Source organism: Nitrosococcus wardiae (assembly GCF_004421105.1).
GTDB lineage: Bacteria > Pseudomonadota > Gammaproteobacteria > Nitrosococcales > Nitrosococcaceae > Nitrosococcus > Nitrosococcus wardiae.
The window spans coordinates 857,168-914,838 of record NZ_CP038033.1 but is presented as its reverse complement, the minus strand read 5'-3'; the positions used below and the strand labels follow the sequence as shown (position 1 = coordinate 914,838).

General features: G+C 52.0%; 46 protein-coding genes and 2 tRNA genes (1 of these 48 cut by a window edge). 12 read left to right on the top strand and 36 right to left on the bottom strand.

From position 1 onward, the window contains the following. Positions 1 to 72 precede the first annotated feature (72 nt). From E3U44_RS04415 to E3U44_RS04390, 7 genes are all read right to left on the bottom strand, one after another. Positions 73 to 474: a hypothetical protein gene (locus E3U44_RS04415; RefSeq protein WP_134356850.1), complete on the bottom strand. Its 402-nt coding sequence runs from the start codon at positions 472 to 474 to the stop codon at positions 73 to 75. A 73-nt stretch (positions 475 to 547) separates the two neighbouring features. Beyond that, positions 548 to 1,006, bottom strand: a complete 459-nt coding sequence (locus E3U44_RS04410; RefSeq protein ID WP_134356849.1) for a hypothetical protein — start codon at positions 1,004 to 1,006, stop codon at positions 548 to 550. Next, positions 1,003 to 1,134, bottom strand: a complete 132-nt coding sequence (locus E3U44_RS20265) for a hypothetical protein (protein WP_276321956.1) — start codon at positions 1,132 to 1,134, stop codon at positions 1,003 to 1,005. The genes E3U44_RS04410 and E3U44_RS20265 overlap by 4 nt, the downstream gene beginning before the upstream one ends. Positions 1,135 to 1,410: 276 nt before the next feature. Continuing rightward, positions 1,411 to 4,143 (bottom strand): phospholipase D-like domain-containing anti-phage protein, encoded by a 2,733-nt coding sequence (locus tag E3U44_RS04405; RefSeq protein WP_134356848.1) that lies wholly within the window; start codon positions 4,141 to 4,143, stop codon positions 1,411 to 1,413. Beyond that, positions 4,140 to 7,175, bottom strand: coding sequence for an anti-phage-associated DUF1156 domain-containing protein (locus E3U44_RS04400; RefSeq protein WP_134356847.1), 3,036 nt, complete (start codon positions 7,173 to 7,175; stop codon positions 4,140 to 4,142). The genes E3U44_RS04405 and E3U44_RS04400 overlap by 4 nt, the downstream gene beginning before the upstream one ends. Before the next feature lie 19 nt (positions 7,176 to 7,194). Next, a complete protein-coding gene (locus E3U44_RS04395) occupies positions 7,195 to 7,833 on the bottom strand; it encodes an anti-phage-associated DUF3780 domain-containing protein (RefSeq protein ID WP_134356846.1) in 639 nt (212 codons plus the stop codon). After that, complete coding sequence (locus tag E3U44_RS04390) at positions 7,830 to 10,928, bottom strand: anti-phage-associated DUF499 domain-containing protein (RefSeq protein WP_134356845.1); 3,099 nt, start codon at positions 10,926 to 10,928, stop codon at positions 7,830 to 7,832. The genes E3U44_RS04395 and E3U44_RS04390 overlap by 4 nt, the downstream gene beginning before the upstream one ends. Positions 10,929 to 12,090: 1,162 nt before the next feature. Here E3U44_RS04390 and E3U44_RS04385 point away from each other — a divergent pair. Next, positions 12,091 to 12,984, top strand: a complete 894-nt coding sequence (locus E3U44_RS04385) for a hypothetical protein (RefSeq protein ID WP_134356844.1) — start codon at positions 12,091 to 12,093, stop codon at positions 12,982 to 12,984. A 76-nt stretch (positions 12,985 to 13,060) separates the two neighbouring features. On the opposite strand, the gene trfA is transcribed toward E3U44_RS04385, so the two are convergent. The 7 genes from trfA to E3U44_RS04350 form a co-directional block, all read right to left on the bottom strand. Further along, positions 13,061 to 13,363 (bottom strand): plasmid replication initiator TrfA, encoded by a 303-nt coding sequence (gene trfA, locus E3U44_RS04380; protein ID WP_134356843.1) that lies wholly within the window; start codon positions 13,361 to 13,363, stop codon positions 13,061 to 13,063. A 451-nt stretch (positions 13,364 to 13,814) separates the two neighbouring features. Then, positions 13,815 to 14,141, bottom strand: coding sequence for a hypothetical protein (locus E3U44_RS04375; protein WP_134356842.1), 327 nt, complete (start codon positions 14,139 to 14,141; stop codon positions 13,815 to 13,817). Positions 14,142 to 14,253: 112 nt separating this feature from the next. Beyond that, positions 14,254 to 14,595 (bottom strand): DUF5681 domain-containing protein, encoded by a 342-nt coding sequence (locus tag E3U44_RS04370; protein WP_134356841.1) that lies wholly within the window; start codon positions 14,593 to 14,595, stop codon positions 14,254 to 14,256. A 241-nt stretch (positions 14,596 to 14,836) separates the two neighbouring features. Then, positions 14,837 to 16,804 carry a hypothetical protein gene (locus E3U44_RS04365; RefSeq protein WP_134356840.1) on the bottom strand — a complete coding sequence of 656 codons (1,968 nt, stop codon included), beginning with the start codon at positions 16,802 to 16,804 and terminating at the stop codon, positions 14,837 to 14,839. Next, a complete protein-coding gene (locus tag E3U44_RS04360) occupies positions 16,801 to 17,241 on the bottom strand; it encodes a hypothetical protein (protein ID WP_134356839.1) in 441 nt (146 codons plus the stop codon). Before E3U44_RS04360 ends, E3U44_RS04365 begins: the two co-directional genes overlap by 4 nt. Positions 17,242 to 17,491: 250 nt before the next feature. After that, positions 17,492 to 17,704, bottom strand: coding sequence for a helix-turn-helix transcriptional regulator (locus E3U44_RS04355; protein WP_134356838.1), 213 nt, complete (start codon positions 17,702 to 17,704; stop codon positions 17,492 to 17,494). Between the two features lie 101 nt (positions 17,705 to 17,805). Then, positions 17,806 to 18,465: a hypothetical protein gene (locus tag E3U44_RS04350; RefSeq protein ID WP_134356837.1), complete on the bottom strand. Its 660-nt coding sequence runs from the start codon at positions 18,463 to 18,465 to the stop codon at positions 17,806 to 17,808. Positions 18,466 to 18,927: 462 nt separating this feature from the next. On the opposite strand from E3U44_RS04350, the gene E3U44_RS04345 reads away from it, so the two are divergent. From E3U44_RS04345 to E3U44_RS04330, 4 genes are all read left to right on the top strand, one after another. Then, positions 18,928 to 20,169 carry a hypothetical protein gene (locus tag E3U44_RS04345; RefSeq protein WP_134356836.1) on the top strand — a complete coding sequence of 414 codons (1,242 nt, stop codon included), beginning with the start codon at positions 18,928 to 18,930 and terminating at the stop codon, positions 20,167 to 20,169. A gap of 71 nt (positions 20,170 to 20,240) precedes the next feature. Further along, positions 20,241 to 21,398: a C2H2-type zinc finger protein gene (locus E3U44_RS04340; protein WP_134356835.1), complete on the top strand. Its 1,158-nt coding sequence runs from the start codon at positions 20,241 to 20,243 to the stop codon at positions 21,396 to 21,398. Between the two features lie 3 nt (positions 21,399 to 21,401). After that, positions 21,402 to 22,484: a hypothetical protein gene (locus E3U44_RS04335; protein ID WP_134356834.1), complete on the top strand. Its 1,083-nt coding sequence runs from the start codon at positions 21,402 to 21,404 to the stop codon at positions 22,482 to 22,484. Then, positions 22,463 to 24,412: an Hsp70 family protein gene (locus E3U44_RS04330; RefSeq protein ID WP_134356833.1), complete on the top strand. Its 1,950-nt coding sequence runs from the start codon at positions 22,463 to 22,465 to the stop codon at positions 24,410 to 24,412. Before E3U44_RS04335 ends, E3U44_RS04330 begins: the two co-directional genes overlap by 22 nt. Before the next feature lie 307 nt (positions 24,413 to 24,719). On the opposite strand, the gene E3U44_RS04325 is transcribed toward E3U44_RS04330, so the two are convergent. The 10 genes from E3U44_RS04325 to E3U44_RS04280 form a co-directional block, all read right to left on the bottom strand. Then, positions 24,720 to 25,946 carry a tyrosine-type recombinase/integrase gene (locus tag E3U44_RS04325; RefSeq protein ID WP_134356832.1) on the bottom strand — a complete coding sequence of 409 codons (1,227 nt, stop codon included), beginning with the start codon at positions 25,944 to 25,946 and terminating at the stop codon, positions 24,720 to 24,722. A gap of 163 nt (positions 25,947 to 26,109) precedes the next feature. Next, a tRNA-Met gene (locus E3U44_RS04320) sits at positions 26,110 to 26,186 on the bottom strand. A 104-nt stretch (positions 26,187 to 26,290) separates the two neighbouring features. After that, on the bottom strand, positions 26,291 to 27,379 hold the full coding sequence (ychF, locus tag E3U44_RS04315) for a redox-regulated ATPase YchF (protein ID WP_134356831.1): 1,089 nt from the start codon (positions 27,377 to 27,379) through the stop codon (positions 26,291 to 26,293). Between the two features lie 13 nt (positions 27,380 to 27,392). Then, the gene (gene pth / locus E3U44_RS04310) at positions 27,393 to 27,974 is read right to left on the bottom strand and encodes an aminoacyl-tRNA hydrolase (RefSeq protein WP_134356830.1); all 582 of its coding nucleotides are present in this window, start codon (positions 27,972 to 27,974) and stop codon (positions 27,393 to 27,395) included. Positions 27,975 to 27,993: 19 nt separating this feature from the next. After that, positions 27,994 to 28,629 carry a 50S ribosomal protein L25/general stress protein Ctc gene (locus E3U44_RS04305; RefSeq protein ID WP_134359655.1) on the bottom strand — a complete coding sequence of 212 codons (636 nt, stop codon included), beginning with the start codon at positions 28,627 to 28,629 and terminating at the stop codon, positions 27,994 to 27,996. A gap of 95 nt (positions 28,630 to 28,724) precedes the next feature. Continuing rightward, the gene (locus E3U44_RS04300) at positions 28,725 to 29,660 is read right to left on the bottom strand and encodes a ribose-phosphate diphosphokinase (protein WP_166805148.1); all 936 of its coding nucleotides are present in this window, start codon (positions 29,658 to 29,660) and stop codon (positions 28,725 to 28,727) included. 131 nt (positions 29,661 to 29,791) lie between these two features. Next, positions 29,792 to 29,866, bottom strand: a tRNA-Gln gene (locus E3U44_RS04295). Positions 29,867 to 29,883: 17 nt separating this feature from the next. Further along, entirely contained in the window at positions 29,884 to 30,735 is an 852-nt protein-coding gene (ispE, locus tag E3U44_RS04290) for a 4-(cytidine 5'-diphospho)-2-C-methyl-D-erythritol kinase (RefSeq protein WP_134356829.1), read from the bottom strand. A 7-nt stretch (positions 30,736 to 30,742) separates the two neighbouring features. Then, positions 30,743 to 31,351 carry a lipoprotein insertase outer membrane protein LolB gene (gene lolB / locus E3U44_RS04285; protein ID WP_134356828.1) on the bottom strand — a complete coding sequence of 203 codons (609 nt, stop codon included), beginning with the start codon at positions 31,349 to 31,351 and terminating at the stop codon, positions 30,743 to 30,745. Then, positions 31,348 to 33,096: a tetratricopeptide repeat protein gene (locus E3U44_RS04280; RefSeq protein WP_134356827.1), complete on the bottom strand. Its 1,749-nt coding sequence runs from the start codon at positions 33,094 to 33,096 to the stop codon at positions 31,348 to 31,350. Before E3U44_RS04280 ends, lolB begins: the two co-directional genes overlap by 4 nt. 266 nt (positions 33,097 to 33,362) lie before the next feature. Between E3U44_RS04280 and hemA the strand changes: the two genes are divergently transcribed. From hemA to minE, 5 genes are all read left to right on the top strand, one after another. After that, on the top strand, positions 33,363 to 34,625 hold the full coding sequence (gene hemA, locus E3U44_RS04275) for a glutamyl-tRNA reductase (RefSeq protein ID WP_134356826.1): 1,263 nt from the start codon (positions 33,363 to 33,365) through the stop codon (positions 34,623 to 34,625). Between the two features lie 12 nt (positions 34,626 to 34,637). Next, positions 34,638 to 35,720, top strand: a complete 1,083-nt coding sequence (prfA, locus tag E3U44_RS04270; RefSeq protein WP_134356825.1) for a peptide chain release factor 1 — start codon at positions 34,638 to 34,640, stop codon at positions 35,718 to 35,720. A gap of 179 nt (positions 35,721 to 35,899) precedes the next feature. Further along, positions 35,900 to 36,628, top strand: a complete 729-nt coding sequence (minC, locus tag E3U44_RS04265; protein ID WP_240761729.1) for a septum site-determining protein MinC — start codon at positions 35,900 to 35,902, stop codon at positions 36,626 to 36,628. 37 nt (positions 36,629 to 36,665) lie between these two features. Beyond that, positions 36,666 to 37,475, top strand: coding sequence for a septum site-determining protein MinD (gene minD / locus E3U44_RS04260; protein WP_134356823.1), 810 nt, complete (start codon positions 36,666 to 36,668; stop codon positions 37,473 to 37,475). Between the two features lie 6 nt (positions 37,476 to 37,481). Continuing rightward, complete coding sequence (gene minE, locus E3U44_RS04255) at positions 37,482 to 37,769, top strand: cell division topological specificity factor MinE (RefSeq protein ID WP_134356822.1); 288 nt, start codon at positions 37,482 to 37,484, stop codon at positions 37,767 to 37,769. A 183-nt stretch (positions 37,770 to 37,952) separates the two neighbouring features. Here the strand turns inward: minE and E3U44_RS04250 are convergent, their stop codons facing one another. From E3U44_RS04250 to hemC, 4 genes are read right to left on the bottom strand one after another with little or no spacing between them, the layout of a single operon-like run. Beyond that, entirely contained in the window at positions 37,953 to 39,236 is a 1,284-nt protein-coding gene (locus E3U44_RS04250) for a heme biosynthesis protein HemY (protein WP_134356821.1), read from the bottom strand. Continuing rightward, positions 39,233 to 40,849 carry a uroporphyrinogen-III C-methyltransferase gene (locus E3U44_RS04245; RefSeq protein WP_134356820.1) on the bottom strand — a complete coding sequence of 539 codons (1,617 nt, stop codon included), beginning with the start codon at positions 40,847 to 40,849 and terminating at the stop codon, positions 39,233 to 39,235. The genes E3U44_RS04250 and E3U44_RS04245 overlap by 4 nt, the downstream gene beginning before the upstream one ends. Next, positions 40,846 to 41,643, bottom strand: coding sequence for a uroporphyrinogen-III synthase (locus E3U44_RS04240; protein ID WP_134356819.1), 798 nt, complete (start codon positions 41,641 to 41,643; stop codon positions 40,846 to 40,848). Before E3U44_RS04240 ends, E3U44_RS04245 begins: the two co-directional genes overlap by 4 nt. Further along, entirely contained in the window at positions 41,636 to 42,568 is a 933-nt protein-coding gene (gene hemC, locus E3U44_RS04235) for a hydroxymethylbilane synthase (protein ID WP_134356818.1), read from the bottom strand. Before hemC ends, E3U44_RS04240 begins: the two co-directional genes overlap by 8 nt. Before the next feature lie 203 nt (positions 42,569 to 42,771). Between hemC and argH the strand changes: the two genes are divergently transcribed. After that, positions 42,772 to 44,172 (top strand): argininosuccinate lyase, encoded by a 1,401-nt coding sequence (argH, locus tag E3U44_RS04230; protein WP_134356817.1) that lies wholly within the window; start codon positions 42,772 to 42,774, stop codon positions 44,170 to 44,172. Here argH and gcvT read toward each other — a convergent pair. Then, the gene (gcvT, locus tag E3U44_RS04225) at positions 44,169 to 45,284 is read right to left on the bottom strand and encodes a glycine cleavage system aminomethyltransferase GcvT (protein ID WP_134356816.1); all 1,116 of its coding nucleotides are present in this window, start codon (positions 45,282 to 45,284) and stop codon (positions 44,169 to 44,171) included. The two genes, argH and gcvT, sit on opposite strands and share 4 nt — an antisense overlap. Positions 45,285 to 45,585: 301 nt before the next feature. Between gcvT and E3U44_RS04220 the strand changes: the two genes are divergently transcribed. Beyond that, entirely contained in the window at positions 45,586 to 46,704 is a 1,119-nt protein-coding gene (locus tag E3U44_RS04220) for a Do family serine endopeptidase (RefSeq protein WP_134356815.1), read from the top strand. A gap of 33 nt (positions 46,705 to 46,737) precedes the next feature. Here the strand turns inward: E3U44_RS04220 and E3U44_RS04215 are convergent, their stop codons facing one another. The 7 genes from E3U44_RS04215 to atpD all read right to left on the bottom strand — a co-directional run. Further along, a complete protein-coding gene (locus E3U44_RS04215; protein ID WP_206054883.1) occupies positions 46,738 to 49,122 on the bottom strand; it encodes a sucrose synthase in 2,385 nt (794 codons plus the stop codon). Continuing rightward, a complete protein-coding gene (locus E3U44_RS04210; protein ID WP_134356813.1) occupies positions 49,122 to 51,281 on the bottom strand; it encodes an HAD-IIB family hydrolase in 2,160 nt (719 codons plus the stop codon). Before E3U44_RS04210 ends, E3U44_RS04215 begins: the two co-directional genes overlap by 1 nt. Continuing rightward, complete coding sequence (locus tag E3U44_RS04205) at positions 51,281 to 52,195, bottom strand: carbohydrate kinase family protein (protein WP_134356812.1); 915 nt, start codon at positions 52,193 to 52,195, stop codon at positions 51,281 to 51,283. The genes E3U44_RS04210 and E3U44_RS04205 overlap by 1 nt, the downstream gene beginning before the upstream one ends. Before the next feature lie 44 nt (positions 52,196 to 52,239). Continuing rightward, complete coding sequence (gene glmS / locus E3U44_RS04200) at positions 52,240 to 54,072, bottom strand: glutamine--fructose-6-phosphate transaminase (isomerizing) (protein ID WP_134356811.1); 1,833 nt, start codon at positions 54,070 to 54,072, stop codon at positions 52,240 to 52,242. Between the two features lie 211 nt (positions 54,073 to 54,283). Then, the gene (glmU, locus tag E3U44_RS04195; protein ID WP_134356810.1) at positions 54,284 to 55,654 is read right to left on the bottom strand and encodes a bifunctional UDP-N-acetylglucosamine diphosphorylase/glucosamine-1-phosphate N-acetyltransferase GlmU; all 1,371 of its coding nucleotides are present in this window, start codon (positions 55,652 to 55,654) and stop codon (positions 54,284 to 54,286) included. A gap of 190 nt (positions 55,655 to 55,844) precedes the next feature. Further along, the gene (locus E3U44_RS04190) at positions 55,845 to 56,276 is read right to left on the bottom strand and encodes a F0F1 ATP synthase subunit epsilon (RefSeq protein ID WP_134356809.1); all 432 of its coding nucleotides are present in this window, start codon (positions 56,274 to 56,276) and stop codon (positions 55,845 to 55,847) included. A 24-nt stretch (positions 56,277 to 56,300) separates the two neighbouring features. Next, a protein-coding gene (gene atpD, locus E3U44_RS04185) for a F0F1 ATP synthase subunit beta (RefSeq protein WP_134356808.1) crosses the window boundary here: on the bottom strand, positions 56,301 to 57,671 show its 3' portion. Its footprint extends 6 nt past the window's final position; only the last 1,371 of its 1,377 coding nucleotides appear in the window; the start codon falls outside the window, past its right edge — the gene reads right to left on this strand; its stop codon occupies positions 56,301 to 56,303.

The window sequence follows — 57,671 nt, the reverse complement described above, 5'->3', positions numbered from 1 at the left end:
GCCCGGTGCGGACCCACATGCCGCGGTGGTGTGGGGATTAGGGGTTAGGGGTTAGCAGCCCCGGTTACCCCATTATGCATTTTGCGGCTCACGTTGAAACTCAATAGTAAAATTCTCGCCATCCCAGTTTGTGATGCTGCCAATCCAATCTAATTTTGCACCGAAGGAGTTTTTTAGCTGGCTAGCGTCTTCTCCTCGTCGCACCACATCTTCATTACTGGTGCGGGCAATAACTACGCGCACTACTTGGTCAGTTTCATAGGCTTTGACGATACGTTCTCTAAACTCCTTATTTCCGTACCCCGACCAGCGAGAAACAGCATCGACATATTTTATTTTTCCGCCTTCAGGCTTCTCAAAGAAATGCTTCCAAAGGCTAACAACTAACTCGCCACTGGTATTTTCGGCTGAAACTGACCAATTAACGTTCTTAAGTTTTGCATCAAATTTTGCGAACTCATCTGCTATTCCCATTCAAACTCCCTTTGCCTAACGACACCCATGAGGCACAGCCGACGAAGGAGGCCATCAGTGCTCGATGGGATTGTTATGTGGCGTTATCATTGAAGTAGTTTTCCCAAAATTCCATAACCCTGCTTGCGAGACTAACCACATTTTCTGATTTGATTCCGAATTCTGTTTTTTCCGCCTCATTAAAAGTCACAACTAGCGGCTCTTCGTAGTACCCCGACTCAACATAACCCGGTTCTACATAATATTCACGCTCTGCCTTCTCTACAGATCTGTGAGCAGGGTTATCTAATCTGAAATGTTTTCCACTGCATGCAAGGTGATCGCAAACTTTCAGAATCAGGTGAGTACCACGGAATTCTCTTGTCTTTCTTCTATTCCCTTCATATATCCAGTCCGCGATATGCGTAGCTGTGACGAAGAAATCATAGGCCTTCCACGAGTTACTGGGGTTAGATTTAAGTTCATCGAAATCATGCTTTAATTTCCCAAACAGATCCTCCGGCGTTGAAAGATCAAAAAATCCTTCTGTCATTCGATGCTCCTACAAACCACATAACGCAGCAAATCACCGGCGACAAAAAGCAGAGCAACGAAAGAACGGCGCTTTTTGCTGTCCGAATGAAGGCGATTGTTAGCAATTTTTTGGTTCAAAAGACTCATGCAAGCCTGCTACCTCTACAACTACCTGACCAAGATTTGGTGCAATTCCAAAATTTCTTCCAGCGTTGGCGGAGTTTCGGAGTGAGCAATCTCATAGAGCTTCCGCACTTTGGATATTAAAGGCTCTTCTTCCGCCTGAACTGTCTTTATCGGTTGTGTTTTCCTGGTTGTTGCTTCTTTCTTATCAGCAGCCGGTAATGACGAAAAGGTACTTCCAGTCCCGCTTTGAATTGGATACCACCTAAAGTATTTCCAGAACTAGAGTAAGCACTTCGTTTACCACCCCTGCCGCATGAGGTTATCCAAATCTCGGCGAGCAAAGACTTTCGCGCAACTGCGCCAGCTATCCTCACCAGGCTCCAGAGTAGCGTTGTAACGAATGTCGAAACCGGTAGCCTGCCAACGAGCCTCGATGTAGCGGTCCATTTCCTCCCCTAACTGCTCGATGTCCTCAATCCATTCGTCTTTGATGGTGTCAGGTAGCGCGCCTAAGAGATCATAGCGGTCGCGCATGCGCTCCGAGAGCCGTTCATAAATCGTCTCATCCACAGTCCCCTGGTAGACCAGATTCAGCATGTCAACGCTCTCCCGGATTTGCCCCCACCGCTTGATGCGCCCGATGCGCTGTTCCAGCCGGGTGGGATTCCATGGCAAATCCACGTTGATCAGCGTGCCAAGCGTTTGGAGATTTAAGCCTTCACAGGCGGCATCCGTCGCCACCATCAGACGCACTTCTCGCTCTGCTACCAGGCGTTTGAGAGCTTCACGCTCTATTTTGACGACCTCCTCGCCGTAGTAGAGCCCGCTTTTGTCTGCACCGGCATAGAGCCCGATTCGCGCCTGCGGGAAGAGATCCGCCAGCTTCTTGGCCACCCAGGCCGCAGTGTCGTAATACTGACTAAAGATGATGCAGCCGTAATCTATCCAGCCTTCGACAATTAAATAGTGTCGGATGGCTTTAAACTTAGGATCTTCGACCAGATGATAAAGTGGCTCCACGAGCGCTTGGAGTTCGCTGCGCTCGGCCTCAGTCTGAACTGCCAGATCGTCTTCTCGTTCTTCTTGGATTTCGTGCTCAGCATATCCGGCCAGCATCCGCTCAGCGGTGGCCAACCCCGCCGCACAACTAGAGCAGATGCGCTGGCGTAAGAGATTTCTCATAAAGCCCTTCCCCTGGCCCTGCTGCCCTAAGCGCCTTGAGAAAGCCTCGGCCGCTTCGTAGGCGGTGTCAAAAGCTTCATCGGTGCGCAGGGCCTTGCCTGCGAATAAGGCCGAAAAGCTTGAGAGATCGCGGCTCAGGCGCCGATCGGGGTGGACGTTGACCCCAATCCGCGGTAAAAGCGCCTTTGCTTCCAGTGTACGGCGCTTGCGCAAAACCGTATGCCGCACAATAGGATTATGCCGTTGGAAAAAAAAGGCTCCCTCCACCTCCCGGTGCAGGACATCCTCCAAGTCTTCGCGCACATCCCTTGGCAGATGGACTACCGGCACGTGGGCTCCATAGCGGTGAGGCGAAATTGCCAGTTCCAGGCGGATAGTATGAATAAGGCGGCGAAACGCTCCTTCTTCGGAGGAAGAGACAGGCGGTAGCGGTGAACGCAGGAGCGCCCAGCCCAGTTCTTCATCAGTCACCCGTTCCCGACCGGTGAGTAACGGGATCACCCGATCCGGGCGATGCCATAGGCCCAGGTCCTCGCCCAGTACAAATCGGCCTTCCCCTTGGTGGAGAATACCCATGAGATCCCACAGGTCCTCTGCACGGGTTTGGATCGGCGTGGCGGTCCCGAGCAACACATGCCGGGCCCGGCCGGCAGCGCTACGCATAAACTTCAGCAGTTCATTCGGCGCGCCGGCATTCTTACCCAGCCCCTGCCGGGTTCGAGCCTTATGGGCTTCATCAAGCACCAGGAGTTCAAAAGTAAGATTGCCGAGGAATTCGCGCTCCTGGGTGGGTTGAATCAAAAGGCCCGTAGAGAGGATGCCGATTCGAAAGGGGCAGCGTCCAATCTGTTCTGCCCCCTTGGGAGACACTGGCCGGGCCTCCGGATCTAGCCAGACCTTGCCCAGGGAATCCCAGCGGCCACAACGCACGCCAAGTTTATCCACCATTTCGGTCTGCCACTGCTCAATGAGTGTGGCCGGGGCAAAAATCACCACTGGCTTTTGCCGCCTGCGCTCCTTCTCGGCCAGTAAGCACAGCGCGACGGCAGCCGTTCCCAAGGAGAGCGTTTTACCTAGTCCCACCTCATCCGCCAACAGAAGACGGACTGCTTGGTACTCACGATAATGATTCAAGCACTCTACAATAAATCCCTGTTGCCAAGGCTGAAGCGAGAGTCCCTCACGGTACAGGGGCGATTCGGCTAGAGCGGCCGGCGCGACCTCTTCCGGCGCTACTGTCTCGTCTAGGGGAATCTCAATCCGACAGGCCCGCCGTCCCACCTCTTGAGTGACGGCCTCCGGCAGGGGTTTTGCTGCTTGCCAGAGATGCTCAAACTCAGCCTCGATCCAAGCAATACCCTCCGGTGAATCGTCTTCCCAAAGGATTTCATAGTGCGCCTGCCAACCCTGGCGGGTCTCGTTGAGGGAGCCGATAAACCCCACCTTGCGGCCATCGGCCCGCTCAATGACCCCGGCTTTACCATGGAGAAATCCACATACCGTATTCGGTGCTACCCGAATGGCTGGGCCACGGGTAGTTAGAAAGGCATGGAGCTGGCGGTAGCGGTCACGGTTGAGTAGGGCGTCGGCTTCGATTGCCTGCTCATTCCAGCGTCCAAGCAGGCGAGTTTCTCGAATCTTTGCCACCTGCAAATCCTCAGGGGAGAGATCCGCATTGCAAACGATACGGATCTCGGGAATATCGCTCAGCCACTCCCCCGCCACCTCAAACAGGGAACTGGTGAAGTAGCCGGCAATGCGCCGGTAGGCGCGCGCGCCCTTGAGGTGTTCGGCCAGAAAGCTGCGGTCAAGCCGCTCGGTCCGGGAAGAGAAGCGCCGGATCGTCATAGGCGCTCGGTCTGTACCCGACTGGCAATGATTTCGGCCGCTCGGGCTTCCTCAGGACGTCGCTTTGCAAGTTTGTCATGGATAAATTGGGCTATGGCCTGGAGGTGCTTACGCTGCTGAAAATAATCCGAAAGGGCATCACGGAGGTTACCCATGACCACCGGCGGGTCCTTTTCCTGAAGCAGCTCTTGGACCCCTACCAGCACCTGCCCGAGCAAGGTCTCGCCAATCTCGGTCCCGGCCAGCTCCCGGGGCTTAAAGTCTTTCGCCCCTTTCAGCTGAGCCGCATTAGGCTTTTGGCTGGCCATCACTGCCTGATAGTTTTCCACCCGAAAGGCTTTAGCAAAGTTCTGATAATTGTCGAGCTTCGATGCCCCCGTGGTTTCCATGTCTAGCATGCGCAGATAAAAGCGCTGGATGCCGCCAATCGCCTCCCACGTTTCCGGGGGCAGGCCCTCGGGGACAAGCAGACTATTGGCGGTTTCCGCCGCCTGCTGGACGATAGCGTCGACCACCGTTTTTTCCCCTTTCTGCCGGGGACGTAACGCCAGGCGCGTCATATCCTCGCCGTCGATTTCCGTATATCCAGTAAGAACTTTCAGCGCCGCCGCGTAGCCCGCCATCTGAAGATCGGAGTCATTGAACACCGGCGCGCCCATGTGCTCCTCCGTCCGCCGATTGAGATGCATCATTTCCTGAATTTGAGTGCCGACTTCCTTGCGCACCTGCGGCAGAAGGCGCGGTTTGAAACCCGCCTGCTGGCCAGCAGACCGTTTCCTCAGGATTAGGATCACGGTGCCCTGGACGTAACCGCCCTTTTTCAGTTCCGAGCTGGTTTCGGTGGCAATGTACCAAGCGCCGATCACCTGTAGGCCTGCCGCCCAGAAGATAGAGGCCATATCGGACCACACACCGGTGTCCTGATGGGTAAACATGACGCATTGGAAGCCGTTGTCAGGCATGTGGTCGGCCATGGCTTGGTAAGCTGCCACCATATCGCGCCGAAAGTTATCGCCGGAGCCTTGAGTGGCTAATGCCCGTCGGGAGTCCCAGATCCAGTTGTTAAACGGCGCCGGTGGGTTTTTGCGCAGCCACGCAATGAAGAACTCGGTGATCTCGTGGTAGTGGATGGCATCGGCATAAGGCGGGTCTGTAATCCAAAGAGATGATTGTTTATCGATATTACCAGCAGGATGATTAGAAACTATATTCACTGAGCGATAGATAGCTTTTGAAGTTGGGATCTTATCCATACGAGCTGATCCCAATTGGTAATGCAAAGCTCTCACAGGTGGGTTATAGATAGTATTTAGTGCCTGATTACCAAAACTATTATTCACTGTTTCATGGCTTGGCGCCCATTGAACTAGCTTCGAGTTATAATCCAGCGTCTTGCTAAAAAGAGCTACACAAGCGGCTCTCGCCAACCCTTCTGGTAGGCGGGACGCTTGTTTGTTAAGTAGAGCGCTGGTAAGGATCTGGCGTGGGAAAAACAACTGATGCCAATAGCTCCAGCCACGCGTGCGAATCGGCTCATCCGTCTTATCACCGGGTTCAATAGCCATATCCGGCACTACTCCTTCCTCCTGCCAGCGGGCCAAATTTTTTGCCACGATATGCGCTACTTTTCGCTCGCGCGCTAAGTCTTCCGGGGTAACAGAAGCGAAATAAGTCTCCTGCCGGGATTTACTAAGGGTTTCCTTGGTGATCCACTGAATGCAGTAGAGGCGCTCTTGGAAGGTGTCGTCTGGGCGTGGCATGAAATCGTGCTTCTCCCACTGTCGCAAACGATTGCGATTGACGCCATTTTCATCCCGGTAATCGCCCCGCAAAGTCTTGATGGGAGTGCAGTAGATTTTGCCACCCAGCTCATAGCTCAGACATCCATCTTGTACCGTACCTCTTGCCGCAGCCTCCATCTCCACCATGCTCGCATTGGACACCACCTCAATGTCGAAACGCTTCTTGGCGTGGTTTGGCACTAACTTGGCGTAAACATTTCGGGTTTTAGAGATCACCCAACTCGGCGCCAGGGGTACTTTCCAGCCAGTTTGTGGGCAGCGGGTCTCCAGACAGTAAAGGTAGGCTTTAGCGCGGTCGCCGCGCTCATTATGTTCAATGCCTAATTCCATGATTTCCTGGTCCACGGACTCGGCAACCGTTTGCTGTACCTGCGTGATCTCAGCGTGCTCCTCAGGTGAAGCTCCAATAATATTGAGCGCCCCCCAAGTGAGCATGCAGGCAATCGGGTTAAGATCTGAGGCATAGACATCGCAGCCCAAGCGCGCGGCTTCGAAAGGAATGGAGCCCCCGCCACAGAAGGTATCCCCGACGCGGGGTTGCTGCCCAAAGCGGAGCATACCGAGCTGTGCCACCAACTCCTCATGGGAGTAAACTTCAATGCCGAAACGGCCCAGGTGTTGGTTTACCGCCTCCCAGATGGGGCCGTAGAGGGTTTTCGGGTCACACTCCTCCGGCCGTTTACAGAGCGCGACCTTCTCCGGATAGGATAATCCTTTGAGGGCTACCGCTAGCAGTTTCTGTTTATCCGCCCATGCAATCTCCCGCTTCCAACGCACGGAGAGGCCGGGATAATCCTTAAGCCGGCAGGGGAATTCCAGAGCCTTAATGGCCGTTGGATCAACTTTTGTGCCCTTGAGAGTGTAATCAAAATAATCCCACGGATTTACCAAAGCAATTCTTTCCGCTACCTGCGCCGCCGTCAATTTCGGCTCCCGTCGTCCGAAGGCCGCCTCATCAATGGCCATTAACTTTTCAAAGATCTCCAAATCGGCTTCGGGATCGTCCGTAGCGGGGAGTAGCGAGCCCAGAATAAGGGCCCGCACCAGGATGAGCGGTTTGCGGCCTTTCCAATAGGAGCCCAGGGCGGTCAGGGTTTGCCCCGAGCCCGCTTTTCTTTCTTTCTGGGCTTCAGCGGAAATCTTCTGTGCCGGGAAAACCCGCTCAATGAGTGCTGGTGTGTTTTTCAGAATGAAGGATTCAAGAGATATCGCGTGCGGAGTGGCCACCATTTCTTTTCTTCTCCGAAATTCAGTCAAACAGATCGGGGGTAATGGAGCCCGAGTCGGCGCCCTTGTCCTCGGGCTGCGGTGTACAGGGTTGAAGCAGGGTCGCCTGGGGAAGATCAGCGAGCGCATAGCGCAGGGCCTGGCGCCAGCCCTTGCCCCGGTCCTGGAGACCTCCCGTGGCCATCGCGGTCATACCGAACAGCCACCAACGTTCTTCAGGCCGGAGCGCTAGCCAGTTGCGTATGGCGAGCCCGATCTGGTCAGGATTCACGTCTTCGATAGCCCATGCCAGCACGCATAGTTCTTTGCCGAGCAACCGGTCGACCGGATTCTCACCTACTTTCCACTGGCCGGCTGCGAGTTTCTGCTGTTTAAGGCGCTGATTGAAGGCGCGCTTGACCTCATTGGCAATGGCGCGCCAGCGGTAACGTTCCAGACAGACGCGGTCAATCACCGCTTTGTCCTCCCGCTCGGCCTGCATGCCCAGATTCTCACGGATGAGTACTGGCTGCTTTGCGCCACGGGGAATATGCACTTGATAATGATGAGGATCCAGGGTGGCCGGGACCCCGAACCCTCGTGTCCGGTGGGCATAGCGGCTGTCTGCCTTGCTTCGGGGCTTGTGGGTCATGGTCTGCATCTTTTGGGCTGTTGCGTTCATTGGATCACCACCTCCGGGCTTAGCTTTAGCTGGCAAAGTTCCGCGAAGCGTTTCAGTTCGTAACCGTTGCGAAAGTGTCCACCCTCGCGGATGGTGATCTGCACCGGCGCTTGCTCATCGCCGATGGCCTGGCGTAAGGCACGAACTGCCTGTTCGATGACCGCCGCAGTAACTGGGCGTGCGTTAAACCTTAGGGTCACGGCCTCTTCGTTCTCACCGATAATGGCCTGCACACCCTTGAACTGCGTGGTGTCATCCTCGCGGAATGCCTGGATGAGCTTGAAAGTCTTTTCAGTGGTGTCAAGATTGAGCCGCTGACTGGAGTTCAAACTCGCCGGCTTAGCCTCATCGATCTGCGGCTGGTCACTGCCCAACGCTGGAAGCCGAATGGTTTCCTGGGTTTCAGCTTCACCGGCGTGCGCATAGACTTGTAATATCGCCCCTTCCGGGGGCACCGCGAAAAGTCCCTCGTAAAGCTGCCCTTCTTTGGGGTTAATCCCATTGAGAGTAAAGCGGAGGGTGCCGGTCGGGACGACTTTCAGTTCCACCTTACGACCCTCAGCGGTGGCACGAATCTGATGCCGAATAACCAGCCGATTGCTCCAACGCACGGGTTCGCCGGTTTGGTGTTCACCGGAGGGATCCACCGCCAGGAAGTACAGCGTGGCTTCCCGGGTGCGAAAGTTATCCAAATCCTGAACAGAAGGATTCTCCACGGAGACATTGACCTGCGTGCTATAGTGAACGCGGGGACTCGGCCCGGCATGGCGAGGTGTAAGGGTCAAGGTCACCTCGCCCGTGTCCCGATCCGTACTCTGCACCGTGATGTTTACAGAGGTTTTTTCCTTAGGGAAGGGGCCTTTCTCGAGATAGCCGTCTGCCCCTTCGCGCCAGCGGCCTTGTTCCAGCGCCAGGGACTTCAGGGTATCGAGCCCCTTAAAGCCAGGCATCCAGGGCCAAGCAGGATTAGTTTTGGCGCGCAGCAACACATCCCGCCAGGGGGTGCGCCGTTCCCCCATGGGCCAAAGGTCGTTCTCGGCCATAGCCCAGTAGGACAGCGGTGCCTCGCGCAGGTGCGCTGCAAGCTTCTCATCGCAACGGCTGCTGGCAAGGAGCTTCTCAATCTGGTGCTCGGCGGAATGTTCACCCTCGCCAAAGGACAATCCATTTTCGATAATGACCGTTTCCAGCCCCTCGGGACCGGGATAAAAGAGTCGGTTGTAGGCATGCGAGAGCGCTTTTAGAAAGCGCCCTTGGAGTTCCTCATGCTTTTCCTGCGCTTCTTCAAACAGCGTGTCCCCGGGTTTTAGGTCCTTGTCCTTGCAAATGCGCTCTATAGCGTAGAATTCCCGGAGCCGCTGTTCCACTTCGCCGGCCAGATAGCTGTCGTTGCCAGAGAGCACCAGCAGGTGGTTCTTCTCGGTAATGGAATCGTAAAATTTCTTGATGGTCTCCGGAGGTACGGAGCCGTCCGGTTCGACTACTAGCAATACGCGATGACTTCCCAAGTTAACCTTATCCAGGGGCGGCAATACCAAAACTTCCTGATAAGCCAAGCGGCTGCGCGGCTGGAGAAGTGTGGCAAGTTGTTGGGTGAGTACCTGCGCTACCTTGGGGGCTGGCAGACGGCTAGCATCCTTCTCGATCCGCTTGGTGAGATTCTCGGTCTCCTTGAAGTAAAATAGCTCGCCTTCGCGATGCAAATACCACGCTTTATTTTTGAGGCTTTCCAGCGCCTTTTCGAACTCATCCGGCCTACGGTTAGGGGCCACCAGATACTCGATAGCTTCCTCCCGACTCAATCCGACGTGACCTTTGACGGCCCGGGAGAGGGACGCGGAGAGCAGGAGATTAGCCATCTGGGTACCGGCATCACTGTTGAGAGTCGCATCGATCTCTTCGGCGTGGGCACTGCCGCTGTCGGCGACATCTTTGGTGATAGCTGGCGATAGCTCTCCGTTAATCCGGGTAATCTCGTCCCGTACCGAATCAAGGTTGAGATTAAGATGCTGAGTGCCGATGAGAAAGACATCATTCTGCGGTCGTTCCCAGACGGATTTCAGTAACCGGGCCGTAAATTGCATTAATCCTCGGGTCTGCCGAAATCCTTCGTTCTCCTTAAACAATGCTACTAGATGCTTAAAGGAGGGGTGAAAGGGATAGGTGGCGCGCACTTCATCGGCAACCTGCTCCAGGCTGCGGGCCGTCAGATAACCCCCATCTTCGGCCGCCTTGATGCGCTCGGCATAGGCTTCGGCAATCTCATCAATATCCTCCTCGGGCGGGAGACTTGCAAACAAGCGCTTTTTGAGGATCGCGTAGACCTCGTTGCCCGCCAATTGGACTGGGGTAATCACTTTGGACTGCCGCCGCGCTTCGTTCTGGAGGTTGGCGACTAGCTTTGTGATCTGCTGAGTTTGCCCATGGTAGCTTCCAGAAAGGTTAGCGATCACTATGCAGCAGCGTGGAAGCTGCATGGCGGCAGTGAACAAGGTGGCGAGCGAATAGGTGGTCACATCTGCCAACGTACCGCCCCCCACCGGAACAGTGTTGGCCATATGCAGGTAAGGTGGCAATTCATCAAGCATGATCAATGTAGGATCATCACCGATGAGCGACTTCCAATCAGATTCGGCTACCGCTTTGGGGCCATTGATCCAAAATTTCCTAAGCGCATCACGGTTCCCCAGCTGCTCGGCAATCTCGCCCCAGAGGTAATAATCGGGGCTGTTGCGGCCGTTGAAAGCAGCAAGGCGTGCCCGCTCGAACCCGGCACGCGCAGCCAGCTTCGGCACAATTTCCTGGCGCCGCGCCGGATGCTTGGCCAGAAGCCCGAGGGCGATCATCAAGTGGGTCTTACCACCTCCCATGGCCTGAGCGAGTTCAAAGACCGCTTGGTCTGACTTGCCTCCTAACCGCAGCAGCCCTTCCCGAAAAAGTTCTTCCATACCATGGGTGATATAGTTCTTCTCGAAAAAGGCGGCGCCATCTCCCTCATCGCTGATAAGATCGGCAAGGTTCTCAATGGCGTCGGTCATCGTGTAATCGAGCGCCATGGTATGAAGCTGGCAGGCGTCGCGGACAGTTTTTAGCATGAGATTTCCTTTATAAACCCCTTTCTTAGTAGAAATACGTGACGTGCTTTCGTTATCGGCAGGACCGCTTGCTCCCTGAGAAATAACAAACCCCCGGCTCATCGTCGAAGCATAGGCTCACGGCGTAGCGTCCAAACAGGAGTTGCTAAGACGGCGTGTAGCCGATCTCATTGGCGATTAGTAACCGGTGATGGCTGACCCATCTTCCCCGTAGTATCTAGTAAAATCAATAAGTTAGTGTATTGGTACCCATGTAATCGCTCTAGCAAAATCAACCACTTATGCAGCGCTGGAGGAAGATGGGGCTGATACCGCGGAACATGGATTCCTTATAGCCATCCTGGCGCTGAGCGAGCTCCGGTTGCAGTACTAGATCAGCGGTACAGAGGACCTAAACTTATGTCGAGGAATAAGAGGAGAGAAGTAAATGACTATGGATGTGAGTACTGCACGTCCACAATCCGGGCAGCTCGCCTAAGCCTGAGTGCTGACTATCCTCATCTGGAGTCGGCTCTCATCAATACTATATGCCGTGATGATGATCAAACAGACTGTCGTGGACAAGAAAAGTAGATAAAGCCAGGCAGGAATTTATGGTGGTGCTCTCCAATCAAATCAGCACTTCCCTTGTAGTGTAACTGCTCAATCTTCCAGCGCAAACCACAGAATAGGCGTGTGGCTTGCGTGAAATCCTGAGTGGGATTGTTGGGTTACGACCCAATCCATGCGGTGGGTGGGCACCACAACCCGGAACAGACGTACTTATGGCTTTGGGAAAGCTCTTGCTCTTGATCCGTTTGCCGTAGACCCGCTCATCAGCACTCCACTCCAGCGAGTCCCCCCAGCAATAAGGACGCTAGCCACCCGAATCATCGACTTTCTCTTTCCGTTCTCAAGGTTTATGAGGGCATCATATCTAATGAATAGCTATTTGCAACAGGATTGCAAATAGCCTTCTATTTTTTTGCAAAAAATTACTAACAGTATTTTCTAGTTCAGCTTATCTTAATCCTCAGGAAAACAAAGTACTGGCGTTGCATGCGAATTTAAGGATTTCATTTTAAAAATTAAGAGTTGATGAAATGAAAAATTACAAACTTACATTTCTTATAGTCACTTTTGCTCCTATCACTTCTAATTCGGCAGAGTAGGAATGTCCGATATGGGGTGGTCAACTTGTAAGTACTGTGGGGAAAAGATTCGTTGGGCTCAGATGCCAGCGGGGAACTATCTTCCTTGGGATCCCGAGAACGGCGAGCTTCATGAGTGTGTACCTTATGAACGTAGTGATCCTTCACCTCAAACACGGGAGTGGACTATCGCAGATCCCGATTTATCGGTTACTTACCCAACCAGCTGTTGGTGGTGTGGCGAGGAAGTCTTTTTTCACAGCAATGGATCCGGGGATTGTGTTCTTTTTGATAAACTCGGCTGGCCATGGCAAGTCCATGCCTGCTGGGAAGAACACGTTGCTGAAAGATCAAGTGCACTTTCAGCCATCGATGCGGAATTGGAGACTGCCGGATTCGATGGCCGATTTTATCAGCCTCGCTCTGAGCTAGTACCACCTGGCTGTGGGGGATCAGAAGTCATCGTCGAGGGGTTCGTTGCTGACAATCACGCGCTTTACTCTCAGCCCCAGCAGATTGATCTATCGGTACTGGATCAAGGAAATTCACCGGCCTTTTTTAGCGTTGATGTCGCTGATAGCTCTGAGAGGTTATTTCGCTTTATTATCCCGCAAGAAGCTGCAAAACGGCTTGACGATTACGGACTGGTCAGAATGAAGGGCGTATGGCAATTTTATCAAGATCGGTCTTATCTAATTGCCACATCGTATCGCCAGCAACTGTATTCCCCTCGATCTGTGGGGGAGTCTATCAGCTGGCAGCGTCGAACCCCTCTTGGGACGTGTTATTATTGCGGCTGCCAGTTCTCTAAGAGCACAATATGGGGCCCAGAGTGCGAAAAGTGCTCAACTGCACGGGGGGCATTGACCTCGCGGGAGTTTTTAGTGCTTTGTCGGCGCGTTGCGGCTTATCGAGGCAGTAAATAGCTTTGCTGCGCTACTCCTTCTGGCGGCACCGATTCTACTTGATGTGAGATGTGACAAGGGTTTCCCGGATAAATAATCACGGTATTTTTCGGTATTGTTTCTCATAGCCTAATTCATCATCTTGGCGCAGCTCTTGTCCGCAGTAAGTGATACGACCATCCCCCACGACCATAATCGGCATCCCTTTCAAGTAAGTTCTCGCCTGCTTCTTATTCTTCACCGAGAAGAGCGCCAAGCGAACACACCGCGCTGCCCCTTGCTCCAGTAAGGGAGCAAGGGGCATGATTTTAGCCGTCTCTGCTTCCTTCTTGGCTTTGGCTGCACGACGAGTCTTGGCTTCTTGCGCCATCCGAGCGATTTTGTTCGTGATACGCTCCACAGGTTTCTCCAGGCTGCTATTGCCGGTGGTTTTCCTAAGCGTATAGGGAGGGACCGGCTTGAGGAAAGTTAAACAGGGGTATGGCCCCATTGTACTGCCTTGCCCCTAAGTTCCCTCGCCTTGGTGGCGATAATCATCACTTCACTCAGTGAATCGTTGCTGATATTGCACCCAACTTTGGGTGTTCTTCTTGCCCAAGAAAGCGTCCGAACTCAATTCTGATGAACAGATGTGGAATGAACTCAAGCATTATCGCACCGATGGGCAAGGATTGATCGGAGCAAAAGCGAAGGTTAAAAGAGGGTTTTTTGTACTAAATTATTTGGAAAATTCACTTTTTATTTCCAGCCCTTTCCAGCTCGAATGACTATTATTCGTGGCTTGCGGCCGGGGCAGATATTGTTCGCAATAGCACCGGTCGGTGTCCCACAAGCCTGAGACGGCTTCCTGTTCACCCTGGGCGCAATGACCCAGGTGCGGGTGGTCGATACGTTGAAAATGGGCACAGTCCCCACAGCGAATCGGCTGGGGGCACGGTATCGGCCGATGGACAATCCGATTCCAGCACCAGGGACACCCCCTTGCACCTCACCAGAGAACCACGCCAGACCGGGCCGTAGTGCTGGCAGGTGGCGGGCTCGGTATAGAGAGCCGGGCGTTTGCCTTTATCCATCATTCGCCGTTGCACCCGGGCTTGGGCAAAGGCCACCAATGTATCCTGGGGGAGGTAACCATTGCGCCAGTCCTCGATATCCTCCGGGGTGAAGGCCTCCCGCACTTCCCTTAGGGTAAGGGCAATCCACGGCAGGCCTCGACCAGGTGCGGGTTGTCACGGAATATCCTCGATATCGCTCCAATTCCCTTGCATGTTCCCTTGCATGGCAGTGCCCTCAATGGCGGGGCTCCTCGTCGCTGCCTTCGAGCCTAATCCGCTCCTGGCGCACCTGCTCAAGCTTCTGGCGCAGTTCCTCGGTGCTCAGCTCCTGCAACTCATCCAGGAAGTGATGATGCTGCGCCTCCCTGGGTAAGAGGCTTGCAACTATCCGCAGATAGGCCGCGGGGTCCTGCTCTCTAACGGTCGATAGCACCGCTCGGCCGTGCTCTTGCCAATCCGCGTAAAGATCACAAAGGAATGCCTCACCCAGTTTATTGCGCGCTCCCTTCGGTTTCCCCTTGGGATTCCCTGACCCACCAGGCTTAAAACTTCCTCGGGTAGGTGGACGTTTTCTCATCTCTCCTCCTCTTCAGGCTGAAATAGCCTGTATTTTCAGTCTAAATTTCCCAGTAGGGGGAATCGTCGGGTAAGAGTCTCCGCTGGTTAGCAACCCACTTTCTGCACCTGTCCATAGGATGACCTCTCTCCTTATCACATTTAAAACCCAGTCGGCTCGGCAAAGTCCTCAAGTCAGCCCTCCTCTAAAGGATGGCCTTCGACACTATAGAAATCGTGGAAAGCAGTCTGAATTCCGCCACTCATCGCTGGCCCTCCTTCTTGGCCTCAAACTTTGAGCATGGATGGTTGCCGAATGTGGGGCAATGGAATTGCCCGGCGTTACATTCGCACCGACCAAGATAATGAACGCACTCATTACAGTCTCGGTTGGGGGGAGGTTCAGATATTTTTTTTTCGTGGGGGTTTTTAGCCTCAAAACCATGTTCACCATGTTCACGATGTTCACCCGCCCAGTCCCCATCGGGCTTTCCAGCGTGAACATCGTGAACATCGTGAACATGATTATATGTTTTATCTTTCTCCTGAAAAAAAGTTTTTCTCTGTTTAATGTTCACGTGAACACCGTCATGGTGATGCTGCTTATCAAACTCCACCTGGATACCCACCACCCGGAGGGCAGGTGATTGACGCCTTAGCGCATCAGCCAACCCCTTTGGCGATTTAGGCCAAGCTTCGCCTAATGTCCGGTAATACTCTAATTCCCCCAATAATCGTTTTACAGTGCCATTGAATCCGTGAAGGTGTTGGCTCATGTACTCCTGAATCGCCACGGATACCGGTGAGGACTCCAGGGCGCTCATGACGGCGCGGTTTTGTACCGCCTGGTAGGCTTCAGTAAAGCCCCCCGGCTTTCTGCCCAGGGCGTGGTAGATAGCCTCACCAAAGGCGGCAAAGTCCGCCATGCGGGGCAGGTTCTCTATATCAACGTGGGGCAGCTTTGATAGCGCCTCAACAAATAAATCGAGTAATCCGCCAAAGATGGCCGCCTTGTTCGCCTCAAATTCGGCCTCGATCGCTGAGGATTTCCGGCGCTGCTTTATTCTGGGCAGCTCAATTCTTAGGGTCCGGTCCACCAGGTCGGGGGCGGTCGCGAGGGCAGAAATGCCATTGAAAACGACAGGGCGCTTCGCTTCGATTAGCGATTCGTCCTTATTCGTGAATAACGCCCGCCCGGCATAGCCGCCCCCGGTGGAAAGCGTGCAAAACGCATCCTGCTGGGCCGCGGTGAGACGGGACAAATTATTGAGACTGACGAGCCAATTGTTGCCAGCGCCCACAAAGATATCTTCTACCTTGGAGGGGGCGGCCCTTAAATTCACGTCATTAGGGTCAATTAAGTCCCGTAGCTTGCTTTGTGTGTCGCTTTTTCCGCTGCCCTGCTCACCACTCAGTTCAAGGATAGGGAACTGAGTGTCAGAGCGGAAGCATTCCAGGCACCATGCCAAGACTAGATCTCGGTCATCCTCCGGAATATTAATGGAGCGCCATAGCAAGCGGATATCGCCACCGACTATCGGCATGGGTAGCGGCTTCATCGTCTTGGTGCGCCTAAATCTCACCGGAGGGTTAGCGACTGTTCTCCAGCCGCTCGAGGTGACTTCGATGGCGCTCCAGGACTCATCACAAAGGTCGATGTAGTAAGCTTCGCCATGCTTCGCTGTCCTCAGCGAGACTTCCTGTTCTTCGCCTTCAAAGCGAGCGATTCCGGAAAGCGTGCCGATCGCATCTTTAAGCGAGGCATCGCGAGGGGCTTTGCCAAACTCGGTATAAAATCGGAAACTGGCCCACTCGTTGAATCCCCAAGAGCCCAGCGCCCAAGTTTCAATATGGCCGTTTTGCTCAAAGCTGGCGTAGCAGGTCCCGTCTGGATCATGAAACAGAGTGGCTGCTTCCTTCACCAAGTTCACAATGGCGTCCGCAATGGACTCTTGTTCTGAGGCGGTGTGGTTACCCTGCTTTACGGCCCGGTCAAGTTCCGTAACCAGCACCCCTGCGGCCTTCTTCATTTGGTGGCGATACCGCATATATTGGGCGGGGTCCAACTCCGCAACAAGCCGTAGCGCCTCCACGACCTCCATCTCAAAGGGGGCGCCAGGGTCCATTTTGGCGGCCTCAATAGCGCCCTCGGCTATCTCTTTAGCCCGGTCAAAGTCTAGCGGCAGGTCTTCTTTTTTGATCGGGATCGGGAAAAGTGTCTGCTCGCTCATACCGCTACCCCCTCGAACACCACCGGTCCAGCCGCCACAACATCCCAGGTGTCAATAAGCACTACACGCCCAGCCCCTGCCCGAACAAGGACAGCGCCAAGCCTTAGGAGGGCCTCTTTATTTAATCCACCGGTGTGGAGAATGAGGCAGTCCAGCCCCGACACCGGCCAGCGATAGGAAAGGGGGTCCTCCCCGTAAGGGAGGCAAAGGGCCGCGCTGTCGCTCCGCGTTAAATCATGCCTCGTACGGCTCCAGGCATTGGCTCCGCAGCCAATCCAAACGCAGTTAGACGGCTTATCCCCTTGGCGCAAACGGTTCGCTAACTGCTTTCCAAAGGGCGGGAATTTTCGAGTATAATGTTTTTTGAATGGCTTTTTTCTAAGCGCTGAGGCCCCGTGGGTGCGCGGGGCTTTGTTGTTTGTGATGTTTACCGGCATTGCAATTCTCTCTACTGTGTTGGTAGAGCCACTCCCCGGATAGCTGAATCGAAGACGCAAGCAGGCCGCCAGAGCTAAAAGCTCGGCTTTGAAACACCTATAATTCTGATAGAATCGTGCTTGGTCATGGCCTCGATACTCATCCTATCGGGTCTATGGCAAGTGCCTAGGCAGTGTGTCCAGCACCGCCTAGGTGCGCTTCCATTATGCCCCAATTCACTTCGCCCGGGGAAGCTCAACGTCATATCCCTTAGCGACTTTTGATAAGGGCTCGAATATCTTCCACACGCCAAGCAGTGGTCCGTGGACCCAGCTTCACAGGCTTGGGGAAGCGACCCTCCTTAACGCCTGCCCACCAGGTGGATTTGCTTACGGGAATAAGGGGGGGAATCGGTGGCTCGGCTTTGGGATTGCCGATGATTTGTGGAAGCCGGAGATAACCGGTTTCAGGCAATTTGTACATTAGTCCGTCCTTACATATTAACCAAAGACGGACTTCATAGTACGGACTTAGGCTATCATGGTCCGCTGGTGTCAGGCACCCGAAAATCCGGGTGCCTCGCACTACTTAAAATCGGAAACAGATTCTTTTGCCTTAATAAGGATATCGCGCCAGGTGTAGATATCGCGCACCAGGCGAATCTCATCACCAAGGGCCTTCAATATCCGAACAGGCTCAGATATATATGTATTTTTAAATCTCTTATCAGCAGTTGCTGACACCTCAATCCCATGATCTTGCAGTACACGCATAACACGGATAGTCATCTCCACCGCCACTTTGTGCTGCTTGACGGGAGAACGCTCCATAGGCGGCTGAGTATCTATCGCTGTCGCTGCACCTTCAACATATCCGATCAATTCATGGATTTTATCGGCGCAGCCAAGCGGATCGGCGTTCACGCCCAAAAGGCAGTCAAAGTCGCGTGAGAGATTGCATAACTTGTGATGAGTAGAGGTGAGCGCCTTGAGCAAATCTGACCGTTCGGCGTGTAGCTCCCCTTTAGTAAGATCCGAACGCTGCGCGCTTAATTCTTCACTCGCCCAGCGTGCCTCGTATAAAAGCTCCTCGACGAAGATATCGGCAGGATGCGCTCCTGTCGCATCGGTTTCGACTTCAGAATGAGGAGAGTAGCTGCGTAGCGTGTGTCTCAGTTCTTCTGAGAAACTCTCTGGCTGTAATTTGGAATCGTCCCCCGCGTATCGTGGCTTTGCTGTTGGCATCTCTGCGTTTACCTTTGAATTAGAAGGTTGGTGTCTGCTGGGCAAAGGATTTCTGGTTTTCGCCCCGCCGGGTCGGCACGGCCTCGGTGAATTCAGGTTCTCTCATCAACGTCCGATACTTCAGTGAAGACGTTTCTATCCGAGGGCGTCCCAGGTAAATATTTAAGTTTATAACAAATAAGGATTTTAGTGATCACAGCCGCCAGGCTGAAGTCACTAGGGTGCGCTTTATGTCCACCGTGAAAAGGGAATGGCTGAACAACGCCCCCCCTGGAAGTAGCGCGCAAACAGGACATTGACATCTGCTGGAAGAAGGGCTGCGGACTGCCGCTAACTGCGAACACCACTCCATCGCTAAATGGTCGAGGTGTTGATCCGTGATTACTGCGGGAGGAACGGTATAGCGAGCCCTGATAACGCTAGCTCAACGGACAAAGAGAACCATAAGCGAGGAACATCAAAGTGAAATCCCTTGCAGCCCTGACGCCTCGCACAGCCGTCCTGGACGATACCGCCGATTTCGTCGTCAACCTTGCCGATGTCAACACGCTAACTGAGGCCGAGGCACGCGAGTTCCTGGATTCCAACGTGTTAACCTCCGGGATGGAGTTGCTGCTAGCTCAAGCCTTCACCCGCATGGCGGGGACGGGGGGCGGTAGCGGCATCTACAAGCTTTCCGAATCCATGGGAGGTGGCAAGACCCAAAGCATGATCGTGGCCGGGATACTGGCCCGTTTCCCACATTTCGCCAGCCTTTTGCCATTTCAGCCGACTCTACCCGATATAGCGCCAGATGTGGTGGCTGCCTTTACCGGCCGGGCAACCGACAAGAAGGTATGGGTGGCCCTCGGCGAGGCGCTGGGTGCCACCTTCGCGCCAGACCGGGCCTCTTCGGAAGCCGAATGGCGCGACGCCCTCAAGGACCGTGCAGCCTTGATTCTCTTGGACAAGCGGGTGAAAGAGGTCATCACCCCCATGCGCGAGAGCCAGATCGAGGCGGGACTGGCCCGCTGCGGCTACACCGATACCGACTACCTGCTGGCCGCGCAGGCGGCCGCCGCCGAGGTAGTCACCGGTTACGCCAGCATCAACGACGTAGACCTGGAATCGGAGTTGCGCGCGCCCAACGCGGAGCGCGGCCGCTCGGCGCTGCGCACCCTCATGGATAACGCTAAGCGCACGGCGACCGATTTCCTGGTGCCCCCCGCCATGGACCGGGCTATCCACAAGGCGGGGGGCGGCGACGCTTACCAGTTCTGGCGGGGGTTCAGCCCGGAGGAGAAGTTCCTGCTCAAGGGACTGGAAGGGGAAGCGCAAGGAGTGTTCAAGCTCGGTGCCTTCCAGGATCTGGGCCGGGCCTATGGCTTGGCGGACTATGAAGAACTGATGGAGCCGATCCGCGCCAATGATTCCCGCACCAAGATGCCCGAGGAACTGCCAAGACCCGATGGGCTGCGCTTCGATGAGCTTCCGGCGTCTGACCGGGGCTTGTGGCGTCACTCGCCCACCCGCCACATCTATCATGCGCTAAAACTGCTGGCCGGTGGAGCGGGCAGCGAAACACCTAGTGGACAGCACCGATTTCTGGAACATCCGCACTACCCGCCTGGCGGCGATCCTGAGCTATTTACGGGAGGTGACCGAGGCCAATCCGCACTGGGAGTCCTACCAGGATTTACTGGCCCAATTGGCCATTGCCGTTGAACACTATCGCGGTTGAACTGAGAAGAGAGAGGGATGAATAAGAATCATACAATGACCAGGGAGGGTACCTGATGCCGACAGTGGGATGGATACAGGAAACAGCGATCGACCGTTACTGGGAACGTGGTGGTCTGGGCGACCAGTATCCACCGACGCCCAAGATCCACTATTGTCCTTACTGCACCAGGCAGTTCGAATCCACCGGCGAATTGTCCACACATATCAGCGTCGATCACCCTATCGAACGGCCGCTGTTATTTATTCACAACAGAGTGGCGTATTCGGAGCAAACCATTCGATCCCCCATCAGCAAGGACGACATTGACTTAACTCACGTCAATCGAATCAAGGCAAGCAAGGATGGAGGAGAGCCCAGAGAGTGGTTGCCAGATGAGTTGAAAAAGCATCTCTCGGGCCATGAGAACGGACACTATTCAATAACCCTGTCGAATAGTGATCCAAACAACGAGCGCACCGTAGAAGCCAATTACATTGTAAAAATTAAGATCGCTGACCAAGCGGAACTCGATGCAGTCGATGAGCTCTTCATCCGTACGTTGGCCATTGATGATGTCAGGATGAGTGATGTGCGGCGCTTTTCCGATGGCTGTGCTAAATATCCTGGCGCGGATGAATATGCCAGTGCATTAGCAGTGTATGTGACGGGTGTCTTGATCAAGGACCAAAATGAAAACACCGGGGTTTCCCGGCCGTTGTCCGTTTACAAGGAAAAGATGCAGCAGGCTTTAGAGACGTTGCATGATTTCGACCGACCGGTCCCCAGGGCAATATGTGCGTCAATCAAGTTTAACCTCAATGACTTCAGAAATCCGCCTCTCCCATCTGGCGCTGAATTACTCGATGCGGCGAATGAGGTTTTTGCGACGGTGACGCGTGGGGTTACGGTTCAGTTGACCAGCAGGGATGACATGCTGGACAGTGAAAGAGAGCTATCGGCGTGTCCTATTGACCGTGATTCTTATGATCTTCTGGAGGTCTTCAAAAAAATACGTGCCGATCATGCGGATCGATCGCTGATCGCAGAGCTATCGGCATCTGCGATCAGGAGAACGTTGTCGGATTCTGATCTTTCCAAACTGCGCGTTTTGACGGCACTCGCAGCGATTCAAACCGAGGATACTGCGGCGGGAAGGCCAATATTGGAAGATCTGGTAAACGATCCGGTATTTGGCAGCTGGGCTGAATTACAGCTCGAAGGTGAGGGATAAGCAATGGTTCCTGAAGATAAGGCAAAACAAGAGCTTGAAATAAAGGCTATGCCAGAAAAGGAAAGACAAGAAAAGAAAAAGGAGAAGGAGCCTGCCTTCAAATCAGAAGACCTGAGATCGCTGAATGATTACTACCAAATCAAGAAGCTATCGGCCACACGGTTTTTGTCCGCGTTAAAGAAAAACAAGGTAGCAAAGCTTCAAGAAAATGATGTTCAGCATTGCCTTGATGGTCTTGATGACAAGGATCCGGAGTTTGCAAGAACTCTGGATCTTCTTTTTTATGCGGCGCGTGCCCAGTCACCATTGGCGAGACAATGTATTACTTTTGCTTCGCAAGCATGCAGGCAGCAACTGAGTAAGCACTACCAGATCGATCTGGATTTGAACAAGTCCGCGGACGTTATATTTGCGGAAGCGTTTCACGGCCTCAAACCGGGCCTAACCGGGAAAAAGGTAGATAACCGATCAGTAAACCTGTTGAAGGCGATGGGCATTTGGAAAATCCATAGCAGAAATCTGGATGAGATAGAGGCCGTCGGATTCCTCGCAAAGGAGCTTCTTTCCAAGAAAGCGAATAGAAATGGAGGGATTCCTGCCATATTCGAAATTCTGTTCAGGCCGATGAACAAGATCAAGGCAATAACCGACATGCTGCGGATTGCCGAATATGGTTTGATCAAGGCGCAACACGCTCGGGAATTGGAGATGCGGGAAAGACAGCAGAGAGACAGAGAGTTCAGGCGCGCACAGGACTATCTGGACCAGCTAAGGGAGGCTAGAGCAGAGCTGGAGAGGAAAGAGGGAGAGATAGCCGATCTGAGGGCAAAGCTAAAGGCTTCTGAGGATGAAAGGGCCTTTCTTGAGAAAAGAATCGAGCACCAAAAAGCGATCAGTGCTCACAGGGAAGGCGAATTGAGGGGGCACTCCAGGGTATTTCTGGAAAAGAAACTCAGTCCGCTCTTAGAAACGGCCCACGAATTTGCGGAACTGAAACTGCCAAGAGAGAGCATTATCGTTGAACGCTTGGAAATGGCCAGAGAAGAAATCAGGAGAGAAATCGAATGGCTAAGATCTACGGATTAGATTTCGGGACAACCAATTCACTGGCGTCAATTGTTCTAGATGACGTAGATGAGAAGATGCTATCACTGGTCAACGAAGATGACCGGATGCCACATCCTTCGGTTATCCGATATCACGGAAATGAGGTGGTCGTAGGGCGGGCCGCAAAGAATGCCATTGAAACGACTGACGTGGGCGTCATAGGTGATTTTGTCCGCTCCCCGAAACGCTACTTGGGAAGCGGTGAGAAAATCCACGTTGGTGGCGTAGCGAGGAGTGTTAGCGATGTCGTGGCTGAGATATTGAGGCATGTCCGTGATGACGCTCGTCAGCATAGAGAAATTAACGGGGAAACATTTGAACGGGCGGTGATGACGATCCCTATCAATGCAGTGGGGCGCGCCCGTCGCGATCTCCGTGAGGCAGCCTTGAAAGCAGGACTCCATATTCATCAGTTTGTGCAGGAACCTTTTGCGGCGCTATATGGCTACTTGAGGTCTCTTTCTGGTTTTCAAAGGCGGCTCGCCGAGCTTGAAGGCCAGATCGTTCTGGTCTTCGACTGGGGAGGAGGAACCCTGGATCTGACGTTGTGCAAAATTACCAAGGGCATGTTGGTCCAGATACAGAGTAAGGGGGATAACACGGTAGGTGGAGACAGGTTCGACGATCGGTTGATCCGATACGCCAAGAATGAGCACATGAAACAATACAGTATCGATAGCGTTGCCAATGAATTCCCACATGCCGAAGCAAAATTGATCGCACAATGCGAGACCGCAAAGATAGCGCTTTCGGATAGGTCGAGCATCAAGATCGGCGTAAGGCATTACCTTAAATCGGATGGGCCCGATCACAGCTTGGAAGTGAAAGTCACCAGGGAAAAACTGATCGAACTGACGAGGGATATAGTCGACGCAGGGATGAAAAACATTGATGAAATCCTTGAATCAACCGGAGTGAATCAGGCTTCTATAGCGCTTTGTCTGGCCACAGGTGGGATGGTTCGCATGCCCTATATCAGGGAGCGTCTGCTGGAGCGATTCGACCCACTTCGTGTTCCGAAAATAGATGATGGCGACAGGATTATTTCGCAGGGTGCGGCATGGATAGGCCATGACGGGGTGCGCCTTACGCTTGCTAAACCATTCGAGCTATTACTGGGGAATGATAATTACTCCACCCTGATTAGCGAGGGTACGGAACTTCCCATTGAAAACCAAAATTTCGCCTTTCCTTTCAAAGCTTACTGTATAGATCCCAGGGACGGATACGGGAAATTTCAATTTGCCAGACCGGTATGGCCTGATAGGAACCTGCCAGGAGACCCGAGAAGGAGCTACGCGACTCTACTTGTTGCTGTAGATGAAGAAGCTGCACCATTGACCGAGCGGCTCAATATCAATGTGAATATCGATCACGACCTAGTGGTAACAGTAACGGCTAGCTCATCGATGGTGGGGCACCTTAGCGAGCGTGAGATCCATAATCTAGAGTTCGGGCTGTCTATGGGGCAGGGTGTTAAAGAGCAAACGAATCCAGATAATAGCAACGGCCAAAGAAACAACGAAGTTAACCTCAAGCGGGAAGTAGGTGCTATTAAGTTCCGCTCAAATATCGTAAGGGGTGACCAATCGTGGGATTTGGTTCCAGGAGACCTGGTTAAGAAATACAGGAACAGATTGCCTCCATTATGGGAGCCAACAAGACGGCAGCACGATGAGAAGATGTATTACGTTCCTTGTACATACTGCAAGCGAACTTGGTATCAAATTCGGTTAGAGGGAAGTGAAAATTGCACGTGTAGTAGTGGTTCAGTAAAGGAAATGGATGCTAAGGCGCAGAAGGCCAAGATTAGCGAATGGCAGGATTTTCTCCGCTCAGAGGAGAGCGTCATTAACGATACAGGATACTCTGTTGTCAAGGGAGCTGATAGCAAGGGAATCCAATAATGCTTCGCCGCTACAGCTCACGCCGAGCCAGCCTGTACGAAGAATTCCTCAAACCCCGCCTGACTGGGGCCACGCGTTACGACCGCATCGCCGGCTATTTCCAGAGCAGTCTGCTGGAGCTGGCCACCGAAGACCTGGTGCGGATTCCGCTGAGCCGTGTTATTTATAACTATAGGTTCAACAGGACTGGAAATCAACCATCGGGCACTGCTCGGCCTCCGATCACACCGCTTGTATGCTTCGCGGGAAAGCGGCGAGCCGAGTTACACTGTACCAGGCTTTAGGACCGCCAGGCTGCTTCCGCGACTTAGTCCGACACCGCTTGAGCTTGCTGGTTCAGGGGAATAACTTCAGCGCCTGCTTTGATTCTGTCCAAGTAATCCGCCCATTCTTGCATCATCTTCCGACGTTCCGGCAGGTGGGCCGTCCGGTTGTAGGCGCGGCCATTGGGGTCCCGTACGGCATGGGCAAGTTGGTGCTCAATGAAGTCGGGCCGGAAGCCCAAGACTTCATCAAGAAGGGTTCGCGCCATGGCCCGGAAACCGTGGCCCGTCATCTCTTCCTTGGCGATCCCCATGCGCCGCATCGCGGCCAGAAGGGCATTGTCACTCATGGGTCGGGCCGCGCTCCGCGCGCTGGGAAAAACGTAGCGCCCGCGTCCGGTCAGGGGATGCAGCTCCCGGAAGATGGCCACTGCCTGGTGGGAAAGGGGCACGATATGGGGCCTATTCGTTTTGGTCACGAGATAGCGCCACTCGGCGGCCTCCAGGTCGATGTCAGCCCATTCCGCCTTGCGCAGTTCACCGGGGCGAACGAAGACCAATGGCGCGAGGCGCAGGGCACAACGCACGGTGAGGGTACCTTCATAGCCGTTGATGGCCCGGAGTATCTCGGCAATCTCTTTCGGTTCAGTGGCGGCGGCAAAATGTTGGCTTTTGACCGGGGGTAAGGCACCCCGCAGATCACCAGAAGGGTCCCGTTCAGCGCGTCCCGTGGCCACCGCGTAGCGAAATACCTGGCCACAACTACTCAGTGCCCGGTGGGCGGTTTCCAGGGCCCCCCGCTGTTCAATTCGGCGGATGACCTCGAGGAGTTGAGGGGCGGCAATATCGGCCACGGGCCGGCCGCCGATCCAGGGGAAGATATCGCGCTCCAATCGGCGGATGATCCGCTCGCCATGACTTGCCGACCAGTGGAGAGCATGTTTGGCCAACCATTCCCGCGCCACTACCTCAAAACTGTTTGCCGCCCGATCTTCCCTCGCGGCCTTCTTCGCCTTACGGTGCTCGCCGGGGTCGATCTCATTGGCCAGCAGCTTGCGTGCTTCATCGCGCCGTTCGCGGGCCTCCTTTAAGGACACCTCGGGATACACGCCCAGGGAGAGCCGTTTCTCCTTGCCCCCAAAACGGTATTTCAAACGCCACCACTTGCCCCCGCTGGGGGCCACTTCCAGATAGAGCCCCCCGCCATCAAAGAGCTTTTTGGGCTTATCACCAGGCTTAGCATTACGAATGGCGGTATCCGTCAACGGCATGGGGGCAACTCCTTAGGGGGGCAACTCACTTGCCCCAAATGTTGCCCCCACTTGCCCCCGGATGTCAATGGATATTGTTGCCCCTTGATGGACAACAAATCCAATAAAAAACCCGCAGTGGCGCGGACTTATGGATGTTGTTGGATGGTGCTGGATGGTGAATTGGTGGCTATGGGTGGATTCGAACCACCGACCTCAGCATTATGAGTGCCGCGCTCTAACCAACTGAGCTACATAGCCAAGAATCTTTAAAGTGTGTGATGAGAGTCCGTAACTAAAAACGGCTTTCAGAGTAAAAAAGGATTTTACGTTATCTAGCAGATAATTGTCCAGAAGGTCAGAAATTATACATTAAAACGAAAATGCATGACATTACCATCCTGAACGATGTAGTCCTTACCTTCAAGGCGCCATTTCCCCGCCTCCTTGGCGCCCTGTTCTCCTTGGTAAGCCATAAAGTCCTCATAGGAGATGACCTCCGCCCGAATGAACCCTTTTTCAAAGTCAGTATGGATGACTCCAGCGGCCTGGGGGGCTGTTGCTCCGATGGGAACTGTCCAGGCGCGAACTTCTTTCGGACCGGCAGTGAAGAAAGTCTGTAAGCCTAATAACTTGTAGCCAGCACGAATTACCCGGTTTAAACCTGGTTCTTCAATACCAAGCTCAGCTAAAAATTCCTCTTTTTCGGTATCTTCCAACTGGGACAACTCTGCTTCGATAGCAGCGCATACGGGGACGACTTCAGCCCCTTCTTTGGCGGCTAATGCCTCTACCTCCCGCAACCAAGGGTTATTTTCAAAGCCATCCTCAGCCACATTAGTGATATAAAGGGTCGGCTTGGAGGTAAGTAAATGCAAAGACTGCAGGCTTTTCCACTCCTCCTTCTCAAGCACTAGGGCTCGAACCGGCTTACCAGCATCCAGGTGTTCCCGCACTTTTTCCAGTAAGTTTTTGAGGGCAAGGGCCTCCTTATCCGCTTTTGCTGCCCGAGTTGCGCGGGATAAGGCCTTTTCTATGGTCTCTAGGTCTGCCAGAGCCAACTCGGTATTGATCACCTCTATATCCCCCAGGGGATTCACTTTTCCAGCCACATGAACCACATTTTGATCTTCAAAACAGCGCACCACATGGGCGATAGCTTCCGTCTCACGAATATGGGCCAGGAATTGATTACCAAGACCTTCCCCTTGAGAGGCGCCAGCGACTAAGCCAGCGATATCCACAAACGTCATAGTGGCGGGAAGGACCTGCTGAGGACCAACGATGGCAGCAATTTTATCTAGCCTGGGATCGGGCACTGGCACGACACCCACATTGGGATCAATAGTGCAAAAGGGATAATTCTGCGCTTCGATACCTGCCCGGGTAAGGGCATTAAAGAGGGTAGACTTACCCACATTGGGCAAGCCCACAATTCCGCATTTAAATCCCATGGATAGTTAATTCCTAGAGTTGGCTGTGCAATCGGTGCATGGCCTTTTCTATGTCATCTGCCAGCACCTCGGGTAAAACCTCAAGTCCTGCGGCAATGGCCGCTTCAATAGCTTGTTGATCTGCTGCCGAGGGACGGTTTAACACGTAATTAACCACACCCTGGCTACTCCCAGGATGGCCAATTCCCAGGCGTAGCCGCAGAAAATCCCGTCGTCCCAGGCGATTGATAATATCCCGTAGGCCATTGTGTCCCCCGTGTCCCCCACTGCGCTTGAGTTTGGCACTTCCAGGGGGGAGATCCAAATCATCATGGATGATCAATAAGCGTTCAGGGGAGAGTTGGTAATAATTCAGAAGGGCGAGTACCGCTTGGCCACTATGGTTCATAAAAATCGTCGGTTTGAGTAGCAGTACATTGTGCCCGTACCAATTGACGCGGGCAAAATCACCAAAAAATTTCGCCGCTGGCTTAAAGTCTGTCTCTTGTTCCTCAGCGAAAGCATCTATCCACCAGAATCCAACATTATGGCGGGTCTGAGCATATTTAGCTCCTGGATTACCCAGACCCACCAACAACCAAGCAGTTGTGCCCACAGGGCTCACTAACGGCAGTCTACTCGGCAGCTTCAGCGCCACCTTCAGTTCCCGTTTCCTCTTCTTCGGCAACCCGTGGTTTATGGATAGTCACTACCGGTTGATCATAATCCTCGCCAAGTTTCAACGCTGGAAGCTCGACGCCCTCAGGAAGCTTTAAATCAGATAAATGCAAAGCTTCACCTGCGCCGAGATCAGTCAAATCAACTTCAATATACTCCGGCAAGTCTTTAGCCAAGCAAGAGATTTCAACATCGTTCAACAGGCGGGCTACGATACCGCCTTCCTGCCTTACACCGCGGGCAACATCATCGCCTATAAAATGCAGGGGCACGTTTATAGACAGTTTTTGGGTAGAACTTACCCGCTGCAGATCCAAATGAAGTACTTTATTAGGATTTGCCGGATCTCGTTGCAAGGCCTTAAGTACAGCTTTTTCCGTCTTGCCGTTAGCGTGAATAGTTAAAATATGAGAGTAGAAAGCCTCATAGCCCAGATGCTGAAAAAGCAAATTATGATCAAAAGTAAGAGAAACAGGTTCTTTCCCAGCACCGTATAAAATAGCAGGTACTTTGCCGACGCGGCGCAGGCGGCGGCTCGCACCTTTACCCTGCTCGCCACGGACATCGGCGTGGAGTTCAAATAGGTTTTCCATGGTCATTATAGTCTCCAGTTGACGAATCAAAAGCGCCATACACGTTGCCTCGCCTCCCCCGCGACCAAGGGTAGCGAGCAACAATGCGGGGCATCTTATTCCACAAATAGGGAGCTGACGGACTCTTCGGTACTAATCCGATACACAGTCTCGGCCAGCATTTCAGCAATACTGAGTTGGCGAATCTTGCTACAAGCTCGGGCCTCCTCATGGAGTGGGATAGTATCCGTCACAACCAACTCATCCAACATAGATTTATTGATGTTTTCTACTGCTGGCCCGGAGAGCACCGGGTGAGTGCAATAAGCAATCACCTTAGCTGCCCCATTTTTCTTGAGTGCTCGGGCAGCCTCACACAAAGTGCCCGCCGTATCCACAAGATCATCGACCAGCACACAGGTCCGTTCCCTGACATCGCCAATAATGTGCATTACCTTCGCCTCATTGGGATGGGGCCGGCGCTTGTCAATAATCGCTAGGTCTGCTTCCAAGTGCTTTGCTAGGGCCCGTGCCCTCACCACCCCCCCCACATCAGGGGATACGACGATTAAATGGGGATATTGATGCTTCCAAATGTCACCCAGAAGGACCGGCGAAGCATAGACATTGTCTACTGGCAAGTCAAAAAACCCCTGAATCTGATCGGAATGGAGATCCACCGTCAGTACCCGGTCAGCGCCAACAACGGTAATCATGTTCGCAACAACTTTGGCACTGATAGGCACGCGGGCTGAGCGGGGCCGGCGGTCCTGGCGGGAATAACCAAAATAGGGGATCACGGTCGTGATTCGGGCTGCTGAGGAACGTCGAACAGCATCCACTAGGATCAGCAATTCCATTAAATTGTCGTTAGTGGGGGCACAGGTAGGCTGAACGATGAAGACGTCCTTGCCTCGCACGTGCTCCATCAACTCCACCATCACTTCCCCATCGCTGAAACGACTTACCAAGGCTTTGGCCAAGGGGAGATTGAGATAGGCGGCGATGTCCTTTGCCAACTGAAGATGGGCATTACCGCTGAGGATAATCATGCGGGATGGAGACTCAGGCCCAGGCCCGGCATTGGAATCCCATGGAGGATAAATACGGAATTTTCTTGCGCGCGTCAGCACCATTACTCTCGAAAAGGAGAAAAAATGATGTTAATTTTACCGGAAAAAACTGGCTGGGGTGCCAGGATTCGAACCTGGGAATGCGGGGATCAAAACCCCGTGCCTTACCACTTGGCGACACCCCAAAATAGTTAAAACCACCCTAGCACTGTTTACCTACCGCTTCTTCTAAACAACCTAACAACGGAGAATAATTACAGCCTTTAGCAATAATACCTTGCCAATGAGAAGGCGCTTGCGCCAACACTTCTAAGGCTTGTGCCTTTTCATCAAACATGGCAAATATACTACTGCCTGTGCCTGTCATCCTGGCTGGGGAAAACTGCGACAGCCAATCAAAGGTCTCAGCAACGATAGGATATCGCTCTCGTACTACAGGCTCACACACGTTTTGCCCTTCGCCACCAAGAAAGCTAGATATTGTCATCGGTTTGCAATCTCGTGTCAATTCTGGGGTTGCAAATATCTCACGGGTGGAGACCTGGATCGAGGGGGTAATGACGAGATACCAGCGCTCAGGTAACTCCAGTGGCTGTAATTGCTCACCAACACCTTCCGCCCAAGCGGCACGGCCATAGACAAACACAGGCACATCCGCACCTAATTCCAACCCTAATTGCGCCAACTGTGATGTGGATAACCCTGTAGCCCAAAGATGATTCAAGGCCACCAAGGTGGTCGCCGCATCGGAACTACCGCCGCCTAGTCCACCCCCCATGGGGAGGTGCTTGTGAATGCGGATTTCCGCTCCCTGAGAGCAGGCCGTTCTCTGCTGCAAGAGCCGAGCGGCACGATATACCAAATCCTGCTCTACTGACACATCCGGCAAGGGTGATAAATGCTTGAGGCTACCATCTGGGCAGGGCTGGAATTCTAACCAATCACAAAAATTAATAAATTGAAAAGCGGTTTGAAGGAGATGATAACCATCCTCACGACGCCCAGTGATATGGAGAAACAAGTTCAATTTAGCAGGAGCAGGCCAGGTCAACATACAATGCTTACACCAAATGCCAGCGATCAATGACTAACCGTAGCCGAAGTTTCGGATTGTCTAGAAACACTTTACCAGGAAGCTGGTAATTCTTAACTGACTGGTAACCCAGATAGCGGATTTGCCAACCCCCTTGAGACAGAGAATGCAGGCGTCCAAAAGGATCCAGAGAGCGGCTGAGCACGGGCAACCCTGGCGCCGGCAATCCCAGTAGCCAATAACGCAAACCGCTCACAGGCAGCGACCATCCTAAGCGAATTCCAAGGAGCTTTTCAGCCGATTCTGCCGTTATCGGGGCCTCCTTAGGCACCCGGAGAGTAACCCTTTCCGGGTTCCCACGTAGCTCGACACTCCCCTGCCCCAGAGGAGAAATCCATAAAATCTCAAACTTATCGCCCTTTTGTACCCAACGCAGTGTCCCCGTCCATGCCTCTTGGATAGCATCAATGGCTAAACGTCCCTTCAGTTTCCACCCGCCAAGCTTTCGCAAAGCAAGCTGGCGCTTCTGCCAAGTGTGCTCGGGATCAAAAGGGGGAGGAGGTTTGCGAAGCGGCGTACAGCCAGCAAGAAGTGCAATAATCAGCACTCCAATAATTGAAAGTTTGGCCTGTCTCATTCCTGAAAGCGCTGCATAACTTCCAGGAGCACTTTACTGCCTTGGTTTGTTTCCAGAGAATGCCGCCATATTTGGCGAGCACCTCTCTTATCTCCCTTTATCCACAATACTTCTCCCAAATGGGCAGCAATCTCGGGGTCTTTACGAAGCTCTATCGCTTTACGCAAATATTTTTCTGCCTTGTCGTAATTCCCCAAGCGATAATGCACCCAGCCCATACTATCCAAGATAAAAGCATTATTGGGTTGTAGTTCCATCGCCCGGGAAATATAGCGCAAAGCCTCTTCAAGGCGCTCTGTGCGATCCGCTAATGTATAACCAAGGGCATTAAGCGCCTCGGCATTATTGGGATCTAGCTTAAGAACCAATTGCAAATCCTGTTCAAGGATATCTAGCCGACCGAGGTTTTCCGCCACCAGAGCGCGAGCATAGAGCAGATTGGTGTCGTCCGGCCGCTCTTGCAACGCATGATCATAATGGGCCATTGCCTCCCTATAACGCTCAGCATTGACCAAGATCTCACCTTCTGCAAGCTGAAAGCGCGCGGCCTGCTCAGGAAATTTTTTGCTTAACAATTGCAGGCGCTGACGTGCAGCTTGCATATTGCCCTGCTGTGCTACCACCACGGCTTGACGGACCTGGGCATCCACCACCAGCCCACCTCGGGTAATTGAGCCGTACCACTTAATGGCCCTCTGGGGCTGGCCCTGCAATTCAGCTAATCGTCCCAAGTAAAAGCGGGCTTGTGCTGCACTCTCGCCTATTTGGAGGAGCCGATGAAAGTAGTTTTTTGCCTGTTCATACTCCGATTGTTCTATAGCTAAAAGGCCTTGGGCTATGAGGACATCCGGACTCTCGGGCTGCTCCTGTTCCAACTGCCCGAACAACGCCTGAGCTTTAGCCACCCGATTAGCTTCCATCAGTATTTGGCCATAGGCTAAGCGTAGCGGAAAACTTGCCTCTCCCCTTTCAATAACGCTTTCTAATGATTCCAGGGCTGCGTTCTCCTTCCCCTGCTGCTGGAGAATTCGACTCCGCATAATGAGAGGCCTATCCGCCTCTGGGCGTTGGGCAATCACTTGGTCTACAGTGCGCAGAGCAATATCCAACCGATCCAGCTGCAATGCGAGATAGGCGTAACCATAGAGGGCATCTGGATCCTTGGCTTGAAAGGCGGAAAGATTGCCCATTAAGGTGAGGGCCGTTTGTGGGTCCGCACTCCCGGCTAGCATTGCCGCTATCTTCAAAAAAACCTGCTCCCTTGCTTCTGAGCTCAGGAGAATCAAATGCTCTAGGTGATTTTCAACCTCATCATATTGCTGCAGCCCAAGGAGCAGAGAGACCAAAGCCTGGCGGGCATCCCCATTGTCCGGAGCAGTTTCCACCCATAACCTAGCCGCCTGGGTGGCATCGTTGATTTCCCGAGCGAAGAGGGCGATCCGGGTTGCCCGTTCTGCAAGGCGTGGGTCACGGGTATCCTCCGCTGCCTGCAGGTAATTTCTCATGGCATAATCGATTTGACCGCGTTGGCCTGCAATTTCAGCGGAAAGCAATTGATAGAGCAACTCAGAACTCAGCTCAACAGAGGGGTACCTTTTTTCAGGTACCACCATTTCTGCTGGTAGGCCTGTGCTATTCTCTTGGGCTTTGGTAAGGGCTATTGGGCGTGTCTCCTGGGTAGCACAGCCTGCTAGCACCAGGGGCAATATCAACCCAATAGCTAATCGAAAAGGAGCTTGCTTCATCTATATCTCCGTCACTCCTGGAAACGATATCCCGTCAATACGAATAATATGCTTCATTTTTGGTAGTATATAGGATTAGCTTGGATAACATTTTCGCATACTTAATCTTAAGGTCCCCTATGAGAATGCGATTTGACTTATTTAATGTAAGAGTCCCGGCGCGTATCCTGGTTCCGGGCGAAGAACTATTTCGAACCTAAATGAGAAAACGCGCTCCATTAAGATTAACCCAATACCAGAGCTAAATAGCGCTCTTTCTTATTCCTATGCAATTGCTTGCCTTTGGTGTCAATCATAAAACTGCACCGGTAGCTATCCGAGAACAGATCACGTTTACGCCAGAACATCTGCCCTCAGCGCTGACGGAATTGATAGGCTACAGTGGTGCCAAAGAAGCGGCTATTCTATCTACCTGCAACCGGACTGAGCTTTACTGTGGCTGTATACCGGGACAGCAGGAGGCCATTATTGACTGGTTACATCAATACCATCACATGCAGCCTAAGACCCTTGAGACTTGCCTCTATACCCATCCTGATCACTTGGCGGTACGCCACTTGCTTCGAGTTGCCAGCGGTCTGGATTCCATGGTCCTTGGGGAACCACAAATCTTAGGCCAAATTAAGGCAGCTTATAGCTACGCCTTAGAAGCAGGAACCATCGGCCGTGTCCTAGGACGCTTATTCCAACATACCTTTTATGTAGCTAAACAGGTTCGCACCGATACCGCGATTAGTACCAGCCCCATCTCGGTGGCCTTTGCCGCAGTTAGTCTAGGGAAACAAATTTTTGGCGACTTGGGCTCTACAACCGCTTTTCTCATTGGTGCGGGTGAGACCATCGAGTTGACAGCGCGCCATCTGTTTGCAAACGGGGTGGGCCACCTCATTGTCGCTAACCGGAATCTTGAAAAAGCCTATCAGTTAGCCAGCCAATTCAACGGCTATGCTATTCCCCTTGCGGATATACCGAAACACTTAGCAGAGGCGGATATCGTTATCTCCTCCACTGGGAGCCAGTTGCCCATCCTGGGCAAAGGTGCCGTAGAGCGGGCCTTGCGGATCCGTAAGCATCGCCCTATTTTCATGGTGGATATTGCCGTCCCCCGGGATATCGAGCCTGAAGTAGGAGAATTGCAGGACATCTATCTTTATAATGTGGACGATTTGCAAGAGGTGGTCCAAGAAAACCTCCGCTCCCGCCAGGCAGCGGCGCTACAGGCCGAGGAAATTATTGACACCCAGGTGGAACATTTCATGGAATGGGTGCGGGCCCAAGATGCGGTGCCCGTCATCTGCGCTGTCCGTGAAGAGGCGGATCAACTGCGCCAGGAGGCTTTAGAAAAGGCCCGCCGCCGCTTGGCTCAAGGCCATGACCCTAACGAAGTATTGACCATGCTGGCCCATAACTTGACGAACAAGCTATTACATGTGCCCAGTAGACAACTACGAAGCCTAGGTGCTGCAGGAGATGAACTGGCGTTACAAACAGCCCTTAAAATTTTCGATGTTAACCATTTTAAAGCTTAAAGAGATCTGTCCATGAAGGACTCTATTCGGAGTAAGCTAGAAAACTTGGCTGAGCGACAGCAAGAGCTAGCTGCCCTATTAGCCGAACCGGAGATAGCCAACGATCAAAAGCAATTTCGTGAATTTTCTCAGGAATATGCCCAACTTGAGCCGGTCATTGGCTGTTTTAGAGACTTTGAGGAAACTCAAAATGCCCTCAATGAAGCCAAAGCACTGCTCAAGGATCAGGACCCGGAACTTCGGGCCCTTGCCCAGGAAGAGGTGGCTGCAGCAGAAAGGAAACTTGAACAACTTGACCAAGAACTGCAAACCCTCCTGTTGCCCTCTGACCCCAATGATAAGCGTAATATTTTTTTAGAAATTCGCGCGGGTATTGGCGGCGATGAGGCCGCGCTGTTCGCTAGTGACCTCTTACGTATGTATCTGCGCTATGCTGAACAACGGGGTTGGCGGAAGGAAATCATAAGTGATAGCCCTGGAGAATATGGAGGGCATAAAGAAATTATTATACGAATTGTAGGCGAAGGCGCTTATTCACGTTTAAAGTTTGAATCTGGCGGCCACCGCGTCCAACGAGTTCCCCAAACTGAGTCCCAAGGCCGTATTCATACCTCCGCTTGCACTGTCGCCATTATGCCCGAAGCTGAGGAAATTGATGACATTGACATTAATCCCTCGGATCTGCGCATTGATACTTTTCGTGCTTCTGGGGCAGGTGGACAGCATGTCAACAAAACCGACTCAGCCATTCGGATCACCCACCTTCCTACCGGGATTGTCGTAGAATGCCAGGACGAACGTTCCCAACATAAGAACCGTGTCCGGGCAATGTCACTATTGCGAACTAAGCTAAAATCGAGGGAGGAAACCAAACTAGCGGCCGAAGAAGCCGCAACCCGGCGCAGCCTTGTGGGTAGTGGAGACCGGTCGGAACGAATTCGCACTTATAATTTTCCCCAGGGGCGGGTAACTGACCACCGAATCAATTTAACCCTCTATAAGCTTGATGAAATTTTAGAAGGCCATCTTGATGCGGTGATCGATCCATTGATCGCGGAATATCAAGCTGATCAATTGGCGGCGCTAGGTGATTAACACCGATAGAAGGCTGGAAGCCTCAGAAAAAAGAGTAGGCAAATTCCACTTTTCCCCTTGCGTTTCAACATCTACGCCTGTATAACAAGTGCTTCTCTCACAGTTTATTGTTTACCAGCCTGGTAATTTCAAATGCAGAGCTAGGAGCTCTTATCTGCAATTACCGCTTTATGTCATCCATGGCCTTTGATCCAAATCGCGCTTTTGAACTTAAAGGTGAACTAAGCGCCCTAAGCGTACTGCGATTGCAGGATACGGATATGGGACGAATAACCCATGAGCTTGCTGCCAAAGTCAAAATTGCCCCCGGATTCTTTTCTAATACTCCAATTATCATTGACCTTAAGGACCTCAATGGCAGTAAAACCCCGCTTGATTTTACTGCGCTCAAAATCACACTCATCAAACATGGCCTAGTACCCATAGGGGTACGTAATGCCGAGGCGAAGGAACAAGAAGCGGCAATCCAAGCGGGGCTGGCTTTACTTAGAAACGATCCTGCTGAATACTCCTCCCTTGGAAACGCTGATAATTCTAGGCCTCAACGTCGCCAAGGGGACCCTGGACCACCGCGCCCTCCTCGCAAAAGTTTGATGATCACGCGGCCCGTTCGCTCAGGACAGCAAGTCTACGCCCGGGAATGTGATCTTGTGGTGTTAGCTCAGTCCAGTCCTGGTTCAGAATTACTTGCAGACGGTAATATTCATGTCTATGGCCCCTTACGAGGACGTGCACTAGCAGGAGTTCATGGAGATACGGAGGTACGGATCTTTTGTCAAAGTTTGGAAGCGGAATTGATTGCTATTGCAGGCAATTACAAACTAATCGACGACGTAGAAGCTTCATCCAAGGGTCGTCCTGTGCAAATTTACTTGCAGGAAGATCACTTAATGATTTCACCCCTATAATGAAAAACGCGGATCCACAGGCTAGGGAGGATCGAAGGTGACCAAGATAATTGTCGTCACATCTGGCAAGGGTGGCGTGGGCAAGACAACGACGAGTGCCTCATTTTCCACGGGCCTCGCCATGCAAGGCTATAAGACCGTAGTGGTGGATTTCGATGTAGGTCTACGCAACCTTGACCTTATTATGGGATGTGAGCGACGCGTAGTCTATGATCTCGTCAATGTCATTAACCAGGAGGCGCGGCTCAACCAAGCCCTTATCAAGGATAAGCACGTTGAAGATCTGTATATACTCCCTGCCTCCCAAACCCGTAACAAAGATGCCCTGACCCGGGAGGGGGTCACGCGGATTTTAGACGAGCTACGGGAGCTTGATTTTGATTATATCGTTTGTGACTCACCAGCTGGTATCGAACATGGCGCGCTCATGGCGCTCTACTTCGCAGACGAGGCTTTGGTGGTCACTAATCCTGAAATTTCAGCGGTCCGCGATTCTGACCGGATTCTTGGTATCCTGCAAAGCCAATCCCAACGGGCCGAACAAGGCCAAGAGCCAGTGAAAGAGCATTTAATCATCAGTCGCTATAGCCCCGAGCAGGTCAAACAGGGCGACATGTTGAGTGTCGATGATATACTCGATATCCTTGCTATTCCCATGCTAGGTGTCATTCCCGAATCCAAAGAGGTTCTGCAAGCCTCTAACGCGGGAATACCTATTATCATGGATGAAGCCACGGATGCCGGCCAGGCCTATTGGGATGTGGTCTGTCGCTTTTTGGGTGAGGATGTTCCCCATCGGTTCATCCATATCCAGCGCAAGCCCTTCTTTAAACGGCTTTTTGGGTAAAAAAAAATGAGTTGGCTCGACTACTTTCGAACAACACGGGGAAATTCTGCTCGCACTGCCAAAGAACGATTGCAGATTGTGATTGCTCATGAACGAATAGATCGATATGGCCCGTCTTACTTGCCCAGGCTACGGCAAGATATTATTGAGGTTATTCGTAAATATGTAGCGGTCGATGAAGACCAGGTCAAAATCCAAATGGAACAAGAAGGCGATATGGATGTTCTCGCTTTGAATATCCACTTGCCCGATACGCCTCATTTACCTGAGACTCATTGCTCTTCTAAGCAATAACTCTTTGGTAGGGGTTCAAGTAGCTATTTATTTAGCTATGTAGTGGAAAGCCTTACCTTTCATGGAGGGTATGACCCTCCACCATCCATAGGCAATGATGGAGGGTTTGGGTGCCTTAGTGGCTCCTTATCCATAACACCGCCAAGAGGGCTTAAAATTAAAAGAAAGCTTGCCTAAACGCTACTAGCTAACAGGTCCCGTCAGTTGAGGAGTAGGCTCCCTGATTGGCAGGGAAACCTCCCGTGCCGTTTCCGGCAAATGGAATTTACCACTTTCCTCCATTACGCCACCGGTAGTCATAGACAATCCTTTACTATAACATTCAAGCGCTGCCTCCGAATCGCCTATCTCCTCAAGCACTTTCCCTAGTTCGCGATAAGCTTCTGGTCTGGGAGCATAAGCAATACTCGTTTCTAGATATTGCCGAGCCTTGCCCCATAAACTATTATATTGCGCTATCCGTCCCAAAGTGAGCAATAACCAAGGATTATTTCCTTGCTGAGAGAGCCAAGCCTCTGCCCGCGTAAGCTGTGCCACCAGATCCGATGAGCGAACCAACCCATAAAGATAAATCAATTCGTCGCTCCAATTCCTTTTCAAGGTCTCCTGGAGAAGCTGTTCTGCTAGATCTAGCTCATTGCGCTCAAGAAGAGCATAAACATAGGTAGCTACGATTCGGGGATGTCTTCGCAGGCGGTTGGGAATCGCTTTCCATTCCTCGATCAAATAAGCATCGCTTTCACTGCGAGCAGCCTCTTGCAAAAGCTCCACATGGGCCATCACTTCTAACGACTGCGCCTCCTCCTTATTTACCAAGCGCCGTTTGCGTAATTCAGGTAGCAAGTCGAGCAATTGGCCCCAATCTCGGTGTTGGGAGTAAAGGGACTTTAGCAACTTAAGTGGTTGGGGATGCCTTGGATCTAAGGCCCGCAGATGCCTTAGAGTAGCCAATGCCTGATCAAACTGCCCACTGCTAATCTGTAATTCCGCCTGAGCAAGCTCGACGGCAAAATTAGCGGCAGGCGTAGTCTCTCGAGCCAAATCTAAATAATGGTCTCGCCGCTCATATGCACCTTGATTTTGGGCAGCGCGAGCAGCGGCAATATAATTGAGTAAGGGAGTATTGCTATACGCGATATCCTTAATTAAGGCACGTTCTGCCCGATCCCAATTCCCTTCCTCTACATCAATTAAACCTTCAATCAACATTTTGCTTGCGCGCGAGGTCCGCCGCTGTTGCCGTGTCTGTCCTAACCGCTGGGGAGTTTGCCACATGCCCGAAACGAAGCGCAGAGCTAGGTATCCTCCGATAAAGGCTAACCCGGCCACAAGCACTGCCAGAGTCAGTGTGGTTTCCACCATCCATTGGCCATATCCGATAACGAGATAACCGGAATCATCATGGGTGAGCAGTTCCAAGCCTACCGCGAGAATCAGAACAATCAGGCCAAAAATTACTGCTTTCATGCCTCACCTCCTTCGCTACCTCTGGCAGCTTGCGGCCCTATATGCTCCCGCACCCGCTCCAAAGCTTTTAATGCTCCAGAAATATCCGGCAATGTGGGTTTAATTGCCGTCTGCTCTAGTTCAACGAGAGCGTCCTCCATGACTTTAGCCTCAGGGCCTTGGAAATAGGTCTGCAACCAGCTTTGAGCTAGCTGGAGACTTTGCCGAAAACTGTCCTCGTTTTTTTGTAATAGGCTCAGTCGGGCTGATTCTAATTCAAGCCGCAGATTTTGGTAGAGAAAGTAGCGCTCTTCCGGCGGCAATATGGGAATACCGCCACCGCCTTCCCCTTCACCCCGGCGCCTGACTACGACCAAATGCTTAAGATCGCTCCAGATAACCTGCAAAAATTCCTTAGCCTTTTCAATATAAGTATTTCCCTCTGATTCCGGAGGCTGCTCAGGGGCCTGCTCTTCCACCTTTGGAGTCGGTGTTGGCTCTTCTATCACTGTTTCTTTGAGTTCTAATTCTTTTACCCGATCAATGAGGCTAGTAAGAGATAGAGCCATGCCATCAATATCAGGAACAGGCACCGCTTTCAGGGAACTGATTTCTTCCGCTAATTTAGCTCGCACCGGCGTTAACGCTGGATCGGCTATCTCACGAAGAATCTGATCAGCCGTCTGCAAAGCCACCAGCGCAGTGCTCACATCCCGTTCCAATTGCAACCGTTCATTGGCAATACGCATGAGGTAGGCCGCCTCGGCAATATCCCAATTCCCAGGTTGCGGGCCCTGTTCTATTTCCGAACGGAGAATACGCAGAGCGGATTCCAAGGCGGCCATTTCCTTCTGAATTATCTCAAGCTCGTCGGCATTCCCCTCCACCTCCCCCTTCAAGGAGGTAACCTCTTGTTGGAGGGGTTCTTCTCTACCCGCAAGCCGTTCATCTACTTGGGAGGCTACGCGGGAATCTACTTGGGTATCTAATTGTGCAGCCAATTTCTTAGAGAGGGCCTCCCGTGCCTCCCGTTCCTTCTCAGCCAAGGAGCGCGCGTAGTAGGCATCCCCCACAGCGACTAAAATGAGGGCAATGGCCAGAATCATAAACCCTACCATGTATTTGCCTCGACCACGTGCCGGAGGAACTTCCTCTTTGGGCGGTTCAGATACCGGCTTGCTACCCCCACCCTCGGCTGGGGAAGCTTCCGCTGCTGGCTCTGCTTGGGACATTGCAGCAACTCCCTCGGAGGCTGGCTGTTCTGATTCTAGCGTTTTTGCTTCCTGCCCCATTTCCTCTGGTTTTTTAGATACCGCTTCTGGCGAAGGTTGGTCAGGGGAGTTACTCATAGTTCCTCCTGGCGCTTCAAAAGCCGGCTGATTATGGTCTATTTCTGAAAAAGAAGCTTCCTTCTCCTCGGGACTTTCCGTCGTGGATTCTGCTTTGGATACAGTGGTCTTAGCGTCTGGTTTCTCCGCTTCCTGGGCTTTTGCGTTGGCTTCCTCCGTCACCTCTGTATTAACTTCATTGAATGTTGTTTCTACTGATGAGGCGGCCTCCTTTTGCTTCCTTTTGCTGCGGTGTGCTCCTTTCGCGCGTCGACGTCCTGGCAAGTTTTCTCCTTTATCACTCATAATTTATCCTCATGTTCAATAATGGCTTGGACAAGAGCGGTATCGCTAGGCTCCTGTGCCACCCATATTTGAGTAAATCCAAGCTCTTTTGCTTGCTGCGCTTGCCGCGAGCCGATGACTACAAGGGGGATCAGACGAAGTTTTTCTAACAGAGGTTCCCCGACCAGATAACAGAGATTTTCCAAAACAGCCTTACTGGTGGTAATCACCACATCTACAGGACGAGATGCCAGGGTCTGGCGCAGTTTGGCCGCCACCGATGGAGGGGGCAAACAACGGCGGTACACTTCAGCATACTCAATTTGGGCACCACGCTTAGCTAACGTCCCTGCCAAAAGTTCTCGTCCTCCACTGCCGCGGAAAATGACTACCCGGCTCCCGCTCATATGCTGCAATTCATCCATAGCAAGCAACGCCTCGCTGTTATATCCGGAGGTAGGGCAAAGGTGGGGATGCAGCCCGAAGTCGGCCAAAGCCTGGGCAGTGGCCTGCCCCACCACTGCGATTTTAAGATCTGCGGGCATTTCGCGCCGGGAAAGCACCCACGGCAATCCCCGCTTTACTGCATTAGCACTTACGAATACAGCCCAATGAAACCTATCTAAGCGGCGAATAATCTCCTCTACAGCAGAAGGCTCCTTGGGATCGCCAATTTCCACTGTAGGGAAGCGCAAAACCTGCCCTCCTTCAGCTTCGATTAATTGAGATAACCTTTCAGCTTGCTCTGCAGGACGGGTAACCAGTATCCACTGATCCGCAAGCCGTCGCTGTGGGGAAGTATCCCGTTCAATCACCGTAGACCTCCGCCAGAATTTTATCCGCCCCTCGGCGAAGTAAATCCTCACCCAACGATACGCCTAATACCTCTGCTTCCTCAGGCGTTCCCCACATTTCACCTCGAATGACTTTCTTCCCATCCGGTTGTCCCACCAGGGCACGTAACCGCAGCCGCTCACCATCAAGCTCAGCATAGGCAGCAATGGGAACTTGGCAACCTCCAGCAAGTCGCTCATTCAACGCCCGTTCAGCGCGAATTGTGGTCCGTGTTGGGGTATGTTCAAGCACTTTTAGTAGCTCCTCCGTAGCGGCATCGTCTTTTCGGCACTCAATGCCAATAGCCCCTTGACCGATAGCAGGAAGGCTGATTTCAGGGGCCAGCAGTTCTGTTATTCGCTCTGTCAACCCTAAACGTTTTAAACCCGCAGCCGCCAAAACAATGCCGTCAAATTCATTGTTGTCTAATTTGGCTAAGCGGGTATTAACATTACCGCGCAAGTCCAAAACATGGAAGTCTGGGCGACGCTCACGCACCTGGCTTTGTCGACGTAGGCTCGAAGTTCCCACACGCGCGCCTTCCGGAAGACTATCCAATTGCTGCCAGTGGTTGGAGACAAAAGCATCCCTAGGATCCTCCCGCTGGCAAATTACCGCAATATGGAGACCTTCCGGCAAAACCACGGGTACATCTTTCATAGAGTGAACGGCAATATCGGCCTCCCCACTAAGCAGACCCTGTTCCAGTTCTTTAACAAACAAACCCTTACCGCCTACCTTGGCCAGGGGAGTGTCTAAGATTTTATCGCCCTGGGTACTCATACGAACCAATTCTACATTCAAGCCAGGGTGGTGATGACGCAATGTATCAGCAACATATTCAGCTTGCCACAAAGCAAGGAGACTCTTACGTGTGGCAATACGAAGACAAGTCTTTGCATTCATAATAAAAACACCATTTTATATCGATTTAATAGACTAAAGCTGTTTTAAAGAGGAAATGGGACCGGGTATAGAATTGCAAAGCTTGAATACAGACCTTATCCGAATGCAGCACCAAAAGACGGATATTTGGCGTAAAATTACCGCAAGATACCCCTATACTAAAAACTTTTCCACTTCCAACACGCGGAGAACGCTATTTTAATATGAGTCACGACGCTGTCCCCAGTAAACCCTGGTCCGGTCGCTTCAATGAGCCCACCGATGCCTTTGTTGAAGAATTTACCGCCTCTGTCAGCTTTGACCACCGGCTGTATCGGCAGGATATCCGCGGTTCTATCGCCCATGCACACATGCTAACTAAGGTAGGTGTGCTCTCTGCGGAGGAGTCTGAGGCCATTGTCCTGGGCCTAGAAACTATTGCCCAAGACATCGACAAAGGACAATTTTCCTGGTCCGTCACTCTTGAAGATGTGCACATGAATATTGAAGCCGCCCTTACTGAACGTATTGGTCCTGTCGGCAAAAAACTCCATACGGGCCGTTCTCGAAATGACCAGATTGCCACGGATATCCGCTTGTATCTACGTGATGCCATCGATACTATTGCAATCCAACTACGGCACCTACAAGAAGGCTTGCTAAATTTAGCCGAGCGCGAGGCAGAAACAATCATGCCGGGATTTACCCACCTACAAACGGCACAACCCGTGACCTTTGGCCATCACTTGATGGCCTGGTTCGAAATGCTGGCAAGGGATAACGAACGCCTTGCGGATTGCCGCCGCCGGGTTAATGTCTTGCCCTTAGGGGCGGCAGCTCTAGCAGGAACCACCTTTCCTATCGATCGCGCCTATACGGCTGAACTGCTGGGCTTTGAGGCTATCACAGAGAATTCATTGGACGCAGTCTCCGATCGGGATTTTGCCATTGAATTTACCGCTGTTGGTGCCCTCCTCATGACCCATCTGTCCCGTTTTGCTGAGGAATTGGTGCTATGGTCCTCAGCCCAGTTTGACTTTGTCACTCTTCCAGATCGGTTCTGTACAGGATCGTCTATTATGCCCCAGAAGAAAAACCCTGATGTTCCAGAATTAGTGAGAGGGAAAACAGGTCGCGTCAATGGCCATCTCATCAGTCTTCTCACCCTGATGAAAAGCCAACCTCTTGCTTATAACAAAGATAACCAGGAAGACAAAGAGCCTCTATTCGATACTATTGATACTCTCCTGGGATCCCTGCGGGCTTTTGCCGATATGGTTCCCGCAATAAAAACGAATTCCGATAAAATGCGCGAAGCAGCCGCTAAAGGCTATGCCACTGCCACTGATCTCGCTGACTATCTCGTACGCAAAGGTGTATCCTTCCGGGATGCCCATGAGATAGTAGGCAAAGCCGTCGCCTATGCCATCCAACAGGGCAAGGATCTGGCCGCACTCAATCTAGAAACCTTCCAAAGCTTTACCCCTCTTATCCAGGAAGATGTCTTTGCAGTCCTCACATTGGAGGGCTCGGTGGCGGCAAGAAATCATTTAGGAGGCACCGCACCTACCCAAGTACGCGCTGCCATCCAACGGGCCCGGAAGAAATTACGCCTCCAGCCCTAACTGGCCTCGGTTTGGCTCATCAACTCCGGAGGGAGACAGTGACGCCCCTGGCGAACAAAAGGCGGCTTAACAATAGTGGCCGCCACCGCCCGGTCCCGGATATAGACCTCACAGGCGCCTTTAGCTTCGGTAGGCACCCGGGCAAGGGCAATGGATCGCTCTAAGCTAGGGGAAAACCCGCCGCTGGTGACTACCCCCTCACCCACGGGGGTGACTACCCGCTGTCCATTGCGCATAAGGCCCTTTCCCTGGAGCAACAAGCCCACGAGTTGGCGGGGGCAACCGGCAGCCTGCTGGGCTTCCAAAGCATCACGACCGATAAAATCCCGCTCGGTGGGTTCCCAGGCCACGGTCCATCCAAGGCCCGACTCCAGAGGGGTCGTCGTCTCGTCCATATCCGTGCCATAAAGACACATGCCCGCTTCTAACCTCAAGGTATCCCGCGCGCCAAGGCCACAGGGCATCACGCCGCTGGCCACCAGGCGCTGCCACCAGCCTGGCGCTTTCTCTCCGGGTAGCAGCAATTCATAACCATCTTCCCCCGTATAACCCGTACGGGCAACAAAGAGTTCATTCTCCCACACCGCCTGAAAGCGCTTCAGACTAGAAACCTTTTCCCTTAAGGTTTCTGGCAATTGCTCATGGACTTTGGTGCGTGCTTCAGGCCCCTGTACGGCAATCATTGCCAGATCAGATCGCTCTTCCACTTGAACCTTAAAAGGAGCCCCATGGGTTTCGATCCAGACCAAGTCTTTATCCCGGGTACCCGCATTAGATACGATACGGAATTCCTGCTCTGCCATAAAGTAAACAATAAGGTCATCAAGAATCCCACCCTGCTCATTAAGTATGCAACTATAAAGAGCCTTTCCAGGGACAGTGAGGCGATCCACATTATTGGCCAGCAAGCGGCGTAAAAAAGGACGTACTTTCTCACCTTTAAGATCAATCACTGCCATATGGGAAACATCAAATATTCCAGCGCCCTGGCGCACTCTCTGATGTTCTCTCACCTGTGAACCGTAATGCAGGGGCATATCCCAACCAGCAAAATCTACCAACCGGCCCCCTGCTGAGCGGTGCTGTTCAAATATTGCGGTATGTTTTCCCATTACAAGCTCCTCCTCATGTATATTAACTATGACACAGCCCAGAATGGGATGGAAGGCTATCTTCCCACAACCGCTGCTATTCATGGCATCACCTCCGCGTAAAAGCTGACAGCAAATAGTTTTGCAGGCGGCAATAAAAAGCGGATTTAACGCCAAGGTAAGTACCTATGAAAAAATATGAGGTGTTTTAGGAGCGAGCGGGTGCTGTTCCCTGTCCCCTAGCTCCACACCACCGGATCGCCCCAGGAATACTTCAAAACTTTTACTAAGATACTTAACTGATTGAAGGAGTTAAAGGACGTTGAAGATCGGGAAAATCTTTATAGTCGGCCTGCTGAGTACCACCCTTTGGAGCCCACGCGTTAACGCCGGCTTGCCTCTGAGTTTGTTCGAGGGTTCAGAGGAACTCCCCTCCCTTGCGCCCATGCTTGAGAAGGCTACCCCCTCCGTGGTCAACATTGCAACCCGCAACCGAACGCCTGTTCCTGGAAATTCCTTATTGAAAGATCCCTTTTTCCGTTTTTTCTTTAAGCTACCCGACTCCCCGAAAACGATTCCCCGGCAAAGTCTTGGTTCCGGAGTCATCATCAATGCCCACGAAGGCCTTGTCCTCACCAATAACCATGTGATTGATAAAGCTGATGAGATTACGGTTACCCTCCGTGACGGGCGCCAACTTTCCGCAAAGGTAGTCGGTACCGATCCCCTTAGCGATATCGCGGTCATTAAAATTCCCGCTCAAGGCCTTACCGCTTTGCCCATGGCCAATTCCGATACTCTCCGGGTAGGAGACTTCGTGATTGCTATCGGCAATCCCTTTGGTCTTGGGCAAACGGTCACTTCGGGTATTATCAGCGCCTTAGGCCGCAGCGGCCTGGGAATCGAAGGATATGAAAACTTTATTCAAACCGATGCTTCTATAAACCCTGGCAATTCTGGAGGAGCGTTGGTCAATCTCCGAGGGGAGCTGGTAGGGATCAATACCGCTATTTTTACTCCCGATGGCGGCAATGTGGGGATTGGCTTTGCTATTCCCAGTAATATGGCCCAGGAAATTATGGAACAACTCCTTAAGTATGGCGAGGTACACCGTGGTCGACTTGGCATTGCTGTCCAGAACCTGACACCTGACCTGATTCAAGCCTTCGGTATCGATCTCCGCCAAGGAGCAGTGGTTGTTCAAGTTCTCCCTAACTCGGCAGCCGCAGAAAGTGGACTTAAGGTGGGTGACATCATTGTGGCCGTGGATGATCAGCCGGTTCATAACGCCGACCAATTGCACAACATCATTGGTCTATCTCGGGCGGGGAAACAGATCAATCTTACCGCAGTCCGTAACGGCAAAGAAATCCACCTAACCATCACCATTAAGAAAATCACGGCAACATTGGTACCTGAAAAAATAGTGCCTTATTCTTAATGATTACAGTGGAGAAGAAAAGATGTATTTGGGTTAATGCTCCATCTGCCGAGCAAGGGGACGAAATTGCAAATTATAGAACATCTCCAAATAACGCCGACTTTCCTCCCGCTCCAAATTGGTTACATATTTCCAAAAACCATAAATGCGAGACAAGGTCATCATCTGCTCGGCATGAAGATCCCAAGTGTAACGGCGCCCAATCCGATGCAATGCACCGTGGGAGAGCTTTTCCCAATATTCAGGCTCAACTTGACAGCGCTCGAAGAAATCGGCGATGCAAGCAGCAGTCTCTTCACCATGGTTGGGATTGATGTGAAAGCCTGATACTTCGTCTTGGATGATCTCCAAGGGTCCCCCATAGCAAGTGGCAAAAGTAGGCAATCCACTGCTCATTGCCTCTATTACCGTCAAGCCAAAGGCTTCAAAGAGCGCCGGCTGAACAAAAGCACCGCGGGAATCAGCAACAAAACGATAAAGCTCTCCCGCCAAATTTTTTTGCAGCAAAGTTCCTAACCAACGTACTTGGTCATCTAATTCATATTCTTCCATCAACTGATGCATGCGGGTAATTTGGGCCTGTTCTTCCCTGTCCGCCGATTGCGCCTCATCCACATACCCAGCAACCACCACCAAATTAACCCGCTTTCTTAGTCGTTCACAGCGTCCATACCATTCCACCAAGCCGGTGATGTTCTTGATTTGGTCGAGGCGCGCCATGGTAAACAATAACGGCTTGCCCTTATCCTGGAGCTTGCCGCGGGCATCAGGTCGCTCGTTGCCCCATACTAACTCTTCGATTTCCTGACGCAATCCATTTAAACGTCGTTTCCTCTCTGTATAGGGAAAATAAACTTCTGCATCGGCACCGGGGGAAACAATATTGAATTTGGGATCGAAAACATCAATACCCTGAACCACCTGATACAATCCAGGCAAAATATAGGCACCATAGCTTTCATACTGGCCTACGCTATTCCGATCCCCTGCAATTTCCTGATAAGTACTGGTGATAATAAAATCAGCACTATTCATAGCAATGAAATCAGCGGTAAACTGGCAGGCAAAGTGGTATTGGGGATCATTTTCCCGCCAATATAAATCGGAATAAAGATACTTGGTCTTTTCCAAGGCATGGGCAATATTGCACTGGGTCACGCGCAGACGGTGGGAAAGAAGGGTGGCCACCAGGCTTCCGTCCGAGTAGTTGCCGATAATAAGATCCGGGCTTCCCTCAAGCTCGGCGAGAATTTCTCTTTCTACATCCATGACATAGCGTTCAAGGTAAGGCCAAACCTCAAAGCGAGGGAGCCAATAGGGCAGCACTTCGCCAGCGGCACTGCGAAAGGGCACCCTTAAGATAGCAGCATTTTCCGTCCCGACAATGGCTTCTAAGCGTTGATCGCAACGGGTGCCCTGGGCCTCCGGAATCAAGCGAGTCACCACCAAAATCTGGGGCTCAATATCAAGCCCCTCCTCTTTTAACTGGCGGCGCATTTCCTTCTCTAGAGCCCGAACCTGGTCCAAGATATAGACCACCTGCCCCCCCGTATCCGGCAAGCCCAGAATATTGCCCTGACCAAAATACCCATGGGGACTAAGAATAACGATATTGAAAATCATCGGAATACGGGCAAGGAATCGCTCTAAATTGCCCGGATCAGGGGCTTCAAGAATATCCATTAAGAGGCTAAAGGAATCCTCCATCTGAGCCACGGTCCCGCCCCAACCACGCTCAAATCCCAGTTCCTGCAATTTATGCCCTACGGCTTCCCATTTAGCAGCCTCGGGGAAATCGCCGAGAAAATCCATCGCCTGGCGTAGGGCACGGCGCAATCCCCGTAAATCCTGGATGCGATCATTTAACATTAAGGGCTGTCCCCGGCAGTGGTGGACACTTAAAAAGTTGAGTAAGCATTGGCCTCCCGTTTCTAGCTCTTTAAATAACTGGCTAGAAAGATGTCGGTTGAGGAAATCCATTCCGCGGCCAATGGAACGAGTCTCACTAAGGCGGGGGAATTCTCGATTAAAAGGTCCCATATCCACCCTCAGCGGCCACGGCTCAGGTTGCTGGGGACCGAGCACTAGACGTGCCTTAAACTCTAGAAATTGGGAAACAGTTACTATTTCAACTTGGATAACCTCTGCATGGATCCGGTAATATTCCCAGTTTGCGATTCCAGGTCGTACCGACAAGTAGATCCACTCGGGATCCATTGCCGCTTCCTGAACGGCTTGGATTATAGCTGCCAAGGGGGAATTGCGAAGTTCTGACCCCATGTCCTTCTCATTACAGAAGCTATCGAACTCATCGATAAGGTCAGATCGCAACAAAAAAGGTTTTTGGAGAGCCAAATAGCGGCGCAACAACAGATAAACCACTTCCCTGTGCTTGCTCACAAAATCAACAATTTCCATTATATTGCTTCTTTCTGGACCGCTACTATCCTTTCCTGTTCAAAAAAATTGTAGTGTTCTAAAGCTTCTAAAATTCCCCAGGCATGGTGCTCTTTGGCAAAATAAATACTTGGATCCTCATGCAGATATTCGAGCTCAGGACTATAGTTACCCACTACCGCTCCCAAAGTATTGCCGGTCAACATTTCCTCATCACTACCGGAGTCACCCACGACCAGGAGGTGCTCTAAGGGAATACCCCATTTATTGCAAAAAAACCGCACCGCACTTCCTTTGGAAGCCCGCACCGGCAATAAATCCAGGTAAGCTTGGTGGGAATAGATAATATTGGCACTCAGATCAAGCCGCCGCAAATGGCGAGTAATCGCCGGTATATCTATTCCTTTTTTAGCGTCTACATAATAGCTGATCTTGTAAGGCAACTGCTCACTACGGGGCTGAAAACGTAGATTGGGTATATCAGCCATTGCCTCAAGAATGGCCTCCCGTTTCCAGCGATAACGAATATGCTGCTGCCAGCTTTGATCCTCCACGAGATTAGGCCCGTAGAAGATCTGAGATCCCACCCCCGTGATCAAAAGATCGGGCAAAGGAATTTCCCATTCTTTAAGCACTTTAAGGGTACTGGTGAAATTTCTTCCCGTTGCAATACCAAAACCAATTTCCGTACCCGCTTCCTTAAGTTTTTTAAACAAGCTGCGTAGGCCTTCCCTGTCCCCAGTTAAGGTATTGTCGATATCGCAGACCAGGACTTTTTCAGAAACAGGTAAGCGGCTCTTTTTTTTCGTCTGGAGCCTGGGCTTTTTCGCCTTCCGGATAACTTTGCTCACCTCACGCAAATACTTTGTCACATGCCCTGGCCAAGAGTAATGTTGGTGCGCACCCTTAAGGCCATTTTTTGCCCAACGTTGCCACCGGCTGCGATCAGAAAGGGCCTCAAACAATACTTCGCCCATGCGGTCTGCATCCAAAGGATCGATAAGCTCCCCGTTCTTACAATATTCCAATATTTCCCGAGGGCCCCCGTCATGGGTAGCAACAACGGGCAGGCCGCTAGCTGCTGCCTCAATCAATGTGAGGCCAAAGGGTTCCGTTAATGCCGGATTGATAAAAATACCTTTTGACTGGGCCGCCAAGCGATATAAGTCTGGGACATCACTGATATCATGGTGCTTGGGATAGGCAATACTGCCATAAAGGTCGTAGCGATCAATTAATAGCAATATCTCCTTTAGCACTGTCCTCGGTCCTTTCTCCATGGTGCTGATATCATCTCGATTACCCGCCACCACGGCTAAATTAGCTTTCTGGCGCAGGGCTGGGTTCTCCCCATAGGCCCGGATCAAAGTCGTAATATTTTTCCGCGCATCTGGCCGGGACAAAGCTAAGATCATGGGCTTACGGGGGTAAGATAGAAAACGGCTTATTTCCCGCTCAATTGGTGGATTGCGCCAGAAACGAGAAGGAGGATGAAACCGTTCCAGATCAGTACCTGGGGGGATCACCACCATCCGCTTTGGCTGATAGTTATCATAAAGGGCATATTGTTCATCCACCTCCTGCTGAGTACTGGCGACGACCAGAGCAGCAGCACCGAGAGCCTGTTCTTCGGCCTCAATCCGTTGATTTATATTGTATCGAGCCTCAATATTCTCCTCGCTAGTCCCACCCTCAAGAAGCCGCTGATGTTTTACTCGGCCTAAGGAATGCCCTGTATGCACTAAGGGAATGCCTAATAAGCCTGACAGGCGTAATCCAACATACCCGGCATCCGCATAGTGGGAGTGGATGACATCGGGCAGGCGACCGACGCGACGAATGTGCTGAAGAGCATAATCGGCAAAACTGCCTAGATAAGGCCATAGGACCTCTTTACGCAGATATCGGCGTGGGCCGCAGGATAAGCGTATAATTTGGGCTCGAGAGGAAAGACGTTCTATCGATTCCCCGTAATCCCTGTCTATTTTAGGATCGATAACTCTTCGCGTTAATAAATCGACTCGGCTTACTTGGGGATTTTCCGCAAGTGCCCGCGCCAATTCAATAACATATTTTGTCTGGCCGCCGGTATCAGCATCTCGACCTAGCTCTAGCTCATGGCCGCGAATAAGCCCATGGACGCTGATTAACACAATGTACAAACCATCGGGCTGCTTCATTAGGCCTCCTGCCAGTTGGCCATAAATCCAGCATAGAATTGGGGATCTTGAGTCACAGCTCCCTGCATCGTGCAGACGGCAGCGGCAAAAGCCACCCCTCTCTCTAAGGCCTGCTTAAGTGGCCAATTCTGTAGAAGCGCTTGTATCATCACCGCGCTAAAGGCATCACCTGCACCCACTGTATCAACCACTTTGACTGGATTAGCTTTGGCCCAATGGAACTGATTGTCTGCCACCACCAGCAACGCACCTTTTTCACCTAAAGTAATGAGTAACCACTCCAACTGGAAACGATGGCAGACTGACTGGGCCAGCTTTACCAGCTCTTCCTGGTTTTCAGCTCTCTTTTCAAGGAGGGTAAACAACTCGGCATCATTGAGCTTAGCCCAACGAGCAGTATGCAAGGCTTGTTCTATTAAATTGTACTGCCACCAGGGAGAGCGAAGATTAAGATCAAGGAAAATCGGCGGATCGCCCATTTTCGATAGGGTTTCCAGTGCTCTTCGGGAGGTGGGAGAACGTACTGCCAATGTGCCCCGATAAAGCAAAGGAGGGGATTTACTGGGTAACTGTTTTAAGAGGGGATCGGGATCAATAAAATCGTAGGCCTGGTCTGGGAGGATATTGAAGCTGGGCTGTCCCCCCTGGAGAGTGATTTCTACTTTGCCTGTGGGATGAATCGGGTCCTGTTGAACAGCGCCGCAATCCATATCCCACGTTCCCATTGCAGCTAACACCCGCTGGCCGTGTTCATCAGTACCCACCCGACTAATTAACAGGGGCGCTAAACCCAAACCTTGCAGGTGCCAAGCGACGTTAAAAGGAGCCCCCCCCAACACCTGGACTCCATCGGGAAAACAATCGAAAAGTACTTCCCCAAAGACAAAAGGTCGCGGCAATGGTTGCTCTTCCATAATTTTATAATCTAAATTTCTAAGTCCCAAAAATCCCCTAAAGCCTACTCCACAGTAACAGACTTGGCCAAATTACGAGGCTGATCCACGTCTGTTCCCTTAATCACGGCCACATGATAAGCCAATAACTGCAATGGGATAGTGTAAATAAGGGGGGCGGTCTCATCTTCTACTGGCTGCATCTCTAAGACCTTCATTCCAGGACCGGATTCGACCTCTGCAGCATGATCGGCAAACACATAGAGCTGCCCGCCGCGGGCCCGGACTTCTTGCAGGTTAGACTTCAATTTCTCTAAAACCTGGTCATTAGGAGCGACGGCAATCACTGGCATATCTGCATCTACCAATGCCAGGGGGCCATGCTTTAACTCCCCAGCAGGATAAGCCTCGGCATGAATATAAGAGATCTCTTTGAGCTTGAGGGCTCCCTCCATTGCAATAGGGTAATGGGCCCCCCGCCCCAGAAATAAAGCATTCCGAATCTCTGCAAATTGCTGGGAGAGCTCCTGAATAGCCGGACTCAGCTGCAATGTCTGTTCTACTCGGGCAGGGAGAAGCATTAATTGGGAAACCAGGCGCGCCTCCTCTGCGGCTAACCCGTGGCGTCGCCCCAATGCAATTACCAAGAGTAGCAGCGCTGTTAGCTGGGCGGTAAAAGCCTTGGTGGAGGCCACTCCAATTTCAGGACCAGCCCGCGTCATTAAGACCAAATCAGATTCTCGAACTAACGAGCTTTCTGGAACATTACAGATACTCAAGCTGGGACCAAATCCTAACCGTTGAGCTTCTTTAAGGGCGGCGATCGTATCAGCGGTCTCCCCTGACTGGGACAAAGTCACCACCAAAGTGTCGGGAGTGACTACGGGACGACGATAGCGAAATTCGCTGGCAATCTCCACCCGGCAAGGGATATTGGCAATGGATTCTAGCCAGTAATGGCCGACCATACCGGCATGGTAACTGGTCCCACAGGCCAGGATCAGCACGGATTGGATTTTGTCCAACACCTCTCCTGCCTTAGGGCCAAAAGCTTCATCCAAAACCCGGTGCTCGCTAATCCGCCCTTCTAGAGTTTCTGTGATTGCTCGAGGTTGCTCGAAAATTTCCTTGAGCATATAGTGGCGGAATTCCCCCCGCTCTATGGCATCAGCGCGGATTCTATTTTCCCGGATTGGCCGCTCCACCCGCTGGCCCCTGGCGTCATAAATGGTCACACCCTCCCGGGTTAATTCAGCAATATCCCCTTCTTCTAAAAAGATAAAGCGCTGAGTCACCGGAAGCAAAGCGGCTACATCAGAGGCAATAAAGTGTTCCCCAATACCTATCCCAATAACGAGGGGGCTGCCCCGGCGAGCCGCCACTAAATAATCAGGCCTCCTCGTTGAAATCACTCCCAAAGCATAAGCCCCTTTAAGGTCTTGGAGCGCATTTTGAACCGCTGTTAGGAGATTGTTATGCTGCTCTAGGTAGTGATAGATTTGATGGACAATGACTTCTGTATCAGTATCTGAGGTAAACTCAAAACTGGCACTCCGTTGCTGAGATCGCAGTTCTTCGTAGTTTTCAATAATACCGTTATGGACCAAAGCTACCGTTTGCCGACAGATGTGGGGATGGGCATTGGCTTCGCTAGGTTCACCATGGGTCGCCCAGCGAGTATGGGCAATACCTATAGGACCATTCAGGGCGGCGCCTGAAAGACCCTGCTCAAGTTCTATTATTTTGCCTCGCCGCCGCACCCGCTGCAGGCCCGCACTTCCCCCATCCATGACGACCATCCCCGCCGAGTCGTAGCCCCGATATTCCAAACGCCGTAATCCTTCCAATAGGATGGGAACTACATCCCGCTGCGCAACCGCTCCGACGATACCACACATTGCCCCATCCTCCCTTGTTGTTTTTAAATTGGACTATCCATCCAGTGCGATATGAAAAGAAAATTCAAGGAAAACTGAGCACAAGCACCTTTGCCCTTTACTGGCAAGCCGTTTTAAAACCGCGTCCAGATTAATAACTTTACCTTAGGGTAATCGATTGCTCAGAAGAAAAACTTGAATCGAGTAAACAAGAAACTTTCTCCTCACTTGACTAATCACTCTTTTTTTTAGTAGCCCGCTTCCATCCAGACCGCGTTTTTTGCGGCACCCGACTTAGGGTTAATTCACCGGGAGGTGCATCCCGGGTAATCGTTGTACCGGCACCAATGGTGGCACCTGTACCGATTTTTACCGGGGCCACAAGCTGAGTATTTGAGCCAATAAAGGCATGGTCTTCAATAATCGTAGGATGTTTATTAGCGCCGTCGTAATTACAGGTAATAGTGCCAGCACCAATGTTGACCTCCTTGCCGACAGTAGCATCGCCAATATAGCTCAAGTGATTAACCTTGGAACCTTGGTTGATAGTGGATTTTTTAATTTCCACGAAATTGCCTACATGCACCCCTTCACCTAATCTTGTTTCAGGGCGAATACGGGCAAAGGGACCAATCCGAGCATGGCTATCAATAATGGCATCCTCAATCACGCAATTCGCCAGTACCTCAACTCCTTCCCTCAGCGCTGCATTACGGATATAACAATTAGGTCCGATTTTCACCCCGTCACCAAGGGTGACGCGACCCTCAAAAATTACGTTAATATCAATATTAATATCTTGTCCCACCTCCAGCTCACCTCGCAAATCAAAGCGGGCTGGATCACTGAGGCTAACCCCTTCCCCCATTAAGCGGGCCGCCTCTCGGGCCTGGTAAGCGCGCTCTAAACGCGCCAGTTGCCCACGATCATTGATCCCCATAACCTCCACCCGATCTGTTGCGGAGACTGTCTCAACCCTATGATCTTCGGCAATAGCGTATTCAATAATGTCTGTCAGGTAATATTCCCCCTGAGCATTGTTATTGCTAAGTTTAGGAATGAGCTGTCCTAAATAACGAGCCTCTATAGCAATGATACCCGTGTTGACTTCCCGAATTTCCCGTTGCTCCGGGCTCGTATCAGCCTCCTCAACAATTTTAGATATCTTTCCTAACCTATCTCGAATAATTCGGCCATAACCCGTAGGATTCGGCAACTCAACCGTAAGTAGCCCTATTCCCCCCTGCTCTGCTATCACAAGCAGGCTTTGGAGAGTCTGAACCTCGACCAAGGGAACATCTCCATAAAGGATTAACAGCGATGCATCCGGTTTTATATGGGGCAATCCCTGAGCCACAGCATGGCCCGTACCCAATTGGGATTCTTGCCGCACCCAGATAATATCGGTTGCCCCTATGGCCTCTGGGACAGTTTCCCCACCATGACCGTAGACTACACTAATCTGCTCTGGATTGAGCTGGCGTGCCTTTGCAATCACATGACTCAATAGCGGCCGGCCCGCGAGCCGATGAAGCACTTTTGGTAAGGTTGAACGCATGCGGGTTCCTTGCCCCGCTGCCAGGATAATAACGCTAACAGCCACTATTTCCCCTCTAAATAAGGATTAGGCTTAATGAGAGAGTGCTTACTTGTACTTACCCCTGAGTGCTTACTCAAGGTTGAACCATTATGAATTATCATTTTTACGCTTCTTAACTGTTATATTAGGCCAGGATATGGAAATAAAAAAGGCCGTCAATTGACGGCCTTTTTTATTTCCTAGAAAAAACTGCTCACCTTCTTTGGCCGAGTTTTTTGCGCAACCTCTCAATGGCTCTAAGCTGGGCAATAGCCTCAGCAAGCTCGGCTTCGGCCCGGGCATAATCCATTTCCCCTTCTCGGTTTCGGAGCGCCTCCTCTGCCCGTTGTTTAGCCGCAAGGGCAGCGGCTTCATCAATATCCGCAGCCCGCTGGGCAGTATCGGCCAACACTGTAACCACATGGGGTTGGACCTCAAGCAAGCCACCGGAGACATAAAAGAAATCCTCTTGACCTTCCGGACGCTGAACTCGAACCTCCCCAGGTTTAAGCCGGGTAAGCAAAGGGGTGTGGCGAGGCATAATACCCACCTCACCCATCTCTGCTGGTGCGAACACCATGTTGGCCGTTCCGGAGAAGATTTCCCTCTCGGCACTCACAACGTCCACATGCATAGTCATGGCCATTCCCTTCTCCTTGCGCGTTCCCGATTAAAGTTTCTTAGCTTTTTCTACTGCCTCATCAATAGTGCCCACCATATAAAAGGCCTGCTCCGGTAGATGATCATATTCACCTTCCACAATACCTTTGAAACTTTGGATGGTTTCTTTGAGGGGCACGTACTTGCCGGGACTGCCTGTAAACACCTCAGCCACGAAGAAAGGCTGAGAAAGGAAACGCTGGATCTTTCGTGCCCGGGCCACGATAAGCTTATCCTCTTCCGACAACTCATCCATACCGAGAATGGCGATGATGTCCTTAAGCTCTTTATACCGCTGCAAATTGCCTTGCACCGCCCGGGCTACCTGATAATGTTCCTGTCCCACAATGAGGGGATCAAGCTGGCGGCTGGTGGAGTCCAGAGGATCCACTGCCGGATAAATCCCAAGCTCTGCAATCTGACGGGACAACACCACCGTGGCATCCAAATGGGCAAAGGTCGTCGCCGGCGAGGGATCGGTTAAATCATCCGCAGGCACATAAACTGCTTGGATAGAGGTGATGGACCCGGTCTTGGTTGAGGTAATGCGCTCTTGCAGAACTCCCATTTCCTCCGCCAGCGTAGGCTGATAACCCACCGCCGAGGGCATCCGGCCAAGAAGCGCCGAGACCTCTGTCCCCGCCAGGGTATAGCGGTAGATATTATCAATAAACAACAATACGTCACGGCCTTCTTCACGGAAATATTCCGCCATGGTAAGTCCGGTCAAAGCCACTCGCAAACGGTTTCCAGGGGGCTCATTCATTTGCCCATAGACTAGGGAAACCTTGTCGAGAACCTGGGACTCCTTCATCTCGTGATAGAAGTCATTGCCTTCCCGGGTACGCTCGCCAACCCCCGCAAACACCGAGTAACCAGCATGCTCGGTCGCAATGTTACGGATAAGTTCCATCATATTGACGGTCTTACCCACGCCGGCACCCCCAAATAGGCCGACCTTACCCCCCTTAGCAAAGGGGCATATGAGGTCAATCACTTTAATACCGGTTTCCAATAACTCCGTGGCTGGGGATAGCTCCTCATAGAGGGGCGCTTTACGATGGATTGCCCAGCGCTCTTCTTCGCCAACAGGCCCTGCTTCATCCACAGGATCACCTAGCACGTCCATAATCCGCCCTAGAGTCTTAGCTCCCACTGGCACCGAGATAGGTGATTCGGTATTGGTCACCGCCATTCCCCGGCGCAAACCATCAGAGCTTCCCATGGCAATGGTGCGCACTACACCATCCCCAAGTTGCTGCTGTACTTCCAGGGTTAAACCCACGTCATCGATCCTCAGGGCATCATACACCTTGGGCATAGATTCACGTGGAAATTCCACATCAACTACTGCGCCAATAATCTGCACAGTCTTTCCGGT

What these genes read in the sequence shown, in the direction of transcription:
- E3U44_RS04415 (WP_134356850.1), bottom strand. Translation starts at nt 474, where the DNA reads ATGGGAATAGCAGATGAGTTCGCAAAATTTGATGCAAAACTTAAGAAC.
- E3U44_RS04410 (WP_134356849.1), bottom strand. Translation starts at nt 1,006, where the DNA reads ATGACAGAAGGATTTTTTGATCTTTCAACGCCGGAGGATCTGTTTGGG.
- E3U44_RS20265 (WP_276321956.1), bottom strand. Translation starts at nt 1,134, where the DNA reads ATGAGTCTTTTGAACCAAAAAATTGCTAACAATCGCCTTCATTCGGAC.
- E3U44_RS04405 (WP_134356848.1), bottom strand. Translation starts at nt 4,143, where the DNA reads ATGACGATCCGGCGCTTCTCTTCCCGGACCGAGCGGCTTGACCGCAGC.
- E3U44_RS04400 (WP_134356847.1), bottom strand. Translation starts at nt 7,175, where the DNA reads ATGGTGGCCACTCCGCACGCGATATCTCTTGAATCCTTCATTCTGAAA.
- E3U44_RS04395 (WP_134356846.1), bottom strand. Translation starts at nt 7,833, where the DNA reads ATGAACGCAACAGCCCAAAAGATGCAGACCATGACCCACAAGCCCCGA.
- E3U44_RS04390 (WP_134356845.1), bottom strand. Translation starts at nt 10,928, where the DNA reads ATGCTAAAAACTGTCCGCGACGCCTGCCAGCTTCATACCATGGCGCTC.
- E3U44_RS04385 (WP_134356844.1), top strand. Translation starts at nt 12,091, where the DNA reads ATGGGGTGGTCAACTTGTAAGTACTGTGGGGAAAAGATTCGTTGGGCT.
- E3U44_RS04370 (WP_134356841.1), bottom strand. Translation starts at nt 14,595, where the DNA reads ATGAGAAAACGTCCACCTACCCGAGGAAGTTTTAAGCCTGGTGGGTCA.
- E3U44_RS04365 (WP_134356840.1), bottom strand. Translation starts at nt 16,804, where the DNA reads ATGAGCGAGCAGACACTTTTCCCGATCCCGATCAAAAAAGAAGACCTG.
- E3U44_RS04360 (WP_134356839.1), bottom strand. Translation starts at nt 17,241, where the DNA reads ATGCCGGTAAACATCACAAACAACAAAGCCCCGCGCACCCACGGGGCC.
- E3U44_RS04355 (WP_134356838.1), bottom strand. Translation starts at nt 17,704, where the DNA reads ATGTACAAATTGCCTGAAACCGGTTATCTCCGGCTTCCACAAATCATC.
- E3U44_RS04350 (WP_134356837.1), bottom strand. Translation starts at nt 18,465, where the DNA reads ATGCCAACAGCAAAGCCACGATACGCGGGGGACGATTCCAAATTACAG.
- E3U44_RS04340 (WP_134356835.1), top strand. Translation starts at nt 20,241, where the DNA reads ATGCCGACAGTGGGATGGATACAGGAAACAGCGATCGACCGTTACTGG.
- E3U44_RS04335 (WP_134356834.1), top strand. Translation starts at nt 21,402, where the DNA reads ATGGTTCCTGAAGATAAGGCAAAACAAGAGCTTGAAATAAAGGCTATG.
- E3U44_RS04330 (WP_134356833.1), top strand. Translation starts at nt 22,463, where the DNA reads ATGGCTAAGATCTACGGATTAGATTTCGGGACAACCAATTCACTGGCG.
- E3U44_RS04325 (WP_134356832.1), bottom strand. Translation starts at nt 25,946, where the DNA reads ATGCCGTTGACGGATACCGCCATTCGTAATGCTAAGCCTGGTGATAAG.
- ychF (WP_134356831.1), bottom strand. Translation starts at nt 27,379, where the DNA reads ATGGGATTTAAATGCGGAATTGTGGGCTTGCCCAATGTGGGTAAGTCT.
- E3U44_RS04305 (WP_134359655.1), bottom strand. Translation starts at nt 28,629, where the DNA reads ATGGAAAACCTATTTGAACTCCACGCCGATGTCCGTGGCGAGCAGGGT.
- E3U44_RS04300 (WP_166805148.1), bottom strand. Translation starts at nt 29,660, where the DNA reads ATGATTATCCTCAGCGGTAATGCCCATCTTCAGTTGGCAAAGGACATC.
- ispE (WP_134356829.1), bottom strand. Translation starts at nt 30,735, where the DNA reads ATGTTGACCTGGCCTGCTCCTGCTAAATTGAACTTGTTTCTCCATATC.
- lolB (WP_134356828.1), bottom strand. Translation starts at nt 31,351, where the DNA reads ATGAGACAGGCCAAACTTTCAATTATTGGAGTGCTGATTATTGCACTT.
- E3U44_RS04280 (WP_134356827.1), bottom strand. Translation starts at nt 33,096, where the DNA reads ATGAAGCAAGCTCCTTTTCGATTAGCTATTGGGTTGATATTGCCCCTG.
- hemA (WP_134356826.1), top strand. Translation starts at nt 33,363, where the DNA reads ATGCAATTGCTTGCCTTTGGTGTCAATCATAAAACTGCACCGGTAGCT.
- prfA (WP_134356825.1), top strand. Translation starts at nt 34,638, where the DNA reads ATGAAGGACTCTATTCGGAGTAAGCTAGAAAACTTGGCTGAGCGACAG.
- minC (WP_240761729.1), top strand. Translation starts at nt 35,900, where the DNA reads ATGGCCTTTGATCCAAATCGCGCTTTTGAACTTAAAGGTGAACTAAGC.
- minE (WP_134356822.1), top strand. Translation starts at nt 37,482, where the DNA reads ATGAGTTGGCTCGACTACTTTCGAACAACACGGGGAAATTCTGCTCGC.
- E3U44_RS04250 (WP_134356821.1), bottom strand. Translation starts at nt 39,236, where the DNA reads ATGAAAGCAGTAATTTTTGGCCTGATTGTTCTGATTCTCGCGGTAGGC.
- E3U44_RS04245 (WP_134356820.1), bottom strand. Translation starts at nt 40,849, where the DNA reads ATGAGTGATAAAGGAGAAAACTTGCCAGGACGTCGACGCGCGAAAGGA.
- hemC (WP_134356818.1), bottom strand. Translation starts at nt 42,568, where the DNA reads ATGAATGCAAAGACTTGTCTTCGTATTGCCACACGTAAGAGTCTCCTT.
- argH (WP_134356817.1), top strand. Translation starts at nt 42,772, where the DNA reads ATGAGTCACGACGCTGTCCCCAGTAAACCCTGGTCCGGTCGCTTCAAT.
- gcvT (WP_134356816.1), bottom strand. Translation starts at nt 45,284, where the DNA reads ATGGGAAAACATACCGCAATATTTGAACAGCACCGCTCAGCAGGGGGC.
- E3U44_RS04215 (WP_206054883.1), bottom strand. Translation starts at nt 49,122, where the DNA reads ATGGAAATTGTTGATTTTGTGAGCAAGCACAGGGAAGTGGTTTATCTG.
- E3U44_RS04210 (WP_134356813.1), bottom strand. Translation starts at nt 51,281, where the DNA reads ATGAAGCAGCCCGATGGTTTGTACATTGTGTTAATCAGCGTCCATGGG.
- E3U44_RS04205 (WP_134356812.1), bottom strand. Translation starts at nt 52,195, where the DNA reads ATGGAAGAGCAACCATTGCCGCGACCTTTTGTCTTTGGGGAAGTACTT.
- glmS (WP_134356811.1), bottom strand. Translation starts at nt 54,072, where the DNA reads ATGTGTGGTATCGTCGGAGCGGTTGCGCAGCGGGATGTAGTTCCCATC.
- E3U44_RS04190 (WP_134356809.1), bottom strand. Translation starts at nt 56,276, where the DNA reads ATGGCCATGACTATGCATGTGGACGTTGTGAGTGCCGAGAGGGAAATC.